49 protein-coding genes and 1 other RNA gene (1 of these 50 cut by a window edge) are annotated in these 57,671 nt (G+C 44.3%); 27 read left to right on the top strand and 23 right to left on the bottom strand.

The features are described 5' to 3' along the window. Positions 1-146 precede the first annotated feature (146 nt). The 4 genes from ffs to dprA form a co-directional block, all read right to left on the bottom strand. An RNA gene (gene ffs, locus K7A41_RS05070) (signal recognition particle sRNA small type) lies at positions 147-244 on the bottom strand. A 255-nt stretch (positions 245-499) separates the two neighbouring features. Further along, positions 500-727, bottom strand: coding sequence for a DUF6814 family protein (locus K7A41_RS05075; protein ID WP_028072530.1), 228 nt, complete (start codon positions 725-727; stop codon positions 500-502). Beyond that, on the bottom strand, positions 720-2,222 hold the full coding sequence (locus K7A41_RS05080; RefSeq protein ID WP_028072531.1) for an MFS transporter: 1,503 nt from the start codon (positions 2,220-2,222) through the stop codon (positions 720-722). Before K7A41_RS05080 ends, K7A41_RS05075 begins: the two co-directional genes overlap by 8 nt. Before the next feature lie 63 nt (positions 2,223-2,285). Beyond that, the gene (dprA, locus tag K7A41_RS05085) at positions 2,286-3,416 is read right to left on the bottom strand and encodes a DNA-processing protein DprA (protein ID WP_265712848.1); all 1,131 of its coding nucleotides are present in this window, start codon (positions 3,414-3,416) and stop codon (positions 2,286-2,288) included. Positions 3,417-3,573: 157 nt separating this feature from the next. Between dprA and K7A41_RS05090 the strand changes: the two genes are divergently transcribed. Together K7A41_RS05090 and K7A41_RS05095 are read left to right on the top strand one after the other, a co-directional pair. Further along, positions 3,574-3,807, top strand: coding sequence for a hypothetical protein (locus K7A41_RS05090; protein WP_265712849.1), 234 nt, complete (start codon positions 3,574-3,576; stop codon positions 3,805-3,807). Positions 3,808-3,879: 72 nt separating this feature from the next. Continuing rightward, positions 3,880-4,461 (top strand): hypothetical protein, encoded by a 582-nt coding sequence (locus K7A41_RS05095; protein WP_037534697.1) that lies wholly within the window; start codon positions 3,880-3,882, stop codon positions 4,459-4,461. On the opposite strand, the gene rsmG is transcribed toward K7A41_RS05095, so the two are convergent. Further along, entirely contained in the window at positions 4,462-5,097 is a 636-nt protein-coding gene (rsmG, locus tag K7A41_RS05100; protein ID WP_028072534.1) for a 16S rRNA (guanine(527)-N(7))-methyltransferase RsmG, read from the bottom strand. Between the two features lie 22 nt (positions 5,098-5,119). Continuing rightward, the gene (locus tag K7A41_RS05105; RefSeq protein WP_232048627.1) at positions 5,120-6,283 is read right to left on the bottom strand and encodes a glycosyltransferase; all 1,164 of its coding nucleotides are present in this window, start codon (positions 6,281-6,283) and stop codon (positions 5,120-5,122) included. Between the two features lie 241 nt (positions 6,284-6,524). On the opposite strand from K7A41_RS05105, the gene tgt reads away from it, so the two are divergent. The 3 genes from tgt (at position 6,525) to K7A41_RS05120 (ending at position 9,795) form a co-directional block, all read left to right on the top strand. Beyond that, positions 6,525-7,655 (top strand): tRNA guanosine(34) transglycosylase Tgt, encoded by a 1,131-nt coding sequence (tgt, locus tag K7A41_RS05110; RefSeq protein ID WP_028072536.1) that lies wholly within the window; start codon positions 6,525-6,527, stop codon positions 7,653-7,655. Positions 7,656-7,700: 45 nt separating this feature from the next. Continuing rightward, on the top strand, positions 7,701-8,780 hold the full coding sequence (locus tag K7A41_RS05115; protein WP_037534699.1) for an LptF/LptG family permease: 1,080 nt from the start codon (positions 7,701-7,703) through the stop codon (positions 8,778-8,780). Between the two features lie 103 nt (positions 8,781-8,883). Further along, a complete protein-coding gene (locus tag K7A41_RS05120) occupies positions 8,884-9,795 on the top strand; it encodes a DMT family transporter (protein ID WP_265712850.1) in 912 nt (303 codons plus the stop codon). 304 nt (positions 9,796-10,099) lie between these two features. Here K7A41_RS05120 and K7A41_RS05125 read toward each other — a convergent pair whose 3' ends face one another. Together K7A41_RS05125 and gltB are read right to left on the bottom strand one after the other, a co-directional pair. After that, positions 10,100-11,560 (bottom strand): glutamate synthase subunit beta, encoded by a 1,461-nt coding sequence (locus tag K7A41_RS05125; protein WP_265712851.1) that lies wholly within the window; start codon positions 11,558-11,560, stop codon positions 10,100-10,102. Positions 11,561-11,577: 17 nt separating this feature from the next. Next, positions 11,578-16,092, bottom strand: coding sequence for a glutamate synthase large subunit (gene gltB / locus K7A41_RS05130; protein WP_265712852.1), 4,515 nt, complete (start codon positions 16,090-16,092; stop codon positions 11,578-11,580). 290 nt (positions 16,093-16,382) lie between these two features. Between gltB and K7A41_RS05135 the strand changes: the two genes are divergently transcribed. The 8 genes from K7A41_RS05135 (at position 16,383) to K7A41_RS05170 (ending at position 26,703) form a co-directional block, all read left to right on the top strand. Then, the gene (locus K7A41_RS05135; RefSeq protein ID WP_037534701.1) at positions 16,383-16,955 is read left to right on the top strand and encodes an RNA polymerase sigma-70 factor; all 573 of its coding nucleotides are present in this window, start codon (positions 16,383-16,385) and stop codon (positions 16,953-16,955) included. A gap of 57 nt (positions 16,956-17,012) precedes the next feature. Beyond that, on the top strand, positions 17,013-17,948 hold the full coding sequence (locus K7A41_RS05140) for a FecR family protein (protein WP_265712853.1): 936 nt from the start codon (positions 17,013-17,015) through the stop codon (positions 17,946-17,948). Between the two features lie 3 nt (positions 17,949-17,951). Beyond that, positions 17,952-21,308, top strand: a complete 3,357-nt coding sequence (locus K7A41_RS05145; RefSeq protein ID WP_028072543.1) for a SusC/RagA family TonB-linked outer membrane protein — start codon at positions 17,952-17,954, stop codon at positions 21,306-21,308. 18 nt (positions 21,309-21,326) lie between these two features. After that, entirely contained in the window at positions 21,327-22,853 is a 1,527-nt protein-coding gene (locus K7A41_RS05150) for a SusD/RagB family nutrient-binding outer membrane lipoprotein (RefSeq protein ID WP_265712854.1), read from the top strand. Positions 22,854-23,011: 158 nt separating this feature from the next. Further along, positions 23,012-24,109 (top strand): mandelate racemase/muconate lactonizing enzyme family protein, encoded by a 1,098-nt coding sequence (locus tag K7A41_RS05155; protein WP_265712855.1) that lies wholly within the window; start codon positions 23,012-23,014, stop codon positions 24,107-24,109. Between the two features lie 254 nt (positions 24,110-24,363). Continuing rightward, the gene (locus tag K7A41_RS05160) at positions 24,364-25,344 is read left to right on the top strand and encodes a deoxyhypusine synthase family protein (protein ID WP_028072546.1); all 981 of its coding nucleotides are present in this window, start codon (positions 24,364-24,366) and stop codon (positions 25,342-25,344) included. Positions 25,345-25,435: 91 nt separating this feature from the next. After that, entirely contained in the window at positions 25,436-26,098 is a 663-nt protein-coding gene (locus tag K7A41_RS05165; protein WP_265712856.1) for a hypothetical protein, read from the top strand. A gap of 29 nt (positions 26,099-26,127) precedes the next feature. Further along, a complete protein-coding gene (locus tag K7A41_RS05170; protein ID WP_028072548.1) occupies positions 26,128-26,703 on the top strand; it encodes a non-canonical purine NTP diphosphatase in 576 nt (191 codons plus the stop codon). Positions 26,704-26,769: 66 nt separating this feature from the next. On the opposite strand, the gene K7A41_RS05175 is transcribed toward K7A41_RS05170, so the two are convergent. After that, a complete protein-coding gene (locus tag K7A41_RS05175) occupies positions 26,770-29,244 on the bottom strand; it encodes an OstA-like protein (RefSeq protein ID WP_265712857.1) in 2,475 nt (824 codons plus the stop codon). 99 nt (positions 29,245-29,343) lie between these two features. Between K7A41_RS05175 and tilS the strand changes: the two genes are divergently transcribed. The 7 genes from tilS to K7A41_RS05210 all read left to right on the top strand — a co-directional run bounded on the left by tilS (position 29,344) and on the right by K7A41_RS05210 (position 34,192). Next, a complete protein-coding gene (gene tilS, locus K7A41_RS05180) occupies positions 29,344-30,684 on the top strand; it encodes a tRNA lysidine(34) synthetase TilS (protein ID WP_028072549.1) in 1,341 nt (446 codons plus the stop codon). Positions 30,685-30,704: 20 nt separating this feature from the next. After that, complete coding sequence (locus tag K7A41_RS05185; protein ID WP_028072550.1) at positions 30,705-31,199, top strand: hypothetical protein; 495 nt, start codon at positions 30,705-30,707, stop codon at positions 31,197-31,199. Between the two features lie 89 nt (positions 31,200-31,288). Beyond that, positions 31,289-31,609: a DUF4834 family protein gene (locus K7A41_RS05190; RefSeq protein ID WP_028072551.1), complete on the top strand. Its 321-nt coding sequence runs from the start codon at positions 31,289-31,291 to the stop codon at positions 31,607-31,609. Between the two features lie 32 nt (positions 31,610-31,641). Next, on the top strand, positions 31,642-32,745 hold the full coding sequence (recF, locus tag K7A41_RS05195; protein ID WP_265712858.1) for a DNA replication/repair protein RecF: 1,104 nt from the start codon (positions 31,642-31,644) through the stop codon (positions 32,743-32,745). Next, positions 32,738-33,061: a DUF721 domain-containing protein gene (locus K7A41_RS05200; RefSeq protein ID WP_265712859.1), complete on the top strand. Its 324-nt coding sequence runs from the start codon at positions 32,738-32,740 to the stop codon at positions 33,059-33,061. The genes recF and K7A41_RS05200 overlap by 8 nt, the downstream gene beginning before the upstream one ends. Before the next feature lie 17 nt (positions 33,062-33,078). Further along, a complete protein-coding gene (locus tag K7A41_RS05205) occupies positions 33,079-33,642 on the top strand; it encodes a Crp/Fnr family transcriptional regulator (protein ID WP_265712860.1) in 564 nt (187 codons plus the stop codon). A gap of 94 nt (positions 33,643-33,736) precedes the next feature. Then, complete coding sequence (locus tag K7A41_RS05210; RefSeq protein WP_265712861.1) at positions 33,737-34,192, top strand: SRPBCC domain-containing protein; 456 nt, start codon at positions 33,737-33,739, stop codon at positions 34,190-34,192. Between the two features lie 269 nt (positions 34,193-34,461). On the opposite strand, the gene K7A41_RS05215 is transcribed toward K7A41_RS05210, so the two are convergent. The 3 genes from K7A41_RS05215 to sucC form a co-directional block, all read right to left on the bottom strand. After that, positions 34,462-35,082 carry an L-threonylcarbamoyladenylate synthase gene (locus K7A41_RS05215; protein ID WP_028072555.1) on the bottom strand — a complete coding sequence of 207 codons (621 nt, stop codon included), beginning with the start codon at positions 35,080-35,082 and terminating at the stop codon, positions 34,462-34,464. 115 nt (positions 35,083-35,197) lie between these two features. Further along, positions 35,198-36,643 (bottom strand): asparagine--tRNA ligase, encoded by a 1,446-nt coding sequence (asnS, locus tag K7A41_RS05220; protein WP_028072556.1) that lies wholly within the window; start codon positions 36,641-36,643, stop codon positions 35,198-35,200. A gap of 201 nt (positions 36,644-36,844) precedes the next feature. Then, positions 36,845-38,038 carry an ADP-forming succinate--CoA ligase subunit beta gene (gene sucC, locus K7A41_RS05225; protein ID WP_028072557.1) on the bottom strand — a complete coding sequence of 398 codons (1,194 nt, stop codon included), beginning with the start codon at positions 38,036-38,038 and terminating at the stop codon, positions 36,845-36,847. Positions 38,039-38,199: 161 nt separating this feature from the next. Between sucC and K7A41_RS05230 the strand changes: the two genes are divergently transcribed. The 4 genes from K7A41_RS05230 (at position 38,200) to K7A41_RS05245 (ending at position 41,105) form a co-directional block, all read left to right on the top strand. Continuing rightward, on the top strand, positions 38,200-38,853 hold the full coding sequence (locus K7A41_RS05230) for an ABC transporter ATP-binding protein (protein WP_028072558.1): 654 nt from the start codon (positions 38,200-38,202) through the stop codon (positions 38,851-38,853). 35 nt (positions 38,854-38,888) lie between these two features. After that, the gene (locus K7A41_RS05235) at positions 38,889-39,371 is read left to right on the top strand and encodes a hypothetical protein (RefSeq protein ID WP_028072559.1); all 483 of its coding nucleotides are present in this window, start codon (positions 38,889-38,891) and stop codon (positions 39,369-39,371) included. A 71-nt stretch (positions 39,372-39,442) separates the two neighbouring features. Beyond that, a complete protein-coding gene (locus K7A41_RS05240; RefSeq protein WP_051607387.1) occupies positions 39,443-39,973 on the top strand; it encodes an HAD hydrolase-like protein in 531 nt (176 codons plus the stop codon). Between the two features lie 127 nt (positions 39,974-40,100). Next, entirely contained in the window at positions 40,101-41,105 is a 1,005-nt protein-coding gene (locus K7A41_RS05245; RefSeq protein ID WP_265712862.1) for a LacI family DNA-binding transcriptional regulator, read from the top strand. Between the two features lie 70 nt (positions 41,106-41,175). Here the strand turns inward: K7A41_RS05245 and lpdA (K7A41_RS05250) are convergent, their stop codons facing one another. Beyond that, positions 41,176-42,564, bottom strand: a complete 1,389-nt coding sequence (gene lpdA, locus K7A41_RS05250; protein WP_322784013.1) for a dihydrolipoyl dehydrogenase — start codon at positions 42,562-42,564, stop codon at positions 41,176-41,178. Between the two features lie 244 nt (positions 42,565-42,808). Here lpdA (K7A41_RS05250) and K7A41_RS05255 point away from each other — a divergent pair, with 244 nt between their 5' ends. Further along, positions 42,809-43,108 carry a DUF3817 domain-containing protein gene (locus K7A41_RS05255; RefSeq protein ID WP_028072562.1) on the top strand — a complete coding sequence of 100 codons (300 nt, stop codon included), beginning with the start codon at positions 42,809-42,811 and terminating at the stop codon, positions 43,106-43,108. 46 nt (positions 43,109-43,154) lie between these two features. On the opposite strand, the gene K7A41_RS05260 is transcribed toward K7A41_RS05255, so the two are convergent. The 7 genes from K7A41_RS05260 to K7A41_RS05290 form a co-directional block, all read right to left on the bottom strand. Next, a complete protein-coding gene (locus K7A41_RS05260) occupies positions 43,155-43,559 on the bottom strand; it encodes an acyl-CoA thioesterase (RefSeq protein ID WP_028072563.1) in 405 nt (134 codons plus the stop codon). 69 nt (positions 43,560-43,628) lie between these two features. Beyond that, the gene (lpdA, locus tag K7A41_RS05265; RefSeq protein ID WP_028072564.1) at positions 43,629-45,035 is read right to left on the bottom strand and encodes a dihydrolipoyl dehydrogenase; all 1,407 of its coding nucleotides are present in this window, start codon (positions 45,033-45,035) and stop codon (positions 43,629-43,631) included. Between the two features lie 140 nt (positions 45,036-45,175). Further along, positions 45,176-45,709 (bottom strand): plastocyanin/azurin family copper-binding protein, encoded by a 534-nt coding sequence (locus K7A41_RS05270; RefSeq protein WP_028072565.1) that lies wholly within the window; start codon positions 45,707-45,709, stop codon positions 45,176-45,178. 142 nt (positions 45,710-45,851) lie between these two features. Further along, complete coding sequence (locus K7A41_RS05275; RefSeq protein ID WP_028072566.1) at positions 45,852-47,453, bottom strand: response regulator; 1,602 nt, start codon at positions 47,451-47,453, stop codon at positions 45,852-45,854. Positions 47,454-47,475: 22 nt separating this feature from the next. Beyond that, entirely contained in the window at positions 47,476-48,036 is a 561-nt protein-coding gene (locus K7A41_RS05280) for a chemotaxis protein CheB (RefSeq protein WP_028072567.1), read from the bottom strand. Between the two features lie 2 nt (positions 48,037-48,038). Further along, positions 48,039-48,848 (bottom strand): CheR family methyltransferase, encoded by an 810-nt coding sequence (locus K7A41_RS05285; RefSeq protein ID WP_028072568.1) that lies wholly within the window; start codon positions 48,846-48,848, stop codon positions 48,039-48,041. Positions 48,849-48,865: 17 nt separating this feature from the next. After that, positions 48,866-52,282, bottom strand: a complete 3,417-nt coding sequence (locus tag K7A41_RS05290) for a hybrid sensor histidine kinase/response regulator (protein ID WP_265712864.1) — start codon at positions 52,280-52,282, stop codon at positions 48,866-48,868. Positions 52,283-52,846: 564 nt separating this feature from the next. Between K7A41_RS05290 and K7A41_RS05295 the strand changes: the two genes are divergently transcribed. Together K7A41_RS05295 and K7A41_RS05300 are read left to right on the top strand one after the other, a co-directional pair. Beyond that, positions 52,847-53,365 (top strand): KdsC family phosphatase, encoded by a 519-nt coding sequence (locus K7A41_RS05295; RefSeq protein WP_037534706.1) that lies wholly within the window; start codon positions 52,847-52,849, stop codon positions 53,363-53,365. A gap of 2 nt (positions 53,366-53,367) precedes the next feature. Continuing rightward, positions 53,368-53,946, top strand: coding sequence for a Maf family protein (locus K7A41_RS05300; protein ID WP_265712865.1), 579 nt, complete (start codon positions 53,368-53,370; stop codon positions 53,944-53,946). A 162-nt stretch (positions 53,947-54,108) separates the two neighbouring features. Here K7A41_RS05300 and K7A41_RS05305 read toward each other — a convergent pair whose 3' ends face one another. The 3 genes from K7A41_RS05305 to K7A41_RS05315 all read right to left on the bottom strand — a co-directional run. Further along, on the bottom strand, positions 54,109-56,685 hold the full coding sequence (locus K7A41_RS05305) for a TonB-dependent receptor domain-containing protein (RefSeq protein WP_028072572.1): 2,577 nt from the start codon (positions 56,683-56,685) through the stop codon (positions 54,109-54,111). A 103-nt stretch (positions 56,686-56,788) separates the two neighbouring features. Continuing rightward, entirely contained in the window at positions 56,789-57,208 is a 420-nt protein-coding gene (locus K7A41_RS05310) for an HYC_CC_PP family protein (RefSeq protein WP_265712866.1), read from the bottom strand. Positions 57,209-57,518: 310 nt separating this feature from the next. Further along, positions 57,519-57,671, bottom strand: partial view of a phosphocholine-specific phospholipase C gene (locus K7A41_RS05315; RefSeq protein WP_265712867.1) — the final stretch only. Its footprint extends 2,316 nt past the window's final position; 153 of the gene's 2,469 nt are visible here — the last part of the coding sequence; the start codon falls outside the window, past its right edge — the gene reads right to left on this strand; the stop codon is at positions 57,519-57,521.

Genomic DNA, 57,671 nt, shown 5'->3' on the forward strand with positions numbered 1-57,671 from the left:
TAAGCAGCAGTTAACCAGCGGTTTCATGAATACGTTTGTATATTGCAGTGGAGGGATAGTACAGATAGAGCTTGGGCTTGTTATTTGTATCGATAAGGCAGAGGAGGAGATCTCAGGTTTGGTGTTTTAAATTTTGGGACACAAAAAAAGGGTAAGCTACTCCTATCGCACCGCTCAACCAAATACCCTTGCTTTGTTCCCAACCTGGGGGAGTCAATGGGAGCTGGTCGTAGAAGACTTACCCGCCACAAAAGTAGAAAAAAAAACAGTTTTTGGAAAGAAAAAATGCGTTTTTATTGTATTTCATTGATTCCCATTGAAATAATTTGTCTGCAGGCGCCTTTACCACAAGCTAACACCGATGATTACGGACATCTCACCCTTTATAGAGAGGAGTCTTCCCATCCTGAATGTATGGGAAGACTTCCGTTGGGGTCACGCTGTGTACAGAACAAAGCCGTGTATCAAGAAGGTGGCCAGCCATTGGACAGCACGATTCTTACATTTTGCTGTCATCGTATTCACCTAAAAGGGAATAATAACCAAATAGGCCTAAACCTAGTGATATAATGGGCGTCAATATGCAGAGGATAATGATTCCGAACACCAGATCTTCCTGATGCCCTGTAGAAATTTTTGGTAAGGCAAGTTCGAAAATGCTAAAATATGCGGTGTATATGGCCAAAATGATCCATACGATTCCGAGTAGTTTTTTAAGGTTATTCATGGTTTGAAGGAGTTGATTTGTTGTTGATATAGAGACTTCCGATGACGAAACAGACGGCTGCAATAATAATTGGATACCATAATCCCGCCAGGTAGAACTGAGATGCATGGGCTGTTTCCGCATTTGTCGTGAGATAGGTGGAGACCGCTGGAAGCAGACCTCCGAATATGCCGTTACCGACATGATATGGCAGGGACATGGATGTGTACCGGATTTTTACCGGGAACAGTTCGACCAGAAAAGCTGCGATGGGGCCATACACCATGGTGATATAAATTATCTGGATGAACAACAGGGCAATTAACCATACGTAATTTTTGCCGCTTAGGTGGACGGTCGTTTTGACGCTCTCCTTTCCTTTAAGATCACCCTCATGATGGTATGTCGTAGCATTGCTCATCTGGGTGCCATCGTCATAGTCAGTTATCGTGACGGAGACCGCTGTGCCCTCTTCGGCCTGTGGTGGCTTGCTTGTCTCGTTTATTTTGGTTTTATGCTGAATGTCGGAGAGATGGTACATCGATTTGTAAATAGGACGGTACGTCAATACGGCGAGCAGCATTCCGGCCAACATAATCCATTTGCGGCCGACTTTATCGCTTAACCAACCAAACACAACAAAAAAGGGTGTCCCAAGCAACAAGGCGATCCCCAGGATGGTGTCAGCCTGATCCGACTGTAGATGCATGACGGTCTTCATGAAACTCATCGAGTAGAATTGGCCGGTATACCAGACAACGCCTTGGCCCATTGCCGCTCCGAAGAGGGCAAGTAGGACAAATTTAAGGTTATAACGATGTCCAAAGCTCTCTTTTAAGGGGTTTGTGCTTGTTTTGCCTTCGGCTTTAGCCTTACTAAATTCGGGCGACTCCTTCATTTTTTTACGGATAAGGTAGGATACGTATACCATCACCAGCGACAGTAGAAAGGGGACCCGCCAGCCCCAGTTGTCAAACTGTGTTTCGCTCAGAAAACTCTTTGTCAGGAGAATAACGACCAAGGAAATAAATAGACCAAAAGTGGCGGTAGTCTGTATCCAGGAGGTCCAGTATCCACGTTGTCCCATGGGTGCATGTTCGGCCACATACGTCGCGGCACCACCATATTCGCCGCCCAAAGCGAGTCCCTGCAGGAGTCTTAAAATCAGAACAATTAGCGGAGCCCAGAAACCTATACTTTCATAGCTGGGAATGCATCCTATCAGAAAGGTGGCACCTCCCATCAACAGAAGAGTCACCATAAACGTGTATTTACGGCCAATGATATCGCCGAGGCGGCCAAAAAAGAGCGCCCCAAAGGGCCTTACCACAAAACCGGCTGCAAAGGTAGCCAATGTTGACAGGAACGCAGCGGTTGGGTTATCAGCCGGGAAAAATTTGGTTGAAATGACGATGGAAAGGCTGCCGAAGATGAAAAAGTCATACCATTCAATGAGTGTTCCCATAGAGGAGGCGCCAATGACTTTCCAGATGCTTTTTGTGTTGTTTTCGTTCATTTAAATTGTGGGTTTAGTTTGGTTTATGCATGTAAATAAAATAGCTTATATCATTCTTGGATCTTATCGTCCCAATGGTCCAGCGGCTTCCGCGGGCCGTCCGGCCGACTTATACATTTTTCCGGGAAGGGCATGAACCAAGGACTGCATTTCCAGTTCCAGCAGGACCAGTGCTAATTTACTCTGAGGCCATTCGAGCTTTTCGATCAGCTGATCGATCCCCAATTGTCCGGCATCATGGATCAGCGCAAGCACTTTTTCCTGATCTTTTTCCGGTTTAAAGCCCAGTTCAAGCTGTTGGCCGGCCTGTTCTTTGCTGATGTCCCAGTTCATTAAATACTCCAGATCTTGCACGTGCCTGATCATATGGGCTCTATTAGTCTTGATCAGGTAGTTGGTACCTTCGCTGCTTTTATCATAAATTGCTCCCGGGAATGCGCAGACATCCCTATGATAACTATTGGCGATCTCTGCGGTAATCAATGCACCGCCTTTGATTGCAGCCTCCACAACAACGGTGACGTCCGCAAGCCCTGCAATAATGCGGTTACGCATGGGAAAATTGGTGCGCTCGGGCAATGTGTTGGACGCAAATTCCGTCAGTAAGCCCCCTTGATTCAACATTCTGGACGCGAGTTCACGATGGGAGGCAGGGTATATCCGGTCCAGACCGTGACCGAGCACTGCTACCGTGGGAATATCATTTTTCAGTGCAAGCCGATGCGCACAGGCGTCTATGCCGTAGGCAAGACCGCTCACGATCAGGATATCCCCGTTCTGATCCAGCTGGCGGATAAAGTCTTCGCATAGCCGTTGCCCATAGGGGGTGGAATGTCTTGTACCCACAATGCTAATTACCTTTTTAGCGTTGAGGTTGCCGTTGCCCTTATAGTAAAGCAGCAGGGGAGCATCGTCACATTGTTTTAACCGTTGCGGATACTGTTCGTCCTCGACCCATAGTGCCTGAATTTGATGTTTATCAATAAATTCAAGTTCACGCTCGCAGTCTTGCAGGTAGGTTCTGCTGCGTATCGCATCGGCAGCAGATTCCCGCATGCCCGGTATTTGCATTAATTCTCTTTTGGAATACGAAAAAAGGTCTTCCAGGTTCTCTGTATGCGTAAGGATACGCCGTGCTGTCCGAGGGCCAATGCCCTTGATTTTGGTCAAAGCTATGGGATAGATCAGTTTCATAATTGGGTACTTTAAAGATAGTGAAAATTATAACTCCTTGTATAACTTTTTAGTATGGTTTGCATGGTTGAGCTTCTTGCAGAAGTGACTCCGGCCATGCACATGCCTTGGGAAGATGCGCGATATTTGCTAGCTTTGTGGATAGAAAAGTAATGTTATGAACACGAAAGAACCCTTCGATATTGAATTAGGTGATGTGATTTATTCTATATTCCCCGAGGAGGAGGATACTTATGTCATTTTCAAAGACGGCACAGAATATGTGAAAATCATTAAGGACACCGATACCAGCTGGCTGAAATTAAACCCAGAGACTGAACTACCCATGTTTGGCATGGATGAGGAGATCAATCTGATCGGCGAAGAGATAAAGAAAGAGCTGGGATTTTAACAGGCGTTAAAGATCGTTAAATCCATACTCACTTGATGGATAGTTGACTATTTTAGGGTAATCAATTATCACATGGTACGTATTAGCTTTCTCGTTTTGCTGCTTGCCGGCCTCTGTTTCACTGTCGATCGATCGGTTGTAGCTCATTCCCGAAACTCTATGCCACAGGATACTACAAAAAAGGGGGATACGCTGCGGCTCGATACCGTCCAGCTAAAAGGCATCAATTCAACTGCAAAAGATAAGTTCGATCAGAAGAAGTCGGAGTATAAGTCCATTTACTTTTGGGGGGACACCAAGGACATGGTAACTTTGCCCCATCAGGGTGGCCTTGCGGTCAATCTCAATAAGCTTTATAACAAATTTAGTCGCAAGGGCCGTCATTCCAGAAGACTACAGCGTCAATTTGAACGCGAATACGAAGCGGATCTAGTACGTGAAGAATGGTTTGCGCTGACCAAGGAGTATACTGTCCTTTCGGGCGATTCGCTGACCAAATTTAGGATGTATTATCAGCCCACCCTAAAATGGTTGCGCGGAAAGGATAATTACGAAAAGATAGCTTACATACAGCATTGTCTGAAATGCTATCTTGATTCTGTTGAGCTGATCCACAGCCGCCTCAGTTTACCGGGAGGCGATGTAAAACCTTAATTACATCGGCACATATACCAGATATTTCGTTTCGAAAAACTCTTCTCTGAAATAGCTCGACAAGGGATGCAGTTCAGCTTTTAATCTGGACTCCTTGATCTCTTCACTAAGGTCACCGCCTTTGAGGTAAAGGATACCGTTGGGAATACCATTTTTATCCTTTTTTTGAAATTTATTGCGTATCCAAGGGGCAAATTCTCCCAGTCGTGTTACGGCCCTTGAAATCACAAAATCGTATTTATCATCCAGCTGTTCGGCACGGATATGATCGGCTTCAACGTTTTGGAGGCCCAGTCCCGCCGCCACTTCGCGGACCACTTTGATTTTTTTTCCGATCGAATCGACCAGATGGAATCTGACCTCAGGAAATAAGATGGCCATGGGGATCCCCGGGAAGCCCCCGCCTGTGCCTACGTCAAGGATGCGTGTTCCTGGTGCCAGCTCCTGAACGAATTTAGCTATTCCCAGCGAATGCAGGACATGGTGAAGGTATAAGCTGTCAATATCTTTGCGTGAGATTACATTGATCTGGCTATTCCAAAAAGTATATAGCTCAGCAAGCTGGGCAAATTGCTCTTTTTGTATATCCGTCATTTTCGGAAAATAAGAGTAGATGATATCGACTGTAGGATTCAAAACGTAAAAATTTAAGAGTAAATTATTTCCAGCTTATTTTTTTCTTTTTTCTGCTGAACAAACCGTTGGTGCAAATATAAAAATAGTAGATGAAGTCTACCAACGGTAGCCACCAAATCAATTCTTTTACTTCCAGTTTTCTATAAATGTTGCTAAATACAGCCCATTGCGCAAACAGGCGAAGTAGGTATGCTGATAAGGGGACATACCAAAATGCAGGGAATACAATGGCGACGGTAATGGCAGCGAGGTAAAACAGCGCCGCCGAAACCAACTGCGTGCCAAGCATGCGCTGATGGCGTTTTTTATAGATCGTGGAGGCTCCCGAATGTCTGGCTTTCTGCTTGTAATAGCTTTTCCATGTGGTCTTCGGCACTGAATATACAAATGATGTCGGATGCAGGGCAATGTTGACATTGGTCCTTGTTGCATTTTGGTTGACAAAGAGGTCGTCGTCACCGGACTTAATGTGCATGTGCGCAGCAAACCCCTTGTTACGGAAAAAGAGTTCCTTTTTGTATGCCATATTGCGTCCCACACCCATGTAAGCATCTCCTTTAAGTGCGTAAGATAAATAGCTCATGGCGGTATGTGTGGTTTCAAACCGGATCAAAAGGTTTAATAAGCCCCTTTTCTTGAAATAAGGGGAGTAACCCAATACAATTTCGGTCCCGGGCGTAAAAGCCCCGGCTATGTCCCGCAGCCATTGATTGGACTGTGGTGCACAGTCTGCATCTGTAAAAACCAGGGTCTGGAATCTGGATGCTTTGATCCCCATGCTTACGGCGAATTTTTTTCCGTGTTTCAGGCGGATATGCTCCTTGATATCCACAATTTTAAGATGGGGATGCTGCTGGCTGAATTCCTGCAGGATCCAGGGGGTATGATCTGTAGAGAAATCGTTGACTACAATAACCTCAAACTCGGGATAATCCTGCGTAAGGATAGCTGGCAAATATTCACGAAGATTATCTTCCTCATTGTGGGCGCAGATAATCAGCGACAATGGCGGAAGGGAATCCGTCTCGTTGTGGTGCTCCACCTGATAACTGCTCAATTTGCTGTAAACAAATAAGATGTAATATAATTGTACCAATAGGAGAAGACCTAATATCCCAAAAGCAATATCGGGAAGATTGGCCAAGATTACATGTAGGTCAAGCATAGCCCACAAAGATACGCGCATTCCTAATCTTTTTATAAAGGAAAATGATAATTTATTCCCGAAACATCCTCTTTGCAAATCTTTTTATAGTATTTTTGCAACATATTTAAGGGAGATAGGTCTAAGCCATTGGGACAAAGCAATCGGACCTGCAGGGGAAGGTATTGCTGTGAGCCTTTGTTGGAAGTTTGGGACAGTTTTGAAAAAGTTGTCCTGGATAACCTTTCCGTTAAAGTCAAATTAGTCTCAGAGGAATATATTCATGAAATTTACGCTACAAGCACAAGATAAATTGTCAAAAGCACGTGCAGGTGTTGTCGAAACTGCACATGGTCCCATCCAAACACCTATTTTTATGCCGGTTGGTACGGCAGGTACCGTAAAGGCCATCCATCAACACGAATTAAAAAATGATATCGAAGCCCAGATTATCCTGGGGAATACCTATCATCTTTACTTGCGTCCGGGGCTGAAGGTATTAAATAAGGCTGGTGGCTTGCACAAATTTAACGGCTGGGACCGTCCGATTTTGACCGACTCAGGTGGCTATCAGGTGTACTCCTTGACCGAAGTCCGTAAAATTAAAGAAGAAGGGGTGACATTTCGTTCCCATATCGATGGATCGAAGCATTTATTTACCCCCGAAAATGTGATGGATACGCAACGGATTATCGGCGCAGATATTATTATGGCATTTGATGAGTGTACACCGTATCCCTGTGACTACAGTTATGCACGCCGTTCGCTGGACATGACACACCGCTGGCTGAAACGTTGCGTGGACCGCTTTGACAGCACCGATCCATTGTATGGATATGAGCAGACCTTGTTTCCTATTGTGCAGGGATCAGTCTATAAGGATCTCAGAATTAAATCTGCTGAAACCATTGCTTCATTCAATCGGGAAGGTAACGCGATTGGAGGTCTTTCTGTTGGCGAGCCTGCAGAGGAGATGTACGCGATGACTGAGGTGGTCTGTGACATCCTGCCAAAAGACAAACCCCGTTACCTGATGGGGGTGGGTACACCTGTCAATATTCTTGAGAATATTGCGCTGGGTGTGGATATGTTTGACTGTGTGATGCCGACACGTAACGCGAGAAATGGAATGCTTTTTACGCAGAACGGTATTATTAATATTAAAAACGAAAAATGGAAAGATGACTTTTCGCCGATTGAAGCGGAAAGTGATCTGCATGCGGATCAGTTCTATACCAAGGCTTATTTACGCCATCTCATAAAATCACAGGAAATTTTGGGAGCGCAGATTGCCTCATTGCATAATTTGCATTTTTATCTTTGGCTCGTCAATCAGGCTAGGGAGAAAATTATAGCAGGTACATTTTATGACTGGAAAAATAAAATGGTGAAAATTCTGGATCAGCGTTTGTAATAGAGTCGGATAAAATAAATGAGATGAATACTCAAATCTAAATATATGCTTTCGTTAATTGACCGGTACATCATAAAAAAATACTTGACGACCTTTGTGTTTACCATGGCCATATTTACCGTGGTAATGGTTGTTTTTGACGTATCCGAACGGTTAGACGATTTTCTGAAATACAAAGCACCGCTGGACAAGATCATTTTTGAGTATTATGCAGGGTTTATTCCCTTTTATCTCAATTTTCTCTGTCCATTGATCAATTTTATTGCGGTTATCTTTTTTACGTCCAAGATGGCTGATCAGACCGAAATTGTTCCAATATTGAGTGCGGGGTATAGTTTTAACCGCTTGCTCCGTCCGTATATGATCGCGGCAACCTTGATCTTTGCGGTCTCGCTGGTGTTCAATATTTTTATTATTCCGCATACGAATAAAATGAAGGTGGACTTTGAGAACATTTATGTTAAACCTTTAAAGGACAATTCAAGGGTCTCGACCCATATGCAGCTTGATAAAAACAGCTACGTGTATATTGATAACTTTGACAATACCACCAAGACCGGATATGGGTTTGTTCTCGAAATCTTTAAGGGGGACACACTCAGAGAGAAAATGATGGCGGACCGGATTACCTGGGATTCGGTGGCGACCAAATGGAAGATTGAAGGATATACCAACAGGGTCATCAATGGTCTGCATGAGCGGATGGACAAAGGTGCGGTCAAGGACACCACATTGGATATGAAGCCCTCGGATTTTGAATTGCGGGACAATATGTTTACGGCGATGGATACCCGCGAGCTGAATACCCGGATCCGTAAAGAGGAGATCAGGGGAACGGGTGTGATGACCGATTTGTTGCTGGAAAAGTACAAACGTTATATTTACCCGTTTTCGGCATTCGTACTGACGCTTATGGGGGTTGCTCTCTCTTCGAAAAAGGTCCGGGGCGGAATCGGCTTAAGTCTGGGAATCGGGATCGGCCTCAGTTTTACGTACATCGTATTCATTCAGTTTGCAAATATGTTTTCATTAAAAGGGGGATTACCACCATTGATTGCCGTGCTAATCCCGAACGTCACTTTTCTGCTGGTGGCCATATATCTAGCGATCAAAGCACCGAAATAACTCTATTGGATGCAGACAGGTCGGAAGGGTAAAACATAAGGGAATACAATAACAGCAAAGATCGCTGATCGCGATATATATACATATTAAGGGTTAAGGGAAAATGGCCAAACTTCATCTAAATCGGAATGTTTTAATTCTGCATTTGACTATACTTATCTGGGGATTCACGGGGATTTTGGGTAGCCTCATTTCTGTTTCTGCCATTCATCTGGTTTGGTACCGTGTGGCCATAGCTTCGGTTTCATTGCTGGTATATTTTTTAGTGACTAAGCAGCAGATTTTAGTTGCCGGAAAGCAGGCGCTTCAATTTTTTATGGTTGGCGCAGTTGTGGGCCTGCATTGGGTGCTTTTCTTTTACTCCATTAAGGTATCGACTGTGTCAGTCACGCTGGTGACCCTGTCGTCAGTGACGTTATTTACCGCTATACTCGAACCTATAGTCAATAAAAAACGTATTGCCTTGCTTGATATTGTCGTTGGACTGGTCATTATTTTGGGCATTTATACTATATTCTCCTTCGAAACACATTATCTGGTGGGTCTGATGGCCGGCCTTGGCTGCGCCTTCTGTGCGAGCATATTTTCCATTGCCAATGCCCGCATGGTTAAAAAGTCAAGCCCCACACTGATCACGTTCTATGAAATGGTGGGAGCATGTTTCTGGATCAGCCTACTGATGCTATATACGGGTGACTTTAATGGGGCGATGCTGTTGGGACAGCAGGACCTGATCTATCTGCTATTATTAGGAGTGGTCTGCACAGCAGTGGCCTATGTGATGGGAGTTGCGGTAATGAAAGAACTTTCGGCTTTTACCGTTGCCTTGACCACTAACCTTGAACCGGTCTACGGCATCCTATTGGCGGTGTTGATTTTTGGACAGAAAGAAACCATGAGTGGTGGATTTTATCTGGGAGCATGTATTGTGCTGGGGGCAGTCTTCACCTATCCGTATATTAAAACAAAACTGGATAAAAGACAAAAGGGGCTCATCATTCGTAAATTGCATTAAAACATTAGACTCTCCGAAAGACGTCGTTGGAGGTGCAGCGAGCATGTGCTAGACTGCTTGTCGTTGTGATAGACGAATGGCAGTATGCTGCAAATTGCATAGAGATTGGCGTAAAAAGCCTGCAGTCCGCTACAAACGATAAGGAGGCTGCGTTGAACGGATAGGAGTTTAGGTTAAAATGGGTGTTGTTTACCCGAGCAGAATAGTGGAGAAGGACCGAATATGATAAAAGCACCCTAAGGTGCTTTTATCGTATGGAAAAGCGTCAGGATAACCTGAGCACTCTTTTGCAACTTATAATCTGTTATGCATGCTGAGCGGTCAGAAAGTCTTTGCTTTCCAGTTCAGAATAGCCCATCAGGTATTCGTCTACTTTCCTTGCGCATTCACGGCCTTCGGAAATTGCCCATACCACCAGAGATTGACCTTTACGGCAATCACCGGCCGTAAAGATGTTGTCAATAGTGGTTCGGTAATCCCGGTCATTGGCGAGAATATTGCCCTTTTCGTCCACTCTTACTCCGAGCTGCTCGAGAAGCGTATGCTCCGTATGTTGATACCCGATAGCCAATAAGACGAGATCTGCTGGGATTTCACGGACTTCGGACTCGCCAAGACGTGTTCTTCTGCCAAAGTCATCCACTTCGTATTGCACTTCCTTGATTTTGATTCCTTTGATATGACCATTTTCATCTTTGACAAACTCTTGTGTTTCTGTTGCCCACAGTCGTTCACAGCCCTCTTCCTGAGAAGAGGAGGTGCCAAAAGTAACTTTATCCAAGGGCCATGGATTATTTTTCAGCCGTTCTTTGGACGGCATGGGTTTACGGGCAATCTGTGTAATGCTTTTCGCACGATGGCGGTTGGATGTCCCGATACAATCCGATCCGGTATCGCCATCGCCGATCACGACGACATGCTTGTCCGTGGCCAGAATGCGTTCGCCGCTGACAGCGATTCCGCTGACTTCTTTGTTCTGCTGGGTGAGGAACTCCATGGCAAAATGTATGCCTTTGGCGTCATGTCCCGGCAGCTGCATGTGCCATGGAACGGTAGACCCGGTGGCCAAGATGACGGCATCATAGGCTTTCAATTCATAAAAACTGATATCCCTGCCTACTTCACTATTCACTCTGAATTCGATACCTGATTCCTTCATCAGATTGACACGGCGGTCAATGACTGATTTTTCGAGCTTGAAGTCAGGGATGCCATAGCGGAGCAAGCCACCGACCTGATCATCGCGTTCGAAGACAACGACATCGTGGCCAGCCTTATTCAGCTGTGCAGCTGCGGCAAGCCCAGCAGGGCCTGAGCCTACGATAGCCACACGTTTGCCCGTCTTTAGATAACTTTTATGAGGTTTGACATAGCCCTTTTTAAATGCAATCTCAATAATATGTTTTTCTATTTCCTCGATGGTTATCGGATTGCTATGGATTCCCAGCACACAGGCTGATTCGCAGGGAGCAGGGCATATCCTTCCTGTAAATTCTGGAAAGTTGTTGGTGGAGGTCAGGATCTGGTATGCTTCTTCCCATTTGCCGTCATAAACAGCATCGTTAAATTCAGGGATTACGTTGCCCAGGGGGCATCCTGAATGACAAAATGGAATACCACAATCCATACACCGTGCAGCCTGTTTGTTCAGCTCGTTTTCGGAATAACCTTTATTGAACTCTTTGAAGTGCTGTACGCGGGCTTCAACAGCTTCTTTGGGTGGAAGCACGCGCTCAAATTCTTTAAAACCTGTAATTTTTCCCATGATCTGTGCTCCCTATTTTATGCTTCAACTAATTTTTGACGAATGACATGTTTGTATTCTCTTGGGAATACTTTAATAAATTTATTTTTCTCGCGGCTCCAATTCTGCAGGATGAAGTCCGCCCGACGGCTGTTGGTGAGCAGCACATGACGCTTCAATAGAGCGATGATTGCCGTTTCGTCCTCGCTTTCCAATGGATCGAGGTCAACCATTTCCTGGTTACAGTTTTCACGGAAGTCGTCATTGATATCGTAAATCCAGGCGATACCGCCGCTCATGCCGGCAGCGAAGTTGCGACCTGTTGCGCCGAGGATCAATGCGCGTCCACCTGTCATGTATTCACAGCCGTGATCACCGACACCCTCAACGACCGCTGTAGCTCCGGAGTTGCGTACCGCAAAACGTTCACCAGCCTGTCCATTGACAAATAGATGGCCAGAGGTGGCTCCGAATAATGCCACGTTGCCTATAATGATGTTGTCTTCAGGTACAAGCGAGCTTTCAGGTGCGGGGTAGATGGCCAACTGGGCGCCGGATAGTCCTTTACCCACATAGTCGTTGGCTTCGCCTTGCAGCTCGAATGAAAGTCCCTTGGTGGCAAATGCACCGAAGCTCTGACCTGCAGAACCTTCAAATTTGAAATTGATCGTGTTGTCAGGCAAGCCTTCTGATCCATACAATTTGGAGATTTCGTTGGACAACATCGTTCCGATGGTACGATCCGTATTTTTTACTTTGAAGGTACCAAAGACAGGGGTTTTGCTTTCTAGAGCCAATTTGGATTGTTTTAACAAGCCCCAGTCCAGAATCATGGCCATTCCATGATCTTGCTCTTCCGTATTATACAGGGACTGGCCCGGCTCGTTACGTTCCACGTGCAGTATGTCCGTAAAGTCAATTTTCTTCGCTTTCCAATGGTCGATGTTTTCCCGTTTCTTCAAGAACTGTGCACGGCCGACCATTTCATTGATCGTGCGGAAGCCCAGATAAGCCATCGTTTCACGTACCTCCTCCGCCAGGAAGGTGAATAAGTTGACAATGTCTTCGGGTTTGCCGGAGAATAATTTCCGCAGTTCTGGGTCCTGTGTTGCAACGCCGACAGGGCAGGTATTCAGGTGGCATTTACGCATCATGATACAGCCGCCGGCCACCAGTGCTGCGGTGGATACTCCCCATTCTTCGGCACCTAACAGCGTGGCAATTACAATATCGCGTCCGGTTTTTACCTGACCATCGGCCTGCAGTACAACGCGGCTGCGCAATTTATTTTTGACGAGCGTCTGGTGTGCTTCGGCAAGTCCGAGCTCCCAAGGAAGCCCGGCATGTTTGATTGAGCTAATTGGTGATGCGCCTGTTCCCCCGTCAAAACCAGCGATCAGAATCACATCTGCATGGGCTTTGGCCACACCGGCAGCGATTGTGCCGACGCCGGCTTTGGAAACCAGCTTTACATTGATCCGCGCCTGCCGGTTGGCATTCTTTAAGTCGAATATCAGCTGGGCCAGATCTTCGATCGAATAGATATCATGATGCGGAGGTGGCGAAATCAGGCCTACGCCAGGTGTGGAGTGCCTGGTTTTAGCAATCCATGCATCCACTTTAGGGCCCGGCAGCTGGCCTCCCTCACCCGGTTTGGCACCCTGGGCCATTTTAATCTGCAGTTCATCGGCCTGTGTCAGGTAGTTGGCAGTAACACCAAAGCGTGCAGAAGCTACCTGCTTGATTGCCGAACGCATCGAGTCGCCATTTGGCAGTGGCTGATAACGTAGTTCATCCTCCCCCCCTTCACCGGTATTGGATTTTGCACCAATACGGTTCATGGCAATGGCCAATGTACTATGCGCCTCGTGAGAGATGGATCCGAAAGACATTGCACCTGTTGCAAAACGTTTGAGGATTTCACTTGCCGGTTCCACCTGCTCCAAAGGAATGGAGTTGCGGTGTTTGGCAAAATCCAGCAATCCACGCAGGGTAAACATATGCTCTTTCTGTTCGTTGATTTTGGCTGCGTACTTTTTATAGGTGGCATAATCGCCGGTACGGCAGGCCTGCTGAAGAAGATGTATGGTGTCGGGGTTCCATAAGTGGCCTTCACCACGGCGCTTCCACTGGTAAATACCACCTTCTGGCAGCAGGTTTTGTGGTGTCCGGCTTTTTTCGAATCCACGCCAGTGTTTGGACAGTGCTTCTTTGGCAAGGTCATCCAATGTCATGCCGCCAATGCGGGACACAGCACCGCAGAAGTATTTATCGACAACGGATTTGTCGATGCCAAGTACTTCAAATATCTGTGCTCCATGATAGGATTGCAGGGTTGATATTCCCATTTTGGAGAAAATCTTCAACAAGCCATTATTTACTGCCTTGACATAGTTTTTAGAAAGTTCTGGCCATGTGAGTTCGGTATCCAGCGTGTTCTGTTCTTTCATGGTCCGGATGCTGGCCAGGGCCATATATGGATTGATGGCCGTAGCGCCAAATGCCAGCAGGCAGGCAAAATGGTGTACTTCCCAGGCGTCGCCGGCTTCGACGACAAGTCCTACGGCACCTCGGTTTCCTGTTTTGATCAGATGGTGATGCACAGCGGATACGGCGAGCAGCGATGGAATCGCGGCGTGTTTAGAATCAATGGCGCGGTCAGAAAGGATCAGAACTTCAAATCCGTCGCGTACGGCATCGTCAGCATATCTGCACAAGCGTTCCAAACCTGCTTCCAGGGAGCCCGGTTTTCCGTCTGACCGGAAGTAGGACTGAATGGTCTTTGCCTGGAATAATCCAGTATCTATCGAACGTAATTTTTCGAGTTCCTTGGACGTTAGAATCGGATGTGGCAAGGTCACACAGTGACAGAATTTTTTATCTTCAATCAAAATATTGCCTGCATTGCCGATAAAGGTAGCCAGACTCATCACCAAGCGCTCGCGTATCGGATCGATCGGCGGGTTGGTCACCTGAGCAAAAAACTGTTTGAAGTAACTGGAGATATGCTGTGGCTGATCTGAAAGAATGGCTAACGGCACGTCTGACCCCATCGAACCGGTAGGTTCATAACCTGTCAAGGCCATAGGCGTTAATATCGTTTCCAGGTCTTCCCTGCTGTAGCCAAATGTCTTTTGGTATTTGAAAACCGATTCTTTGGAAAGATACGTATAGGTGACACGCGGCTCTTCAAGTTCTTCCAGTTTGATTTTATAATTATCCAACCAGTCGCCATAGGGTTGCTGATTGATCAGTTGATCTTTTACCTCTTTGTCTGTCAGGATACGACCCTGTTCCATGTCCACGAGGAAGATCTTGCCGGCTTGCTGCCGGCCTTTTTTAATGATGGTGGACTCGTCAATGGGAAGAGCTCCGGCTTCGGAGGCGACCACCACACGGTCATCCGAGGTTACGGCATACCGTAGCGGCCGTAGCCCGTTACGGTCCAATGTGGCTCCGATGTGCTTACCATCCGTAAAGCAAAGCGCTGCTGGACCATCCCAAGGCTCCATTAGTGTCGCGTGGTATTCGTAGAAGGCACGTTTTAACGGATCCATCTGTGTATTGCCATCCCAAGCTTCAGGTACCAGCATGAGCATGACATGGGTAAGGCTACGTCCGCTATGCAAAAGCAGCTCAGCAACATTGTCCAGACAGGCGGAGTCCGACTGCCCCCGATCTACCACAGGCAGCAAGATTTCCATCTCTTCATCCGTAAAATAGGGTGATGAAAGTGAGCGCATGCCGGCGTAGAACCAGTTGAGGTTTCCGGTTAAGGTATTGATTTCACCGTTGTGGGCCAACATGCGGAATGGCTGTGCCAACGACCATGAAGGGAAGGTATTGGTGGAGAAGCGTGAGTGTACCAGACCAAAGGCGGACACGACACGTGGATCACGCAGGTCAAGATAATAGGTGCCGACCTGGTATGTTGTTAATTGTCCTTTGTAGATAATTGTTTTGCAAGAAAGTGATGCAAAGTAGAGTGGGAGAGGGTATTCTTGTTGTTGTTTAACTTTTTGGATGATCAGGCGACGTAGCACAAAAAGTTTGCGTTCAAATTCTTCAGTGTTAGAAACGCCGTCCGGTCTGCTGACAAAAAATTGGACGATTTCAGGTTCTGCACTGAGCGCTGTCGGTCCAATACCCTCACGATTAACGGGTACTGGACGGTAGCCAAGGAATTTCATGCCCCTTTCCACTGTCGCTTCCTCAATCAGATCACGGCAGATCCTATTCATGGTCTCTTCCTTAGGCAGGAAAACCATTCCGGTTCCATAGTATCCTGGTTCTTCCAGCTGTATGCCTAAGTTGATGCATTCTTCCCATAAAAACTCATGTGGCAACTGAATCATAATACCGGCGCCATCGCCACTCTCCGGATCACAACCACAAGCTCCGCGGTGCTCCATGTTTTCCAGCATGGTCAACGCATCTTTTACTTGTGCATGTGATTTGTTCCCTTTGATATGGGCGACGAAGCCTACCCCACAGGCGTCATGCTCAAAATTAGGGTCGTAAAGGCCCTCCGTTTTCGGTCTCTGTTCGATCATCTTTCCTTTTCAAATAATTATAATTGCTAATATAGGAATAAAAAATGTAAATCCTTATAAAAATTGTAAATATTCTGTTTTTTATTTGATGTATTTTAATTTTAATCTCTTTTTGTTAACGAAGTTGTATTTGTTGATGAAATCGCCGGACTGTTGGGGCATCTCATTTTGCAATAGGATTTTCTACATTTGTATCTTGCTGACTTATAAAAGTATTATCGAATCTGCGTGAGCAGATTACATTTTGATATCGAGGATATCGTAGTGGATATCTTTAAAGATCGATTGAAATGGACTTTACATCTACGACCATACAGTATACCGGCCAACAAAGAAAATTCCGTGAATTTTATCTGACCTATAAGGACAAGGTATATACCTATGCTTTTTCCCATTTAAAGGATAAGGACATGGCCGTCGATGTTGTGCAGGAGGCTTTTACACGTATCTGGAAAAAGGTAACCGCCGGCGAGGAGCCAAACAACCTGCAGTCCTATCTCTATACTGTCTCCAGAAACATTGTATTTGATGAGATCCGCAAAGAAAAGGTGCGCATGAACTTTTTGGAAAAGCAGCGAATGGCGAATGAGGGCGGCGATAATTCCGGAGAGGAGCATATCGAATTTAAGGATTTGGAAAGGCTTTATCGTGAAGCATTGGAATTGCTTCCTGATGCGCGGAAGCGTATCTATTTACTCAGCAAGGAAGAGCATTTGTCCAATCAGGAAATTGCAGATCTACTAGGGATATCTATCAATACGGTCCGTGATCAGATTGTGAAATCAAACAAAATGGTACGCCAATTTATCCTTTCGCGGATGGGAAGCTCCCTTGCGCTGCTGATTTTTTTAAAAATTTTGTAATTCCCCATCGTCTTTCCGGGAGTCCCGGCCGTCTTTCTTATAATACGGAACGAAAAGATGAACAAAGATAATCTTAAAGCGCTTTATTGCCGATACTTAAGAGGAGAGTGCAATCGCAACGAAGAGAAGTTGCTCCAGCTGCTTTTGCCTGATCTGCTGGAACGGGAATTCTTTTCTTTTGAAGAGGTCCTCGATGTAGTTGAGGGTATGGAGCTCGAAGCTGCCGAAACAGAAGCGGTTTTTAGCCGGATACTTTCCGATTCATCGCCTATCATCCCGATGCGTAAAAAACCGTTTACGATGTTGCGCAGAATTGCGGCCGTATTACTGTTTGTCCTATTGTCGATGGGTGCAGTCTTCTATTACACTTTCCAAAAGGATAGAACCTACATGGTATATTCCAATCCCGGTCCGTTTGTTAAAACGATTGTATTGCCCGATAGCACACGTGTAGTCTTGGCCAGTCATGCGACATTGACACAGATTTCCGACTTTAAAACCAGTGACCTAAGGAAGGTCCGCTTATCTGGCGAGGCTTTTTTTGAGGTGAGGAAAGACCCTGCCAAGGCTTTCGTCGTCGAAAGTAAAACCAACTTTGAGGTCCGGGTGCTGGGTACCGCCTTTAACCTGATTGATCTACCGGGCAAAGGGCAGTTAGTCCTCAGCAAAGGGCTGGTCCGGGTCAGGAAAGCGAACAGGGAGGCTGTGGTTGTCCCGGGGCAGAAGGCAGAATATACCGCTGGACGTGGATTCGATATCGAGGCGGTGGATACCTTGGCTTTTTCTTCCTGGAAGAGCGGGTTAAAGTATTTTGACAAACAGGTGCTGAGCGATCTGGTGGCCGATCTGGAACGTCTATATGGGGTAAATCTGCATTTGGATCCCGCCTATTCACACAAAACGTATTCCGGTTATTTGCCGGTTGACAGTCTCGAAAAAACAATTCTTATCCTAAATAAAGCATATAAAACAACAATCATTTATAAAAAATAATATATGAAAAGAACCAATACCTTCTTAAAGCTGGTCGGCTGTACCCTGTTGTTGCAGTCTCTGGCGTTCAGCAGTATCGCCAATCAGGCGCCTAAAGATGATTTTGCCCAGATCATCAGCCGGATGGAGAAAAAGCTGAATATTAAATTTGGCTACGATGCATCGATTGCACATGTACCTATTCATCAGGGCCTGTCGCTCGATAAGGTGAAAAAGGAAACCCTGGCGTCCTTTATCCATACGGTATCCAATGGTGCATTGACCGTGGAACGGATCGACGATACGTTTTATTTGATTACGGCCAAGGAAAAGACAAATGGCCAAAAGGCTGCCCCAGTAAAAAAGTCGGTTGGGAAGTCCATACAGCAACAAGAACTCCGCGGACTTGTCCTTGATCAGGAAAACGGCAGTCCTTTGGCGGGAGTTACCATCCGGGTCAAAGGGGGGACAAACGCGGCGACAACAGGAGAGGATGGTTCTTTTGTGCTGCGTGGTGTGACGGATAAAGAGGTTTTGCAAATTTCCTACGTCGGATATCAGAGCGTCGACCTTCCGGCCTCTTCAGCTAAAGTGATCCGGCTGGTCAAGTCATCTGAGGAGTTGGGTGAAGTGGTTGTCACGGCATTGGGGATCAAAAGAGAACAGAAAGCGCTGGGGTACGCCACACAGAGTGTGAAAGGGGAGGAACTGACACGTGTGAAAGGCGTCGATGTGGGCACCACTTTGACGGGACGTGTGTCGGGCGTGCGGGTATTGAATAGCTCTGAATTTAATTCCACTCCTGAAATCCAGGTTCGGGGGCTGACCCCACTTTTGGTGATTGACGGTGTTTCTTACGAAAACATGACCTTGCGGGATGTTCCCGTTGACAATATCCAGGATATGACGATTCTGAAAGGCGCAACTGCAACGGCGCTTTATGGTAGTAAGGGATCGGGCGGAGCGATCATGATCACAACCAAGAAGGGCCTGGCAGAAAAAGGAACAGAGATTACGGTAAATACAAATAATATGTTCTTCTCAGGCTATCTTGCGCTTCCCGAGGTGCAGCATAGTTACTCGGCCGGAGAGGGCGGTCAATTCAATAATAATGATTATGTATGGGGAGATAAATTGGATATTGGACGCCGGGCAAAGCAATGGAATCCGATTACAAAGCAGATTGAAGAGCAGGAACTGACTTCCAGGGGGAAAAATAATTTCAAGAATTTTCTGGAACCGGGTTTCATCAGTAACAATACGGTAAGTTTCACCACCCAAGGAGAGCATGGGAGTGTCCGTACATCCATCAACCACATTTACAATAAAGGGCAGTATCCGAACCAAAAATTAAATCTGACAAATATTTCGGTGACAGGGACAACCAAACTAAGCGATAAAGTTGATCTGGAAGCTCGCTTAGGATACAATCGAAGCTCGTCTTCGACGAACTTTGGTAGCGGTTACAATGACCAAGGGTATATTTATAATATCCTGGTGTGGACAGGGCCGGAATATGATTTGCGGGATTATAAGGATTACTGGCTGGTGAAGGACCAGCAGCAGAACTGGATGTATAAAGGCTGGTATGATAACCCGTACCTGATTGCTTATGAAAAGACAACACCCGAGCTGATCAACAAAATGAATGCGGCATTAACTCTGAATTATAAGCTCAATGACTGGGCAAAATTCATGGTTCGTTCGGGCTATGACTATCAGGGCAAATCAAGAACGCAAAGAAATCCGATCGGTATTTACGGTACACGTGGTGGTTTCAAAGACTGGGGTGGTTTTGACAGCAAGGGAAAATATATGAAAGGTGACTATGATGCGTTCAGTACCACCAATGATTTTATTTTCACCGCGAAAAAGAATTTTGGAAATTTTGGTATCGATGGTCTGATGGGTGGTTCGATTTTTTATCGACAGGATAATAATTTGATCTCAAAGACGGTCAACGGACTTTCTATTCCCGGATATTACTCGCTTCGTAACTCAATCGGGCCGGTCAATTCGGTAGAGTCCCGGATCAAGGAAATGCGCAACGGCATATATGGCCGGTTGTCTCTTTCTTGGCGCAATGCTGTATTTGTCGAAGCAACCGGAAGGAATGACTGGTCCAGCACATTGCCACAGGCCAACCGTTCTTATTTTTATCCTTCTGTTTCGGGAAGTGTTGTTGTCAGTGACTTTTTGTCCAGCAGGCCGGCCTGGCTGGATCTGTTCAAAGTCCGTGGATCCTGGGCGGTCACCAAATCTGTCCTCGATCCGTATGAAATCAACAGGGCTTTCACGATGACGCCGAATGTCTGGGACGGATTGCCGACAGCGTCTTACCCTAATCTGATCAAGGATTATTCGATTTCACCGACACAGCGCAATTTAACGGAATTCGGTTTTGACTTTGGTCTGCTGCGGAACCGCTTATATGGTAATTATACACGCTATTATCGTCTGCTGAAGAATGAAATTATTAAAACAGAACTTTCCGAAACTACCGGATTTACCGAACGCCTGATCAATACGCGGGAACAGGAGATGACCAAGGGGCATGAGATCACTTTGGGCGGTACGCCGATCAAACGTGAAGATTTCCAATGGGATATGATGCTGAACTTCTCGCAGAACATGCGATATTTCCATCAGATAGATCCCGAATATTCTGTAGATGCGCTGTATGTGCGCAAAGGCCTGCGGGCCGACTACATCGCGTATAGCGACTGGGAATGGTCGCCGGACGGACAGCTGGTCATAGGGGACGACGGTCTGCCGGTAAGTGCGCAGTACAAAGATCAGGTCATTGGATACACGGCCCCTAAATGGTTCTGGGGTTTTAGCAATCAATTCCGCTATAAGGATTTTTCATTCAGCTTAAGCATTGACGGACGAATCAAGGGAATGTCCTATTCGACGACGAACGATTACTTATGGAATACTGGAGCACATGTGGATTCAGATACCCAATACCGCTATGACGAGGTAGTCAACGGTAAACAGACCTTTATCGCTCCCGGAGTCAAAATCACCTCTGGAAGTGTAACCTATGACGATTACGGCCGTATTACCGAGGATACCAGGACATTTGCACCCAATGACCAGACCGTTTCATATGAGACCTATTATAGGAATGCGAGCGGTGGACGCTGGAACTACTGGGATGAAACGTTTATTAAGCTCCGTGAACTTTCGCTGAACTACCGCGTGCCCGAAAAATTTGCTTCGAAACTACGGGCCAAACGTGCCAGTGTGGGTATTACCGGGCAAAACCTTCTTCTTTGGTCCAAAGAATATCGTTTTTCTGATCCAGACCGGGGAAAAGAAGATCTCAATTCACCTTCGATGCGGTATATCGGATTTAATTTAAACCTTACTTTTTAATTCATTAATTATAGAAATATGAAAAGATTATGGACTTCATTTGCGTTGCTGGCCCTGATGGCCACAGCGGGCTGCTCCAAATTTGATGAGATAAATACGAATCCCGAGACGCCTGAGACCGTCAAATCTTCGCAGCTGGCCACACGGATCGTTTTGAATCTGACGAGGCAGTCTCGCACCAAAGGATTTATGCAGCCTTATATGCTCACCAAATCCGTGATATGGTCAGAGGCCAGAGATGCCAATCAATATAACGGATGGTCCAGCTATGATCTTTCCTTGACAGGGATCAATGATGCGCATTTCATGGCGAAGTTTGCGGAAAACGAAGGCTTGGCGAAATCGTACGATGCCTTGATGCATTTTGCCCGCGCCATGAAGTTTTTTGATCAGACCATGCATGTCGGTGAGATACCTTACAAAGAGGCACTAAAAGGGGAGACGGAGAAAATTTATTTTCCGAAATACGATAGTCAGAAGGAGGTGTTTCTGGGCATATTAAATGAACTGGAGCTCGCTGACAAGCTATTTTCCGAAGGAATTAACTTCGCGGGGGATCCCCTGTTTGGCGGGAATACCGGCCGCTGGCGGAAGATCGTCAACAGTTTTGCACTGCATGTCCTGATACAGCTTAGCAATAAGGAAAATGACGTAGATCTTCAGGTAAAAAGCCGTTTCAAAGAGATCCTGACTAAAAAGCCCGTCTTTACCTCAAATGATGATAACTTTCAGGTGACACATTCGGACAAAGCCGGACAGACCTATCCATTTTATAAGATAGATAACAGCTTTATCATCTATCCTGCGGTGTCTACAGAGATCATAGACAGGCTGAAACAATGGAAAGACCGTCGCTTGTTCTATTACGCCAATCCATCCCAGCTGCAGCTAGATAACGGCAAAAAAGCGGGTGATTTTGACGCTTATACAGGTATTGATCCTGCGGTGTTGTTCTCTTCGATCAGTGGCATTATGAAAACAAAGGATTATTCACGGCTGAACGACCGTTATACCGAACTGGTGGAGGGGGAACCTACCCAGCAACTGGGGTATGCTCACCTCTGTTTTGTGATTGCAGAAGCCGCGGCGCGTGGCTGGATTGCGGATGCTGCTGTCGACTGGTATAAAAAAGGAATCGAGGCTTCGATGACCTTTATTGGGAACAATACACCCAATACAGCCCAGTATCACCACGGAATGCCTTTGGATGCGGCTTATATTACCGCGGCTGTCGCAAATTACGCTACAGCATTTCCGTCAGCACGCGAGGGACAGATCGAAGCAATTATTACCCAAAAGTATCTGGCAAGTTTTCTGCAGGGACTGATCATTCCTTATTACGATTACCGCCGTACAGGTTATCCGAAATGGAAGATCAATCCTTCATCCAATATGAATGTCAATGAGCCGTCGAAGATTCCGGTTCGCTGGAAATATCCAAATATTGAATACGAAAAAAATCGGGCCAACGTGAATGAGGCCGTAAAGCGGCAATTTAATGGCGAGGATGAAGTCAATCAGGTCATGTGGCTATTAAAGCCTTAATCTTCGTGTAACCTTACATATCTTAATAGTTAGTCAGCCCCTTAACAGGATTCTCCATCTTGTAGGGGCTTTTAATTTGGCAATGAATCTGAGATACCTACTTGACTGCTGACTATTTTTGACGTAATTTGGCGCTATACCTATATTTATATCGTACAATGAAAATAACAGCAATTGATATCTATAGATTGAGCATCCCGATGGAGCCCTTTGTAATTGCGACGGGGACGATGGATTACGCGCAGAACACGTTCATCCGTATACATACAGACACCGCTATCTATGGGGTCGGGGAATGCTCGGCTTTTCCAATGATTGTGGGCGAGACACAGGATACCTGTCTGGTTCTGGCCCGCGACTTTGCGCAGATCTGGAAAGGAAAGGACCCTTTGGCGATTTCCGAAAGGCTCGCGGAACTGGATCTTTACATTGCCGGCAACCGGACGATCAAATCTGCTTTTGATATGGCTCTACATGATCTGGCCGCAAAGCATGCGGGGCTTCCGTTGTATAAGTATTTAAAAGGTAGCCGCCGGGAGATCACCACGGATATTACCCTAGGAATCGCAGGTCCGGAAGAAATGGCGCTAAAAGCGCGGCGTCTGCAGGATGAAGGTGCCGTGATGTTGAAGGTCAAGCTGGGTAAAGATCCGAGCACAGATGTGGCACGTATTCGTGAGATCCGCAAAGCTGTGGGGTTCGAGATGCCTATCCGAATCGACGCCAATCAGGGCTGGTCATATGAAGATGCGTTGGAAGCCCTGAAAGGCCTGGAACCGTTTAAAATCCAGTTTTGTGAACAACCGATGCGTACATGGAACGACGCACTGCTTCCACAGCTTAGATCAGAAACGATTGTCCCACTTATGGCCGACGAATCGGTGTACTCGCATCATGATGCCGAACGTCTCTGCAAAGCCGATGCCTGTGATTACATCAATATTAAGTTTTCAAAATCTGGCGGGATACAGGAAGCTCTAAAAATTAATCAGGTGGCTGAGGAGTATGGGATCGCCTGCATGATCGGTGGCATGCTGGAGTCCCGCTTGGCTCTGGCCGCCAAAGTACACTTTGCCTATGCAGCTCCGAATGTCAAGTTATTTGACCTGGACACCTGTATGGTAGGACACCTCGAAGATCCTGTTATCGGAGGCATACAATATGAGGGGTATAAAATCCATATTGCTGATGAGCCCGGAATAGGCGCGGATATCAGCAGTTCATTTTTGGATAAATGTGAACGATGGACAGTATAATGAAACGTTACGATGAATAGTATGAGTTGGGGAATCGGTACACAGGAAGTTGTTGTCCTCGTTATTATTATAATTTTTCTGGCCGCTGCCTATTTCTTCTTTTCAAAGTTGCTGAAAAAATGAAATTGGTCAGTCTTTTTACATTTGTTAAAAAATGGGTGGCCTCGACCTGTTTTGATGCCGATAAGGAGTTAAAATAGATATTATTCAGTACCTTTGCGGTACTTATTTTTTTATAAAAGTTAGAACATATCATGAGTACTCAAAAAGGACCTATTTCTCAATTTATTGAGCATAATTACCGTCACTTTAACGCTGCAGCATTGGTAGATGCTGCGAAAGGTTACGAGGAGCATCTTTTGGATGGTGGAAAAATGTTGATCTCCCTGGGTGGAGCGATGTCAACTGCCGAATTGGGTGTTTCCTTGGCAGAAATGATTCGTCAGGATAAAGTACATTTTATTTCATGTACTGGCGCCAATTTGGAAGAAGATGTGATGAACCTTGTTGCGCACTCGCATTACAAAAGAATCCCAAACTATAGAGATCTGACTGCAGAGCAGGAAAGAGAATTGCTGGATAATCATTATAACCGTGTCACAGACACCTGTATACCAGAAGAAGAGGCTTTTCGCCGTTTGCAGAAACATCTTGAGGATGTATGGCATGCCGCTGAAGCAAAAGGAGAACGCTATTTGCCACACGAATTCCTTTATCAGGTTGTTAATTCCGGTGTGTTGGAGCAATACTATGAAATTGATCCGAAAGATTCATGGATTGTTGCAGCTGCCGAGAAAAACTTGCCTATCGTCTGTCCGGGATGGGAAGATTCCACCACCGGTAATATCTTTGCTTCAAATGTCATCAAAGGTAAGTTAAAGGCAAGCACCGTTAAATCCGGTATCGAATACATGGTATATCTGACAGAGTGGTACCGCAATAATTCAGGGGGCAAAGGGGTAGGGTTCTTCCAGATTGCTGGGGGTATCTCCGGAGATTTTCCGATTTGTGTTGTACCAATGATGTATCAGGATCTGGAATGGGAAGAAGTACCTTTCTGGGCTTATTTCTGCCAAATTTCGGATTCCACAACTTCTTATGGTTCGTACTCAGGTGCAGTACCTAATGAAAAAATCACCTGGGGAAAATTGGATGTCGATACACCGAAATTCATCGTCGAGTCTGATGCAACGATCGTCGCGCCGCTGATTTTCTCTTACATCTTAGGACATTAATCAGATGAACATACAGGAAGGAGCGAGGGATCGCTCCTTCTTTCTTTTGGACGATGTTCCTTATCTTTACCCTCGTTAATATTTTTCAGTAATGAGCAATCTAACGACAGACAATCCGGTAGCGCTTCAAGCTTTAATGGGTGAAACGATTTTTACCAGTGGGTTTGATTTTCGGTCAGAATTAAATAAACTACAGGTACAACAAGCAGCTTCCACGTCGGTAGGACAGGAGTCGCTTTTGTCAGATCCGGAAAAGAAGGACGCGACGTATATTGCTATTGGCGTCAATGAAGAATTAGCCGTTTCAGCCGGTGGGACTGCTCCATTGACCGCTTCGGTAAATCAGCTCGAAGTACTGGGCGGTGAGTTTACCTATCAGGGAAGCAAAGAGCAGGGGATACTGTTTATCCTGCGCTACGAGCAGTATCCATACTTCTCTCCGGCAGCGCTTGATGCATTTGAAAAAACAATCGGTGCCATGAAGCTAACAAAAGAAACTGTGGCGGTCGTGAATTTGGCAAATCCTCATAATCCGAATGACTTCAAGCGCATTATGCAGTTTTTTCAGCCTACGAAGATTATTTTGTTAGGGGTAGAGCCAACCTCACTGAAACTGCCCGCCATAGCGCATAATTCCTATATGAAAGGACGGGTCGCCACCGTGTTCAATACTTTCAGTTTTGAGGAAATGTTTGCCGATGTGCAGAAAAAGAAACTATTCTGGAATGAATTCAAAACATTTATTAATTCTTAATTGCTTTTTTAATTTTAGACGATCAGAAGATGCTAGAACTTGTGTTTGCCACCAACAATGCCCATAAACTGGAAGAAGTCCAGGCAATCGTAGGCAATGCTTTTACGATTAAAAGCCTGAATGATATCGACTGCCACGATGATATTCCTGAAACCGGAAAGACTTTTGAAGAAAATGCCCAGCAAAAAACAGATTATTTGGTCAACAAATATGGTCTTTATTGCTTTGGCGATGATTCGGGTCTCGAGATTGATGCCCTAAACGGAGAGCCAGGGGTCTATTCCGCCCGTTATTCGGGTTCGCGCAATATGGAAAAGAATATTGATCTTGTGCTCGAAAAACTCGGCGATAACCCCAATCGCAAAGCACGGTTCAAAACGGTGATTTCGCTGTATCTCAATGAAAAGCAGCATTTTTTTGAGGGGAGTATTGAAGGCAGGATCGTCGACGGCCGACGCGGTTCAGACGGCTTTGGTTATGACCCCATTTTTATTCCGGAAGGTTATGACAGGACATTTGCGGAGATGAGTGCTGTAGAAAAAAATGCCATTAGCCATCGAGCGATAGCCGTCGGTAAGCTAGCCGATTTCCTGAAGACGATATAACACCATGTTGAGCTGAGGGCAACGCATATAAAAAGAGCGGATCATATGCTGAGATCCGCTCTTTTTTTATTTTGTTTCTTTCGGTTTGTCGTCGCCTAGCTTATCAGCTTTGACTGGTACGACCGCGGGGCGGGTAGTTACAGAATCTTTGGCCGTGAGGTTTTTTGAGGGCTTATTCACTGTTTCAGCTGGCTTTGCCGGCGTTTTGTCCGTTGCGTTCGCTGGTTTTGGGGCTTCTGTTGTTGTTTTGCTGGCTTTATTCTCGCTTGCGCTGCCGCCAGCCTTGACTCCGCCCTGCTGCTCAGCTTTACTATTACCACCGTCTTGTCCCTCTTTTTCAGTAGGAACTGTAAAGGACGCTTTTGAGAGATCCCGTTTTCTATTTAAAAGATCTTCTTTTGATTTGGGACGATCTTCCGGCCGCCAGATGAAGTTGGGCAGGAACTCTTTGTCGGCAGTGACTTCGGCGATCGGATAGACCTTTCCGTCCACTTTCCGGATAGAAACATATTCCTTGAGCTTATTGTCCTCCATCAGGATCTTAAACCGGCTGCTTCGATCATGGACCAGCTCAGTCGCAATATTCGTTTTTTCGTCGATATTGTAGAAAATATTTTCGGCATTGCCATCTACAAATAGCCGCTCCATACGGTTGTTGGTAAAGAAACTGGTGATCTTTCTTCCTTTGATCTGATTAAACTTCAGAGAGTCGCTGGTCGCATTGACCATAAACGCATTTCCGACCAGAAGGGAATTGTCCAGTTTCTGATTTTTTATTTGCAGGAATATCGTGTCGGCTGAAATCTGTGAATTTTCAGCCCACATCATCGGTTTACCCATTAGTCTGAACATGGAGTCCTGCATACCATAGTACATGGAATCGGCTACAGCCTGAAGGTCAGATTTAAATAGCCTTGCGTTGTAGTAAGCTTTTATGATCCTTGTCTTGGCGGTATCCTGAGGAACAGAATCGCGTTGTCCCGCTTGCGCATTTTTTAAGGCATCACCCATTAACTTGTCGGACTCGCCTCCTTTGGGGATTACAGCTCTCCGGCGCAGTACGCTGTCGGCTTTCAAATTTTTCTCAATCTCGATCCGGTTTTGGTCGCCTGCCACTACGGGTGTTTTTTTCGGAGCACGAGTTTTGCCTGCCGTGATCGTATCGGGTGTTTTTTTGTCAGTTTTTTCGATAGCAGGCCTTTTCAGCTCCTTTTTAAGTAGGGTATCTGTACTTTTTTGGAGGCTATCGGCGATATTTTTGATGCCGATCGAATCGGTACCGGTCATTGTGGAGTCACTTTCGCCGTAGTCGACCTCATCGTCGTCTTCGATGGCTCCGCCTTCGCGGTCCAGTTTAAAATCGCGGGCAATATAGTTCTTCCGCAAAATCAGCTGGGAGAATAAGGTGTCAGCGGTCATGAAAACCGAATCCATCTGGGAACTTTCAGGTAGATCATTTTCTCGTGGAACAGTGCCTTTCGTTTTGTCAGTAGCCGCCGTCTGGGGTGCTGCGGTTTTGCGATCTGCTTCTTTTTTCTGCTGAGGTTCCTTTTCCGATTTTTTGTTCGCTTTGATTTCTTTTTTTTCCGTGGTGTCCGCTTTTTGCTGTACAGGAGAAAACGGGGATCCAGTGTTATCCTTTTGGGACGAATCTTTTTTAACAACAGAGACCACCAGCGGCTTGTCAGTCATCGTGATGGATTCACTTTTGCTATTATAGAGACCATAGCCTCCATAAGCATAAAACTTGTCCAACGTGTCTACAAAGACCACGTTCTTGACCGCTTTTCCAATGCCGCCCTGGCGGTCATAAAAAAGGCTATCGCCTTTCAGAAATTTAGTTCCTTCAGTATAAAGATTGTTTTTCGAAAAATAAGCTTGGCCAGTAGCCATATGGTAACGACCCTTTTCCGTATATAAGTTTTCGCCTTTATTACCCTTTATGTTGGTCGGGCCATAGAATTCGGTAATGCGGGTGTTGCCGTTATATTTCATCGAGTCAGTGTATACTTTGACATTGGTAGACCGGACGACTACTTTCTGATTGAAATATGACTCACCTGTATTTTCGAAATAAGTAGCACGTTGGCTGGTGATGGTGTCGCTCCCCGACAGGATCCGGCCGCCGCTATAGTAGTTTCCGATTTTGCTTCGCATATTATAAACCAGGTGATCGGTCGTCAATGTGGATCCATTGGCGCTGACCATGCGCACTGTCCCTGTCAAGGTTGCGAGCTGCATGGCGGCCTCGTAATGCAATTTGTTGGAAAATATTTGGGTGCCGTCTGGTTGAGTGATAATCACATTGCCATAGGCTTCGAAAAATTGCCGGCCGATTTTATCGTTGTGCAGGTAACCGCTATCGGAAGATAACGTGGAGCCCAGGTGCTCATAGACAGGGCGGTAAAACATGGCATTGCCTGTTTTGGAATTGAATACGCTATAGGAAGATGATAGCAGACGCAATTCGTCCTGCTTTTGCGCCCGCGCCGCAAAGCCTGTTAAAATAAATACAATAAGGGTAAAAATGTATTGTTTCACAAGGGCAAAAATATGGATTTTAATGGCTACTTTATTGGATTTCACAAATTTTAAGATACGAATTTATCAATCCGGAAAAATATACCGTAACTTTGTTATATGAATGTGCTGGAAAGATTAATGGGCTATATCGAAAAGGAGCATTTAATGATGCCTCATGAGAAAATATTGCTCACCGTAAGTGGCGGTAAGGATTCGATGCTGATGGCACATTTATTTACGAAAGCAGGTTTTCACATTGCCATTGCCCATTGCAATTTTCAATTGCGGGGTGAAGATTCTGATTTGGATGAGGCGTTGGTCCGCGGGTTTGCCAAGGAACATGGTATTCCAATATATGTCAACCATTTTGAGACGAAAGCCTATGCCAAGGAAAGACAGATTTCGATTCAGATGGCGGCACGGGAGCTGCGCTACACTTGGTTCGAACAGCTTCGACGCGAACTTCAGTTTGACCGGATTGCTGTTGCCCAGCATCTCAACGATCACATCGAAACGGTTTTATTGAATCTTTCACGTGGAACTGGCTTACAGGGACTTCAGGGGATCTTGCCCTTACGGGATCGCATAATCCGGCCTTTGTTATTTTTAAAGGCCAGCGAAATCGAGCATTATGTCAATGAGTACGGTATTGCCTATCGCGATGATCAGTCCAACTTTTCCACAAAGTATGCCCGAAATAAAATACGGATTGATATCATTCCACATTTCAAAAAACTACAGCCTGATTTTGAGGCGGTATTTGAACAGAATATCACTCACTTTAAAGAATCTTATCAGCTGCTGCAGCAGTTTGTTGACCCTATTCGGAAAAAGCTTTTTTTGCCTACTGCAGAAGGTTGGCTTGTGCGGAAGGAAGACCTGGAGGAATACCTTCACAACTTACCCCTATTGTATGAGCTTTTCTCGGCTTTTAATTTTTCCAAGACTGTGCTGGCCGACCTGCAGGCTGCCTGGACAAAAGAATCGGGACGGGTGTTTCAGTCTGATTGTTATCACATGCTACTGGACAGAGAAGATCTTTTTATACGGAAGAAGGAGTTTATATCTTCTGACGAAGCATTGATCACTTCGGAGACGGCCACAGTAGAGTGGAAGCAATATTGCTTCCATGCCAGTATATCAAATGATCTTGCAATCATCAGGGCAAAGAATGTGGCAAAGTTTGATTATGATCTGCTGGTATTTCCCCTGACAGTCCGTTCATGGAAGATCGGAGACAGCTTTTACCCACTGGGCATGGAAGGCCGGAAAAAATTGAGCGATTTCTTTATCAACAAAAAAATAAGTCTTTTTGAAAAGGAAAATATTCCAATCCTAGTCAATGGAAATGGGGATATTCTTTGGGTCGCCAATTATCGTATGGACAATCGCTATAAGATTACCGCCAATACAAAAAAAGTCCTTACTTTAGTCTGTGATCTCAATACCCATATCTGATATCTCAATAAATAAAAGAAATGAAAGAAGGTGTACTCTATTCTGAAAACCAATACCTCGGGCGCGACCGTGTTTGGATAAGCGTACGTTTAGTGCTGGTGTTGTTCTGTTTTACAGCATTTTATCTGAATCTGGACCATCTGATCTCCAGCCAGTTATTTTTTATTGTGGGAGTAGGGATCATCCTGACTTCTATCGTCATGATGTACATGGTATTGTTTCGCACCGAAGTATTTCAGGACCATATTTTGATCAGCGGCCTCTGGTCGACCCGTGTTGTGAAAATAGATCTGGCTTCGATAACAAAGATCGAAAAGGCACCGTATAGCTCTTTCTTTTTTAATAATCCCGTTTATAACCTGCATACGAAAGGGAAAATTAAATTCTACGCAGGAGGAAAGAATGCGGTTTTCCTGACAGATAAAGATGGATTGACCTATGTACTGGGTACACAACGGCAGGAAGAGCTCTATCGTACAATACTGGAAGCGAAAGCTCGGCTGGCAAAGTCTTAAAATATGTTAATAATTTCGGATCTGACAATTTAAAGACAACAGTTTACCTCGTTATTGGTTAAATTTGAGAAAATAGCAACGAAATAACTATGGCATTTTTGAAATTTATATTTGTTACAATCGCTGTTTACTTTATAGTAAGGTATTTATTTAGATTATTCTTACCATTCGCCATGCGCAAGGCAGCTGAAAAGCTGATGAAGAAAGCGCAGCAGCAGGGGGGAGCATATAGCAGCCAAGGTCAGGGCAGCACTTTTTATTATGAATTTAGGGGGCAGACTCAGCAGGAAAGTAAACGACCACAATCAGAAGGGAAAATCCAGGTGGATTATATACCACCGAAAGAAACTCCCGAACGTAAAGGAACGGAGACTGCCGGCGAGTTTGTGGATTTTGAGGAAATAAAATAATTTTAGCGTTTTAAATAGCGTATCTTTGTGCCATGTGGCTCAAGCAACTTTCTGTTCTAAACTTTAAAAATTACTCAGAATCGTTTTTGGAATTCCTTCCCGGGGTGAATGCTTTTACCGGCAATAATGGGGTCGGAAAAACCAATCTCCTGGACGCAATCCATTACCTATCTCTTTGTAAAAGTTATTTTAATCCGATCGATTCCCAGCACATCAAAACTGGAAATGACTGGTTTATGGTGCAGGGTGAATTTGATAAAGAATCCAGCTCCGATGTCATATCCTGTAGCCTAAAAAAGAATCAGAAGAAACAGTTCAAAAAGAATAAAAAAGATTATCTACGTTTGGCGGATCATATTGGGTTATTTCCCTTGGTAATGATATCGCCCAACGACAGTATTATCGTGACGGATGGTAGTGAAGAACGACGGAAGTTTGTCGATAACGTCATCTCACAGACGGACAACAGATATCTGGATACACTGATCGCTTATAATAAGTATCTCGTTCAACGCAACAGCCTGCTGAAGCAGGCACGTCAAACCAGCGTATTGGATCTGGGCTTAGTCGAAATCCTCAATTTTCAGCTTGAAGAGGTAGGCAATATTATTTTTCAGAAGAGAAGGTCGTTCATGGAAGAATTTCAGCCCGAATTTGACCGGCATTATCGGTTTCTGACGGAGGCGGCGGAATCTGTGCAACTGGAATATGAGTCACCACTTATGACCGACTCATTTATCAATATTCTTGAAAAAAATCTCGAACGTGACCGTATTCTCGAACGTACCACTCAGGGAATTCATAAAGATGACCTGATATTTACCATCCATGGTGGCATGCCGCTGAAAAAATTTGGTTCTCAAGGCCAGCAAAAATCGTTTTTGATTGCGTTAAAGCTTGCCCAATATTCCTATTTACAACAAAAAAAAGGATTTAAGCCTCTCTTGCTATTGGATGATATCTTTGACAAGCTGGATGACCGCCGCACCCGCAAGCTCATGCAGATGGTCTCCGAGGATGATTTCGGGCAAATTTTTCTGACGGATACCGACTCCAAAAGAATTCAGCGAATCTTTGATGAAATCAATCGTCCTGTTCGTATATTTGACATCGAAGGAGGACAAGTGAATGTATAATAAACCAAAAAATGGGTTAGAATTTATCCGGTCTAGCGATGATATGACCATTAAGCAGGGCGTGGAGCGACTCCTTGAAGCCTATAAGCTGCGTCGAAAATTTGACGAAACCTCCATTGCATCGGTATGGCCTCAACTGATAGGCAAAGCGATCGCCAACCGCACGCAGCAGCTGTATGTGCGCGATAAAAAGCTCTTTGTGCGCGTAGAGTCTGCCGTGATCAAAAATGAACTCGCCTTGATGCGAAGACAGATCCTTGGCCGCGTAAATGAATATGTAGGCCATGTAATCATTGAGGAAGTGGTCATTTTATAGAATTGCGGCGTTACCCGATGTTAAACCAATTACTTCAGCATCTATTTCCTGTACCGGATTCCATAGCTACGAAATTTTTTAAAAACTTCGAACGGATAACGTTGAAACGTGGCGATTTTCTGATTAAAGAGGCTGATTATTCCTCCAGCTTGTTTGTCATAGAATCTGGTTTGGTACGTCAGTATGCATGGAGTGAAAAAGGGGAATTTACACAATGGATTGGCTCACCGGGTCATTTTGTCACGGATCTTGCATCTTTTATCTTTAATGTTCCTTCCAAATGGAATTTCCACTGTATCACTGATTGTACCGTACACCGTTTGTCTAAATCCGAATATCAAAAATTGGAATCCGAGATTCCCGAGTGGAATACATTTGAAAAAGCATTTTTGGCAAAATGCTTCACTGCAATGGAACAACGAATAGCGGACTTTATCTGTCTAACTGCAGAAGAGCGTTACCACCACTATTTTGAACAGCATAAATCCACTTTACAACACGTCCCGCTCCAGTATGTGGCTTCTGTATTGGGCATGAGTCCTGAAACATTAAGCCGTATCCGGGCTAAATCAACTTCTTGATAAAAGTCAAGAGCGCTCACTTCATCATGTCTTAGCTTTGTCCATCGGTCTTTAGTAATAGATCGGCGGAATGGTGTTTATAAAAATTAAGATCATGAAGAGTATAGAGAAAAGCATTCTACTCAAAGGAACTGTAGAACAAGTTTGGCAAGTATTGGTGGATTTTGAGTCCTATCCAACATGGAGTCCAACGGTAAAATACTTTGCGCAAAAACCGGTGGTGGGGCAGCGTTGTAAGGTGATGTTGGAGCAACCCAACGGTTTTAAAATAACGATGAATCCACGTATTCTACGGATGGATACCGGAGTTGAACTGCGTTGGAAAGGCAATCTGCTTGTGCCGGGGATTTTTGATGGGGAACATTATTTTCTATTGGAAAAGGTCGGGACAGATCAAGTTAGGTTAACTCAAGGCGAATTGTTTTCCGGCATATTAATTCCTTTTTGTACAAAGCTATTGCTAGAAACAGCTCATGGATTTGAACTTTTCAATTTGGCTATTAAACGACGTGTTGAAAATGAGAACGGGTTTTCAACAGTGCAGTGTTAATATAGTCGAATTATGCACATTTATTCGGGAGAGTGTACATTGAACGATTTGTGTTATTCACATTTTTGTGTGAATAACTAAAGAGTTTTGCACATTTTTCCTCTACAGCGCCTTCTGATTTTAACGTTATTCACATTTGCGTGTGAATAAATATGAGATGCAGTTACACTTATCCACATTATGGATGTGGATAAGTGCTTGTTGTTGTGAATAAGTCAGCTTGGATAGATAGAAATTTGGCCAATGTTGGAAGAAGGTATTAAGCCCTATTAGAGATACTGTTCTAAGTCACCTTTTCCTTCACGGATAATCTCGAAGTCACCGTCGGTGACATCCACAACGGTAGAGGCTACGTTATCTCCATAACCGCCATCGATGACTGCATCCACGAGATCTTGGTATTTCTCATGGATCAATTCCGGATCTGTTGAATATTCTATGATTTCATCCTCGTCATGGATGGAGGCTGTAACAATCGGGTTGCCCAGCTGTTTCACAATCTCACGGACGATATTATTGTCCGGCACCCGGATACCAACAGTTTTCTTTTTTGAACTTAGCAGTTTCGGAACCTTGGTCGTTGCATTAAAGATAAAGGTAAAAGGTCCTGGAAGTGCTTTTTTCAATACCCGAAATACCGTCGTGTCGAAAGATTTTGTGTACTGCGAAATATCCGTCAGGTCATAGCAGATAAAGGACAGATTGGCTTTCTCCGGTTTTAGGCCTCTAATCTCACAAACGCGTTCGATGGCTTTCTGTTGAGTGATGTCGCAGCCAATTCCGTAGACCGTATCGGTGGGATAAATGATCACGCCACCGCGCCGGAGAATTTCGACCGCCTGTGCAATGGCTTTTGGATTAGGGTTATCGTTATATATTTTGATCAGCATGTTGGATAATTGTATAGCGTTTTAACCATACCTCCTCCAGCCAGAGTGGCGGGGGAGTCTATATCTGATAAAAGAACAACAGCCAAAATATTTTGTTTTGGCTGTTGTTCTTTTGTTAAAATTCTGCGTTTTTCGGTGTGCGCGGAAAAGGTATAACATCGCGGATATTTGTCATTCCTGTTGTAAATAGGACGAGCCGTTCGAAGCCTACACCAAATCCTGAATGCGGCACGGAACCAAACCGGCGGGTATCCAGAAACCATTCCATTTCTTCGGCTGGGATACCTACCTCGGCCATGCGTTCCAACAAACGGTCCAGGTTTTCTTCGCGTTGTGAGCCGCCAACCATTTCGCCGATTCCGGGGAATAGGATGTCCATTGCACGGACGGTTTTACGCCCTTGCGCATCGGGCTCGTTTTGTTTCATATAAAATGACTTGATCTCCCGCGGATAATCCGTAAGGATTACCGGCTTCTTGAAATGCTTTTCAACGAGATAACGTTCGTGTTCCGATTGAAGGTCAGCCCCCCAGTCATCAATTAAATACTTAAACTGCTTCTTCTGGTTCGGTTTGCTACGCTTTAATATATCAATGGCCTCTGTATAGGTTACACGTTCGAAATCGTTTTCCAGCACGAAGTTGAGCTTTTCGACCAAGTTCAATTCCGAACGTTCTGCAGCCGGTTTTGATTTTTCCTCTTCCAATAAGCGATTTTTTAAGAACTCAATTTCCTCCGGACATGTTTCGAGTGCATATTTGATGACGTATTTTAACAATGCTTCGGCAAGGTCCATGTTGTCTTCTAATTCGTAGAAGGCCATTTCAGGTTCGATCATCCAAAATTCCGCCAGGTGTCTGGTGGTGTTCGAGTTTTCCGCGCGGAATGTGGGGCCGAACGTATAAATATTGCCAAAGGCCAGAGCGCCCAGTTCACCTTCCAATTGGCCGGATACCGTTAGATTAGTGGATTTGCCAAAGAAGTCCTCTTTGAAATCGATAGCTCCATCCGCAGTTCGTGGCGGATTATTGAGATCCAAGGTAGTCACCTGAAACATTTCACCGGCGCCTTCTGCATCCGAACCCGTGATAATAGGGGTATGCATATATACAAAATCATTTTCCTGAAAAAATCTGTGTACTGCAAAGGCCAAAGCATTGCGGACCTTGAATACTGCGTTGAATGTCCCTGTACGGAAGCGCAGGTGTGCAATTTCGCGAAGGAATTCCAAGCTATGTTTCTTCGGCTGTAAGGGATATTTTTCAGGGTCTGAATCGCCAATGATACTGACTTCAGAAGCTTTTACTTCTACTTTCTGTCCTTTACCCAGTGATTCTACCAGCTGACCTTTGACACGTACCGCAGCTCCAGTCGTGATACGTTTCAAAACATCCTCAGGTGTATTTTCAAAGTCGACTACTGCTTGAATATTATTGATAGACGAACCGTCATTGATTGCTATAAATTGATTGTTACGGAAAGTTCTTACCCAACCTTTAACAACGACCTCTTTGCCAAATTCTGTGGCATTCAATAATTCTTTTATTCTTGTGTGTTCCATTTTAGTTTTGGAGAATGACTTGTAAAAGATGCTTTTGTAAGCAACAAAAATAAGCTATTTTCTTGGCTTATTGACTATAAATTTGAGATATTCATGTGCAAGGATCCCCGCTCTGAGGCTCTAATGGAAGCAAGCGGAACTGGCCATAAAAAAACGCGGGCCAGTCTGGCCCGCGTTTATGTTTTATAAGGATGGAAAGAATTAACCTTTCAACACTTTAGTCACCAATTCGGCTGCTTCTTTCAATAGGATCGCCGAATAAACCTGAAGGCCAGACTCATCGATTAATTTTTTGGCTTCTTCGGCATTTGTACCTTGAAGACGAACGATGATAGGCACAGGGATATTGCCGATTTCGTTGTAAGCATCGATTACACCTTGCGCAACACGGTCGCAACGAACGATACCACCGAAGATATTGATTAAGATGGCTTTCACGTTAGGGTCTTTTAAAATGATGTTGAAACCAGCTTTTACAGTTTCTGCATTTGCTGTACCACCAACATCAAGGAAGTTGGCAGGCTCGCCACCAGCTAATTTGATGATGTCCATCGTAGCCATGGCTAGACCCGCACCATTCACCATACAACCCACGTTACCATCTAATTTCACGTAGTTCAGGTTTGACTCTCCAGCTTCAACTTCTGTTGGATCTTCTTCAGTGACGTCGCGCATAGCCGCGTAATCAGGATGACGGTACAAAGCGTTCTCGTCAAGATTTACTTTCGCATCAACTGCTAAAATCTTGTCGTCTGAAGTTTTTAATACCGGATTGATCTCAAACATCGAAGAGTCAGTCGCTTCATATGCTTTGTAAAGTGCAGCAACAAATTTTACCATTTCTTTGTGTGCGGCACCAGAAAGTCCAAGATTGAAAGCAATCTTACGTGCTTGGAATCCCTGTAACCCTACTTTAGGATCGATTTCTTCTTTGAAAATCAAGTGCGGTGTTTTCTCTGCAACTTCTTCGATGTCCATACCACCTTCTGTCGAGTACATAACAATGTTACGTCCTTTTGCACGGTCCAATAATACAGACATGTAGAATTCTTTGGTTTCACTTTCACCTGGGTAGTAAACGTCTTGAGCGATCAAAACTTTGTTTACTTTTTTACCCTCAGGTCCAGTTTGAGGCGTTACCAATTGCATTCCAATGATGTCAGTTGCTTTTTGTTTGACTTCATCCAAGTTTTTAGCCAACTTGACACCACCACCTTTACCACGGCCACCAGCGTGAATTTGAGCTTTGACAACAACCCAGTCAGAATTGTAGTCTTCTTTCATTTTTTTAGCCGCTTCCACAGCCTGCTCTGGCGTATCTGCTACGATACCTTCCTGTACGCGCACACCAAAGCTCTTTAGTATTTGTTTTCCTTGATATTCGTGAATGTTCATTTGCAAAATATTTGGCGTAAAAATATAATTTTTTGGGGGATAAGACAAGGAATAAATTGTTCTTTTATCTATTTTTTGACAATTCCGGTATAAAGAAGAAGTGCATCAGGAGTTTTTATTGAAACTCCTGATATCGTAAATTTATTTATCTTTGCCCTATGATGTTACATGCCAAAGGAATTCACAAAGCATACGGTTCATTACCTATTCTCAAAGGTGTTGATATCGCTGTTGAAAGAGGTGAAATCGTCAGTATTGTGGGGGCTTCGGGAGCTGGCAAAAGCACCTTGCTGCATATTATCGGTACGCTGGACAAGCCCGATCAGGGATCTATATCTATTCATGGCGTGGATGTTCAGAAACTGCGGGCAAAGAAATTGAGCGCTTTTCGAAACGAACATATCGGTTTTGTCTTTCAGTTTCATCACCTGCTACCAGAGTTTACTGCGTTGGAAAATGTATGCATTCCAGCATTTATCCATGGACAGGGACGGGCAGAGGCTGAAACGAGAGCTAAAGAGCTGCTGGATCTCCTGGGGGTTTCGCATCGTATTGACCATAAGCCTGCTGCGATGTCGGGAGGTGAGCAGCAACGGGTGTCTGTCGCCCGCGCACTGATGAACAATCCGTCAATTATTTTGGCGGACGAACCTTCAGGTAATCTGGACTCAGAAAACGCGGCCGCACTGCACCAGCTATTTTTTGACCTGCGTAATCAATTCCAGCAGACCTTCATCATTGTAACACATAATGAAGAACTGGCACGTATATCTGACCGCACCATTCATATGCGTGATGGGCTGGTGGTGGAGTAATGTACGAAAAAAAAAAAAAAGAATAGCATCTCTTAATGAAAAAAATATTAATCACCTTTGGCACCAGGCCTTTGGCCATGCGTGTTGCCAAAAGACTAGCTCAAGATTTTGAGATTTTGTATGCGAGTTCTGAGGAGATTCCGGAGTTGCTCCTAAGATCGGGAAAGTATTTCCGTATTCCAAAAGGGTTGCAGCCCACGTTTGCCCATGAGCTTCTTAAGTTGAGTCTGGACAAGCAGGTCGACTATGTGCTGCCATTGGGTGGTTTTGAACTGGAGCCATTGGCTGAAGCGAAAATGCTGTTTGAAGAATACCAGATCTCGCTTCTCGTCCCGGATAAAGATAAACTGGCGGATATCCCGCTGATGGAAAATCCACCGGCTGAACTGCCATACGTGCTGCTCAATAAAGGAGAAGACGTATTTGCAGCCGGGCATTATGAACAGACGCTTGATGGTCTGTTTGTGACCTCAGATTCGGGACAAGATTATGCGCTGGCCTGTGTGTCCAAGTCGTAAATTGTACAGCTGTCGCGCTGCGGCAGACATCTACATTTTGCATATAATTAATAATAGTACGCTATCAATAAATGATATTTCCGAAAGAAAAGAAAGTATATGTCTTTGAATTAGACGATGTTATTTTTCCTAAGAAAGACTATCTGCTGCAGGTTTATTATCTTTTTGCCAATTTTATCGAATTCACAGAGACCTTCCCACCTCAAGGTGAGCTGGTTGAATTTATGAAAAATCATCTGGAGACGCAAGGTGAGCAGCTCCTGTTTGAGCGTACACAAGAGGCATTTGCGTTTGATAAGAAATACAAGGAGAATTTTGAGCGGCTGCATGTGAACGCCGTGCTGCCGTTGCGGCTTCATCTATTCGATCACATCGTCACCTTATTTTCCCAACTGAGAAACGAGGGTAAGCAGATCTGTATTCTCACGAAGGGAAATCCCTTGGAACAATTGAATAAAGTGAAATTTGTGGACTGGGGTGAATTTGCTGATATGATCAAGGTTTATTTTAAGGATGAACTTCTCTTCCGTCAAATAGATCCGCTGGAATATCTGGCAGACGAATTTTCCGTGGAACCAGCTGCAATACAATTTGTGGACTAGCTTTGCAGTGACTATCTTTGTGTCATCTACCAGCTGGATGTTGTTGTTGAACATACACCCGCATATTATTGAAAAAAATTATGATTAGGGATTTAAAAGCCCTATTTTTATAGAAAGCCCTTGGATTATGAATAAAGTGAATAAGCCCGCTACGATTAAGGAAATTGCCAAGAAGCTGAAAATCAGTCCTTCCACGGTATCTAGAGCATTGAATGATCATCCAAGTATTGGATTGGTGACGACAATGCGGGTCAAAAAAATGGCTGAGGAACTGAATTATGAGCCCAATCAGACAGCAATTTTCTTTAAACAGCGCAAGACATTCACCATCGCTGTGATCTTGCCGAGTTTATCGGAACCATTTTTTTCTTTTGCCATCAGTGAAATAGAAAATGTAGCATCGGCACATCAATATACCGTATTGATGGGGCAGTCTCTGGATGATCCAGACCGGGAGGAGCAGATCCTGAAAACATTTAAAAACCATCGTGTTGATGGTATTTTGATGTCTATCGGCAAGAAAACGACGAATCTGGAATTTATCGAGAAGCTGGAATCATCCGGTGTTCCGGTTGTTTTCTTCGATTGCGTCCCCAGTTTACCGCATATCAACAAAGTGCAGAGCGATCTGTCTACAGGCATGAACGAAGCCGTGGACGCATTTGTGGCACGTGGACACAAGGTTATTGCACTGGTGAACGGCCCCAGAACTTTACCGGCGAGTGAGGACCGGAAAATCGCCTATCTGTCGGCAATGAAAAGGAATGGCATGGAAATCCTCGAAAAGAATATTATTGAGACAGATTTGAGTACAGAGGGAAACGAGAAAGCCATGGAGTGTATCTTTGCAATGCCTGAGCGGCCTTCCGCAATTATTTCTTTTAATGATTTCGTCACCTTGGATCTCATGAAGGTAGCACGTCATAGGGGCCTGGTTTTAAATCAGGACATTTTCTTTATCAGCTATGCAAATTATCCGTTGTGGCAATATATGGAAAACCCGCCAATGGGGCGTATTGAGCAATTTCCGGGAATGCAGGCCCGCAAAGCTGCTGAAATTTTGTTTGAACGTATCGAAAGTCCTGACGCTGCCGATCAACAGATCGTCTTTAAATCCCGCTTGGTGATGTAAACGGATATATGTATACAAACAAAAAAAGGCAAATCGTCGATTTGCCTTTTTTTGTTTGTATAGCGTGCTCTTACAAATGAATTACTTCACCATAAGCGTCAGCACATGCCTCCATTATTGCTTCACTCATCGTTGGATGCGGGTGTATTGATTTGATCATTTCGTGGCCGGTGGTTTCCAGTTTGCGTGCTACGACAACCTCTGCAATCATTTCGGTCACATTGGCGCCAATCAGGTGTGCACCCAAAAATTCACCATATTTGGCATCGAAGATAACCTTGACAAATCCGTCTTTTGCTCCGGCTGCTGAAGCTTTTCCAGAGGCGGAGAACGGAAATTTTCCAACTTTGATCTCGTAGCCAGCTTCTTTAGCAGCTTTTTCGGTATATCCTACAGAAGCAATTTCTGGGGAGCAATAAGTACATCCCGGAATGTTGTTGTAATCGATAGGCTCTACATGCAAACCTTTAATTTTTTCAACACAAGTAATACCTTCTGCCGAGGCTACGTGAGCTAATGCCTGTCCTTTGACAATGTCACCGATGGCATATACGCCTTCGATGTTTGTTTTGTAAAAATCATCCACAACAACACGGCCGCGGTCTGTTTTGACACCAACCTCTTCCAGTCCCAGATTTTCAATATTAGGGGTGATACCCACCGCAGACAAGACGACCTCGGCTTCGATCACTTCAGTACCTTTTTCGGTTTTGATGGAAACTTTGCTCAGCTCGCCAGCAGTGTCAACGGATTGCACCTCTGATTTGGTTAGGATGTTGATACCCTGTTTCTTTAAACTTTTTTCTAACTGTTTTGAAATTTCTTCGTCTTCAACAGGAACAATTCTATCCATAAATTCAACGATAGTAACCTGTGTTCCGATGGCATTGTAGAAGTAAGCAAATTCGACACCGATTGCTCCTGAACCAACAACAACCAAAGATTTAGGCTGTTTAGGAAGTGTCATTGCCTGACGGTAGCCGATGATTTTTTTGCCATCTTGTGGTAGGTTCGGTAACTCACGTGAACGGGCTCCCGTCGCTAGAATGGTATGCTTAGCCGCATATTCTTTAGTAGAACCGTCTGCACCTTTGACTTCGATTTTACCGCCTTTTTTAATTTTAGCAGTTCCGGTGATGACATCGATTTTATTCTTTTTCATCAAGAACTGGATTCCTTTACTCATTCCTTCAGCAACGCCGCGGCTTCTTTTGACAATAGCTTCAAAATCAGCTTCACCACCTTGAACATTGATGCCATAATCTGCGGCATGGTTTAAATATTCAAATACTTGAGCACTTTTTAATAATGCTTTTGTAGGGATACAGCCCCAGTTTAGACAGATTCCGCCTAATGATTCGCGTTCGATAATTGCTGTCTTGAACCCTAACTGAGCGGCTCTAATGGCAGCAACATACCCGCCTGGACCACTACCGATTACAATGATGTCGTAATTCATATAAATAAATATTCTGTAGTTGAGTGTTATAGCTTCAAATACCAAGTATGTGAACCTTATATTCATTCAAAAGTACATAATTTTTCTGATGAAAATGAACTATTTATTGTAAAATTGGCGGTTTTTAATAAAACGCTGTCGTTGTAGGGAAGGCAATGTCACGCGTTGGTAAAAGGGGAAAAAATAAATAAGACATCCGTCTGAGAGTCTTATTTTTGACATTCACAATTCACAGTTTATCATTATGTTAAGAATATTTAGACAAATTGCGCTGTGGGAGGCTATTTCCACGATTTGCTTGTTTTTTATAGCCATGCCCTTGAAGTATTTCGCTGGGATTCCCGAAGCGGTTAAGATTGCAGGATCCATTCATGGTTTTTTTGTCGTGATATTCGTCGTGATGCTTATCATGTCCACTATCGAGTACAAATGGCCGGTGCTGAAAGCCGTCAAGTATTTTTTGGCATCGTTGGTTCCTGTCCTCGGCTTTTGGGTTGAATTGGATCTTAAGAAGGAGATTGAGGGAAAGAGACAGAAGTCTTAATGGTTTATAAAGAGATTATGAGTATCTTAAAGACAGGAGAGATGGCTTATTCATCTCTTCCTGTTTTCTCGATGCCCATATAAGCGTAGGTAATACTGTCCTTCCCATGAGGTGTCGGGTTCCCGTCTTCGTCCAGATTGACGAACACCAACTTTTCAATAGAGAGAATTGTTTTTCTGGAGATTTTATTTCTCACCTCACAGCGCATGGTCAATGACGTGGTGCCGAAGTTGGTGGCTTCGATGCCTAATTCCAGAATATCCCCTTGTTTTGCCGAACTCACAAAGTTGATTTCGGAGATAAACTTGGTGACTACTTTTGGATTGCCCAGCTGCACAATCGCATAGATGACTGCCTCTTCGTCTATCCAACGTAATAGTGTTCCTCCGAACAAGGTGCCATTGGGGTTAAGGTCTTCAGGTTTAACCCATTTTCGCGTATAAAAATTCATTTCGGTATATAGGTATTTATAACAAAGGGGAAAAGTTTCCTTTTCCCCTTTTGATGTTTGATTTAACAATTATGCATGTATTGCTCTGTTCGCTGTAGCTGCTAATGCGGCTTCTTTCAGCGCTTCGGTATAGGTTGGGTGTGCGTGACAAATACGTGCGATATCTTCCGCTGAAGCCCGGTATTCCATGGCTACAGTGGCTTCGCCGATCATATCAGCAGCTCGCGGACCGATCATATGTACGCCCAGGACTTCGTCTGTAGCCGCATCGGCCAGTACCTTTACAAAACCATCCGTATCGCCGGAAGCTTTTGCACGGCCGGACGCTTTGAAAGAGAAAGAACCGGCTTTATATTTTACGCCTGCTTCTTTCAGTTGTTCTTCAGTCTTGCCTACAGAAGCAACTTCAGGCCATGTATATACCACACCCGGAATTAAGTTGTAGTCTATATGTGGTTTCTGGCCGGCGATATATTCTGCAACATATACGCCTTCGTCTTCTGCTTTGTGCGCGAGCATTGCACCTGTGATCACATCACCAATTGCAAAGACGCCTTGCACAGGTGTTTCCAAGTGCTCGTTGACCGGAATTTTCTTGCCTCTCTCTTCTAACGTGATACCGATATTTTCCAAGCCCAGGCCTTCCGAGTAAGCTGTACGTCCTACAGCTACGATACAGTAGTCTCCCTCGAGCGTGATTTCTTGTCCTTTTGGATCTTCCGCAGTCACTTTTACAGTTTTACCTTTGGCCGAAGCACCGGTGACCTTATGTCCTAGATAGAATTCCATGCCTAATGACTTTTTGAGGACACGTTGTAATTCTTTGCCTAAGCCTCCATCCATAGTACCAATGATGGATTTTGCAAATTCTACGACAGAAACTTTTGAGCCCAGACGTGCATATACGGAACCTAGTTCCAGTCCGATCACACCGCCACCGATGACGATAAGGTGTTTGGGTACTTCTTTTAAATTAAGTGCTTCTGTGGAGGTAATGATTCTCTTTTTGTCCACAGGCAGAAACGGCAATGACGTTGGTTTCGAGCCGGTTGCGATAATTACATTTTTACCGGTGATCTGCTCGGTTGTACCGTCAGCTTTTGTTATCTTAATGGTGTTTTTGTCTACAAATGAACCTACACCCTGGAAACTGTCAATTTTGTTTTTCTTAAATAAGAAAGTGATACCAGCCGTGTTCTGGGCAATAACATCGTCTTTGCGGGCGATCATTTTTGCCATGTCTACTTTTAGGTCTTTTAAGCTGATGCCGAAGGCATCAAAATTGTGGGCAGCATTGTGGTAATGCTCTGAGGAGTCTAAAAGCGCTTTTGAAGGAATACATCCAACGTTGAGACAAGTACCACCAAATGTGCTATATTTTTCAATAACAGCTGTTTTTAATCCTAATTGGGCACAACGGATAGCTCCTACATATCCGCCTGGACCACTTCCGATTACAATTACGTCGTATTGCATTGATTACGTTTTAATTTTTTGTAGTACAAATTTAATGATTATTAATGGGATAGGAAATCAAAACTTACGATTTGTACCCAGAGGGAAGTGCTGAAGCATAAAAAAAGGATATTCAAACCCTGAATATCCTTTTCTATATTTTATTCTGCGACGATTTTTCCTTGCATCACACCGTAGTGACCAGGGAAACTACAGATAAAAGGATAGACCCCTTTTTCGAGGGTGAATGTGATTTTATCCGTTTCGCCGGGACCTAACAATTTGGTATGGGAAACTATCGAAGATAAAGCTGATTTAGGGATATATTCGTCCGCTGCTGCCGCAGCTGCCTCTGCTCCGAAAGTGGGTAGGTCAACACCGGGCTTCAGAATAACTACATTATGTCCCATGGATTCTTTTGGCATGGTTCCCGCATTTTTGAAGGTTAACTCCACTGGTTCGCCAGCTTTCACACGGAATAGATCCTTATCGAACTTCATTTGGTCATTACCTTCTAAAGACAAGCTGTTCGAAATAGCAACATTTTCAATTCCGGGAACAGTCTCTGCTGCTTGGTTTTCTGTTGAAGTTGTTGTTTCTGTACTTGTTGACTTGTCAGATTTCTCTGCGTTTCCGCCACATGATGCAATCGACAAAGCAACTGCAACCGCTGGTATCACAAAAAATTTTTTCATTAGAATAATTTGTTTTTAATGGCAATGAAGCTGCCGCGAACTCCGTCATTCGAGCTTTTACCCGGACGGAGGTTCATGACGGATTCATCATTGTGTTTTATAATTCTTTAAAAATAGTGATTTCATTGATATTTAGAAATTATCATTTCAATTTTGACAATAAAGTATCAATTGTTTTGTGTAATTTGATGGGATCGAAAGGTTTTCCTACAACTTCGTTAGCACCAGCATCTAAGGCTTCTTGTTGTTCGGCCTGTAATACCGAAGCAGAAATAGAGATAATAGGCATGTTTGCGATCGAAGGACTGCTGTGTTTACGGATTTCTTTGATGGCCTCAAAGCCACTCATCAGAGGCATATGGGCATCCATAAAGACCAGGTCTATGGCACGTTGGTTGATTTCCTCGAGCGCAATCTGCCCATTCGTTGCCAGTACGATTTCGCAGTTCCAGCTCTTCAGGATGTTGGCTAACATAAAACTATTCAATTCGTTGTCTTCCGCGATCAGAATGACAGGTGAATTAAATTTAGGTAATTCCGTATAAAGCACTTGGGTTTCTTTTTCTAGGGGTTTATCTTCTATTTTATCAAAAGTACATTCAAAGGAAAATGTGCTTCCACTGCCGTATGTGCTGGATGCAAATACTTTGCCGTTCAACAGGGCTGCGATGCGCTTGACAATAGCCAGCCCGAGTCCTGTGCCACCAAATTTTTTGGTGATGCTATCTTCACCTTGTTCAAAGGCAATAAATATTTTTTCCAAAGCCTCTTCTGCGATCCCTATACCAGTATCAATGACCTGAAACTGCAGGCTGATCTGCTGTTTGGTTTCATCGAGCAGGCTGATTTTTAGCGCTACGGAACCTGTAGAGGTAAATTTAAAGCTGTTGGATATAAAATTGGATAGAATTTGCTTCAGCCGAAGAGGATCTGTCAAAAAATAGCTGTTTATCCGTTCATCTATGTCAATGGAAAAATGTAAACCTTTAAAAATTGCCTTATCTATAAACAGGTTGTTGAGGTCATCGGTAATATCGTGCACCGATGTAGATTCCATATTGAGCTTCATCATGCCAGAATCGACCTTGGAGAGGTCCAGAATGTCATTGATAATATTCAATAAGTTCTGAGATGCTGAATCAAGCTTATTGATCCAGTTTTCCTGTTCGGCTGTGAGCTGTGAATTTTTCAACATTTGTGTGATCCCCATGATACCGTTGATCGGCGTGCGGATCTCATGGCTCATGTTGGCCAGGAAGGTCTCTTTTGATTTTCTGGCCAGTTCAGCCTCTTCTTTTGCCTTCAGGATAGCTTGTTTGGATTCTTCCAGTTCTATATTTTTCGCTTTAATTTCCTGTTGTATGAGCAGTTGCCGCACAAAAGATTTGACTTTTGCGACGGTCGCTTCGGGATTCAGCGGTTTATAGAGATAGTCTACAGCACCACTGTTGAGCCCCTGGATCAGGTATTTGTCCTCCTTAGAGATGGCGGTGACCATGATAGGGATAATGTGGTTCGTCTTGGGGTTTTTCTTAAGAAAGGACACGAATTCGAAACCATTGATTTCGGGCATCTGTACATCAACCAGTGCCAGATCGATCTGTTCTTTCCAGCATATTTTCAAGGCTTCGTTGGGATCGGTGCTGCTAATTATATTTACATATTCGATATCTTCCAGCAAAGCTGTGAGACTGATGATATTTTCGATTTTATCATCGACGATCAATATCTTAATCTTCTTCATTATATCAAAATCTAAATACAAGTTAGGTGAATTGCTCAATGTAGTTTTTTATGGCTTCTATACTCAGGATTTTATCGTGCGCATGGAGCTGTATAGCTGCCTCGGGCATCATGGGGACTTCTGCTGTATCCGGATCCTGCACATAGGTTGTGCCGCCATATTGTTTGATCACTAATAGCCCTGCCGCGCCGTCCTGATTGGCCCCTGAGAACAAAATTGCGGTGCAGTTCTCTTTATATATTTCGGCAGCGGATTCAAATGTCACATCAATCGATGGTCTGGAATATTGGACCGGTTCGGAGATGTCCAACGAAAAGCTATAATCAGGCTCAATGAGCAGGTGGTATCCAGCAGGTGCAAAATAGATCGTTCCATCTTCAATGCTCTCCTTGTCATCCGCTGTTTTTATGCGTTGTACCAAGGCTTTCGACAACGTCTCCTCAATGCTTGAAGCATATTTAGGATTGCGGTGTACGATGACGACTACAGGGACCTGTATAGGTCGTTCCAAAGCTTTTAGAATATTTAAGATAACGCTAAAACCGCCTGCAGATCCTGCCAATAAGAGAATTTTCCGTTCCATGGCTAACCGATTTTTTGGTAAATGTTGTATTTTTTATTCACAACTTTAAATTTAGCCGCATTTTTGTAGTTGATTAATGACTCTTTCGATCCAAGGCATAGAAAACCGAGATGACAGAGAGAATGGTAAAACAGATCCAGGACTTTTGATTGAAGTTCAGTATCGAAATAAATCAGTACGTTCCGGCAGCTGACGACCTGAAACTCATTGAATACACCGTCTGATACGAGGCTATGCTGTGAAAAAAGTATATTTTTTTTTAGACTGTTATGAATAGTCGCTGCATTGTACATGGCGGTATAATAATCCGAGAGGGAGCTTTTTGGTTCTGTTTTAATAAAATTTTCTGAGTACTCTTTTACTTTTGCCAGGGAGTAGATACCCCTTTTGGCTTTATCCAGCACTTTCGAATTGATATCCGTTCCGTAAATAAATGCGCGTTCGTACAAGCCCGCTTCCTTCAATAGAATGGCCAGGGAATAGACTTCTTCGCCTGTTGAGCATCCGGCACTCCAGAGTTTAATATGCGGGTATGTAGCCAGGTAGGGAAACACCTCTGCTTTTAAGGCTTTATAGAACTCGGGATCCCTGAACATCTCCGTGACATTGACGGTAATTTCCTGTAAGAAGTAGGTGCTATATCCCGGTTTATTGATCAAGTTGGATTTTAATTCCAGCAGATTCAGCTTATTGAGTTCCATTATTCTGGCTACTCGTCTTTTGAGCGAGGACCGTGTATAGCCTGACACATCAAAACCATGAAGGTTTTTGAGCACATCAATTATTTCCTCCAGCTCTTCGAATGTTAACATTATTGCCATTTTACTGCTTAACTCAACCATACACGCATTAAAGAAATCAGTTTATCTACATCGACGGGTTTGCTGATGTAGTCGTTAGCGCCGACAGCTATGGTCTTTTCCCGGTCGCCTTTCATAGCTTTGGCGGTTACCGCTATGATCGGCAGGTTTGCGAAGCGCTTGTTGGCCCGTATGTTTTCAATTGCTTCATAACCGTCCATAACCGGCATCATAATATCCATTAAGACGAGGTCTATGTGTTCGTTTCGCTCCAGGATATCGAGTGCTTCCTGTCCATTATTTGCGATCTCAACATTGATTTCATATCCTTCAAATACGGTGCTCAACGCAAAGATATTACGCATATCGTCATCTGCCAGCAACACTGTCTTGTTCGCCAGATTATTTTCGGCCAGCACCGATGAGCCGGGGGTAGATGGACTGTATGCTTTTTTGTTGCTCCGGATGTTATTTAAAAATAAATTCACTTCGTCTATTAAGCGGTTGTTGGACTTAGCTGATTTTAACACCATAGCCTGGCTATGCTGCACAATTTCTGAAGTCTGTTCGGGACTTAGCTCCATCGCTGTATTAATAATGATCGGCAGCTCCTTGTACTGGCTATTGGACTTGATTTCGTTGAGCAGTTCGATCCCTGGCCTGTCAGGCAAATTAAGATCCATAATGATGCAGTCAAATATCTTTTCCTGAGACAGAAGATCCAGCGCCTGCTGGGCGTCATAAGCCTGAAATATCTGTATATGCTGCTCCTCAAGGGATTGTTTTATAAAATCACTTTGAATTTCCTGGTCTTCCACCAAGAGGATTTTTTTCAGGGGATGACTAGTGGAGGCTTTGATCTTCTGGAAGGTCTCGGCCAGGGACTCTTCCGATACTGGTTTAGACATAAAACTGATGGCACCGGCGGATATAGGTTCATCATGGAGGAAGGTCCCCGCTGACATCATGTGAACGGGAATATCCTTGGTTGCCGTAGTCTTCTTCAGATTGCGCAACACTTCCCAGCCATCCATTTTAGGCAGCATGATATCCAGAATGATTGCTGCAGGCAGAAGGTTCTGGGCTTTGTTGAGCCCATCTTGTCCATCGTAGCTGAGGTAGACATCATAGCCGTTCTGAATGGCATAATCTTTTAAGATGTCCGCAAAGATGAAATCATCTTCAATGATCAGCAATCTGTTGTTTTTGTTTGCAGCATCAGCGTAAGTGGCGTTGTCTTCCCCAATTTTTGGGGATATTACAGGAGTAATGGGCGATTGCTTGTCCACTGTGGTGGATACAGCGTTTTGGGTATCCAAAAGTAATGGAAGGGCAAAGACAAAGGTACTTCCTTCGCCCACTTTGCTGTGGAGTGTAATTTTGCCCTTCAGAAGATTTGCTATTTCGCGGCATATCGACAGGCCGAGCCCTGTGCCACCATATTTGCGGCTTGTAGAGCCATCTTCTTGTTTAAAGGCATCAAAGATCAGTTCCTGTTTGTCCGGAGCTATACCAATTCCGGTGTCGCTAACCGTAAAATAAAGATGTTCTTTGTCAGCTGCTATCTTGAGCGATACGGTACCGTTCTCGCCCGTAAATTTGAACGCATTTGACAGGAGATTCTTGAGCACTTGCTGTATACGTTGTTCGTCACTGACGAATTCTTGCGGTGTACTTTCCTCGAGCTGTAATTCGAACCGGATATGTTTCGATTCGGCAGTGTCGTGAAAAAAGTCCCGGATATAGCTGATCAGATCACCGGTGTTGATGGGTTCGTTCTGTATTTCAACTTTTCCGGATTCTATTTTGGCTAAATCCAGCAGTTCATTAATGAGGTGAAGCAAGTCAGAACCGGCGCTATGGATGACAGATGCGTATTTAATCTGATCCTCATGTAAATTTTGCTTTTTATTGTCCTGCAGCAGTTTGGCCAGAATAAGGATACTATTGAGGGGAGTCCGCAGTTCATGGCTCATATTGGCCATAAATTCCGATTTGTATTTGCTGGATAGTTCTACTTCTTCGATCTTTTGGGCGACAGCCAGCCGTGCCTTTTCCAGATCTTCATTTTGAGAGAATAGCAGTTTGGCCTTCTCATCCAGCTCATTGTTTGTCTGGATAAGCTCTTCCTGTTGTACCCGCAATTCCTCCTCCGAGGCTTCCAGCAGATGGGTTTTATGGATCAGCTCCTCATTGGTTGTCCTTAATTCTTCTTGCTGCGCTTCAAGCTCTTCTGTCTGCTGCTGAAGTTCTTCGTAAAGTTCGGCAAGCTTGCCATGAGTCTGAGCTACTTTTAGAGTGACCGCAACATTGTCTTTCACCTTATCCAGGAATTTGAGCCGAAGCTGTTCCTCTTTTTCGCCAACGATCGGACAGCAGATTTCCATCACTGCGACACAATGACCTTCATAAGTAAAAGGGATGATATAGATTTCGGCCTCGATTCTGCTGGACAAAGAAGTTTCCAGAAGCAGATGGCTATGGTCGATGTCTTTGATTTTTACGACCAGGTTTTTGCAGGCCACATCACCTAAGATGCCATCGTTTTCCTTGAAGGTCTGTTTGAGCTGCGAAGATGAAATACCGACTTTGTGCGATAGCTGGTATTCCTGATAATTGTCATCAAATACATAGACGGTACCACCTAGCGCCTTGGTCGTACGGATAATGGCTTCCAAGCTGATTGTCGCAATTTTTTTGTCTGTATAATCGCCACGTAGCTGCTCGTCGATATCGTTGATGGCATTCAGGATCCAGTTGTCGCTATTGGTCTGATCCTGCAGTGTGCGCAGTTGATCATTGGATTCCTTCTGACTTTTAACGGTCGCCCTTAGTACTTTGGAAATGGAAGAGATCTTGGCCAAAATAAAGAAAAATCCGCTTAATCCGATCGCAATAAACAAGTAAGTAATGTTCTGGGCAAGCTGAAGACTGTTGGCGGATTTCTCCAGTAAATTAGCCCTTTGGGCGAGAAGATCTTTGGAGAGTATATCAATCTGATTAAAAATGGCTGTTTTTTGGACACTAATCCGCTTAGAAAGATCTTCATTGTGCGCGATCTCGTACATATCTTGCTCAAAATCATAGAATGCCCTTATTTCCTTGCGGAGTAAGGCTATCTGCTGCGCCGGGAATGTATAAAACCCATCGTCGGTGTCAAATGCGTTCAACAGCTCATCATTACGCCTAAGGTCTTGCTGATAGGGAGTAAAGAGCGCGGTGTTCTTTTTTATACAATAGTTAAGTTTGGCGTCATTGACATTATCCACGTTTGTTCTGATCCGGTTAATAAGAGCAAACCGCTCTTCGGCAATCCGGACAATCGTACGTTCATTATCCAATATATGATGCAGAGAGATAAAAAAGCACAACGCGGAAATAAAAATTAGTGAAAAAGAAATCACTACTCCGATGGTAATCTGCTTTTTATAGTTTTTTTGATCCATGCAAGAATGCGTTTAATGTTCATTTTTCTGCGGGTAGTTGCCGTTATCACACCGGGAAAAAGATGTATGTAAAATAACGAAAAAACTTACTATTCCTAAAATACAGAAAAATACAAGATAGTCAGGTGCAAACGTGAAATACTTAAAAAACAAAACCCTGATGATGGGCACCAGGGTTTGTTACTAACCAATTATAAACCTAAATTATGAAAAGACTTCCTAAAGAGCTCCTAAAATTAACTTTAGTTGCTGTATTTTTTTGCCTGAAAACCAGAATGATTGTTTTATTAATCTTATATATGCTTTTAAAATAAATGTGCTTAAAAGCGTTCTGTTAGTGTTTTCATAGCGAGATAACCTTTAATTATCTTCTACAAAGATACAGTAAATAGTCCTTTCCTTCCAAATATTTTTAACAATAAGTTGCTAATACAACTATGTTGTGACATATAAATGATATTTGGCGTATTTAAATAAAAATATGACCGTCAACGTTTCGTCTCTGTAAGAGCCGACAGTCGGATTATTGGTCGAAATCCCTTACTTTTACAAAAATATATTTTGATGGTATTGACAGAATTTAAACAGATAAAAGGGTTTGTACTGGATGTGGACGGTGTTTTGACGGATGGAACAGTGCAGGTAAACGAAAGCGGGGAGCAGTTGCGTACCTTTAATATCAAAGATGGTTACGCGATGCAGCTGGCCATTAAGCAAGGTTACCCTATTTTTATTATTACCGGCGGAGCTTCCCGTGGTGTTGAACATCGTTTAAAGGGCCTTGGCGTCCGTGAAGTTCATTTAAAGGTAGCTGACAAGCTGACGAGGTTGAGGGAGCTTGCAGATGTATATCAGTTAGAATTGAGTCAGCTGATGTATATCGGAGATGATATTCCGGACTTCAGTTGCATGCGTTCTGTGGGGCTTGCTGTCTCTCCGGCCGACGCTGTCGAGGACATTAAGAAAATTTCGCATTATGTATCGGCATTGAAAGGCGGGAAAGGCGTTGTGCGCGAGTTGATCGAGAAAGTTTTGAAGCTACAGGGCAACTGGTATGAGGATGAAATGATAAAGAGTATATAGGTATGTTAGCGAATTTAAAAAATGTTCCGGTTATTCTAGGCTCCCAATCGCCAAGGCGAAAACAGTTATTAGCAGGTTTGGGCTTTCCGTTTGAGGTCGAAGTGAGAGAAACAGATGAATATGTGGATCCTGCGCTTACGCCTCAAGAAGCTGTCCGTCAGATTGCCTTGCAAAAATTGAAGGCTTTTGCGGACCGGTCGGACAGCCTGGTGATCTGCGCAGACACGGTTGTTGTTTCGGCTGCGGGGGAGATTCTGGGTAAGCCCAAAAGCAGGGACGAGGCCGAACGGACGCTTTGGAGTCTGTCCGCCGATAAGCATCTGGTCATGACGGCAGTGGCGATCCAATGGAAAGGTAGTGTCCATTCTTTTGTGGAGACGACAACAGTTCACTTCTATCCGCTGGATTCGGAAGAAATAAGCTACTACGTATCAAATTTTTCACCGTTGGACAAAGCGGGATCCTATGGTATCCAGGAATGGATCGGCTTGATCGGAATCGCGAAAATAGAGGGGGAATACAACAATGTGGTGGGCTTGCCAACAGCTAAGCTCTACCAGGAATTAAAAGGTTTAACATAGAAAAAGCGGCTGTATAGCCGCTTTTTTTGAAAACAATTTGTGTTATCGATTCCCTTTTTCATATAGGAATCGATGCACGCTCTATGGTATCTTTAACGGAGAGGACATGTACTAATTTTGCCAGCTGTCGATTATTGGAAGCATGAGGCCTCAATTCACCCGCTATTTGATGAAATAACGGATTCCTGTATAAAACATGCGTCCTGTTAGCGGGCCCCACAGCATCGAGGTGTCAAAATAGTTTCCAAAGGGCTGATCCGCAGCAAGGATTGGGGTTTTCTGAAAATAGTTGGATAGATTTTCACCGCCAATATAGACCGTAAAGTTCTTGTCTTTGCCGAATGTTTTACTGATCTGCGCATTCATTGTCGCATAGGTTCTGGATGTTGCTGGCATCTGGTATTCTACTGGGTTGTCTAGCGTTGAAGGTATACGTTTTGGTCCAACGACATTCAAGGTGTAATCCAGGCTCCAGCCCGAGTGGTGATTGTACGCAAGGTTGACAAAGCCACGATGTTTGGCCAACAGTGGTTTGGTTTTTCTGCCGCTCTCGAAATCGGTCTGTACATCCAGGAGACGATAAGCGAGACGCGTTTCAAAATGTGGGGCGGGCATCAAACGGAACTCTGCTTGTAAGCTGTTGGAAAATGATTTGCCACTTAGATTATAAAAATTGATCTCCCTTGGGTTTTCGTAATCTACAACAACCTGATTGGAGAAGCTGTTGTGAAAAAACTCGACAGAAGCAGAGGCTTCTCTTCCGAAGATTCGCATGCTCTGGTCCAGGGCTAGGCCGGTATTCCATGATACTTCAGGCTGCAGGCCATATGCTTTCTGATGAATATCAGGGGACTGAATGACCAGTTTTCGGCTACTTGCCAGTACAGCGGTGTTTTCTGCAAAGATATTTGCTGTTCGCTGTCCCCTTCCTGAACTAGCGCGTAAGGTTGTTCCGGATATAGGTGCATAGCGCAGGTTCACCCGCGGTGTGGTAAACCAGCCATATAATGAATTATAGTCCTGGCGTAACCCCAGTACGGCATCAAATTTTTCGGAAGGACTAAAGGTATATTCTGCAAATGCTCCCGAGACCACCTCTTTGCGTTTAAAATTCTGGTCCTTGAGATACCATTCGTCATAGTTGTCGTAATTGACGGACACACCGACCCGATATTTGTGGGCGACGGTACCGAGGATGTCCTGAAAGAGGAGGTTAGCATAACCGTTTTGTTGTTCAGAATCGTAGCTGTTCAGACCAAAGTAGCTTTTCTGATTATAGTTGGATCCCGCCAGTTGCAAGCCAACGCTACGATGTTTATTCCCCGGAAATACATAACCAATTTTGGCAAAGCCTTCAACACGCTCGATGTCAAAGCCGAGTCCATAGCGATTGGTCGTGCCTTTATCCTTTTTCTTGTCAAAATCTATTTGTCCGCCGGTACGGTCGTCATTGAGGTATTTAATGCCGAATTGTACCATAAGACCCTTTCCGTTTTCGTATAACCAACGGTTTACCCCGGAAAATAAATTTCCGATGGGCACATCCCGGAAGCCATTGTGGCTAAAGTTCATGGATTTATTATACATAAAGTTGTCATGTAATAAGACCGATGTGGACCAATGGTGCCCAATTTTTTGGGAAAGGTTCAGATTTACGTCAGTGCGCCCCATATTATTGGCATAGGCATTAAAGAACAGCCTTTCTGAGTTTTGTGGTTTTTTTAGTTCGACATTGATCTGACCGGCCATGCTTTCATAGCCATTGGCGACGGAGCCTACCCCCTTGGCGATCTGAATGGATTCTATCCAGGTGCCAGCGATGGAATTTAGGCCCAGTGGTGAGGCTAAGCCGCGGGGGCCTGGCAGGTTTTCGACAGTCAGCTGGGTATAGATTCCACTGAGGCCTAGCATCTGGATCTGTTTACTGCCGGTGACGGCATCAGCACTGATTACGTCCACGGAAGCATTGGTTTCAAAACTTTCGCTCAGATCACAGCAGGCTGCTTTGAATAGTTCTTTGCCGGTGAGTACTTCCAGTCTGGCGGGTGTCATCCTGTCGATATAGTTTGACCGGCGTGTCCCTTTAACTTCGACTTCCATCAGGACATTGCCTCTGGCGGTGATCATGACAATCTCATGGGGGTCTTTAATGGTGATGGTATCGGACCGCATGCCCACATAGCTAACCACCAGTTTGTCAAAACCGTCTTTGTGCTCTAGCTTAAACACACCGTTTTCATTACTTCTGGTATTCCTTGTCGGTAAATTTGCCCAATGCACGTTAGCACCTACAATTGGTTTGAGCTCACCTTTTTCATTCTCTTCCACCACGACACCTGTAATGATATGGGGGTGGTCATGTTCTGATTCGGTTGTAGCAGGTTGTTTTTCAGGTGATTTTCCGTCGATCAGTCGTGGGTACATACAGCATTCATGCAGCTTGGCATAAGCCTCTTCGCTTGCCACTAGGTTGTCGACGTCATGTCCGACTGCAGCGATGTTTTTTTTGATCGTTTCCAGCTGCACTTTCTCTGCATCGTAGGTTAAGAGCAGCTGATTGTTGCTGGCATTCCAGACTGCGCTAGCTACGCCGGGCAGTTTGGCTGCAGTTTCAATTCTTTTTTTGCACATGGCGCAGTTGCCGGCCACAGTTAGTGTTTTTGTACTGTCGCTCTGTGCCCAAAGGGTTGTGATGGTGATAAATAAGATTAGTGCTGTTGTGTATATTTTTTTTAACATTTGATTCATGATTCTTTAATAGTATACGGTCTTAAAAAAAGCTGCATAGCAATGCCTATCGATGAAAAAATCCATCAATACATCAGTATAATGAAGAAATGAATCAGATTCTAAAGTTTTGGTTAAGAATAAAGACAGGCTGGTTATCTTTTTGGATAAAGTTTCCGAAACTAGCTACCTGGAGTAATGAGCTGTCTTCTTCGGCTGCAAACTGAAAATAGTTAATCATCCAATGGCGTATGATAACCGCCGGGGAGAAACTATTGAAGTTAAGAGTCTGAGATAAACGATTGAAGTCATCCACTTTTTGAGCAGCTATGCGTATATCTTTACAGCTGCCTTCCTGATGGCAATGTTGCTGGTTTTTATCCGATTTTGCACATAAGGGGCATGAATGAGCCGTTTGGTCTTCTGACAGTGACAGCGCCTGAGGTTCGCCCTGGCAAAAATGAAGATGCAAAGTCGCACCGCTTGCTGCGAGCAGATAGAAAAATAAGCCGATAAAGAGTGCGATCTTCTTCATTTCCACAAATGTAGATAAAATTTATATGTTTTTTTTGTAATATTTTGAATAAATGTTATAACTTGTACTGCAGAATTTATAACCAAAAACTACCGATGTTATGTGTCTTTTATTCATTAATTCCATTAGTTTATATCTGCTAGCTGTACTTTTGATCGTCAGTGCAGTGCTATTGTATAAAGGATTTTATCATGTCGTCCGCCGTATTCAGGAATAAGCGTTTCTGATGGCTTTCCTTTTGGGGAGCGGGCTAATGGACTTTGATTGTTGATTATGAAAACGGAGCCGCCTTAATAAGCAGCTCCGTTTTTTATGATCGGCTTAGCAATGGGTCGCTTTTTCCGTTTTTTCCGGTCTCGATACGACCGGCGTATTGTTCTGCAAAATCCGAATATTGTTTGCAGGTTACACGGACGTCATACCAGTGATATTGTTTGGATAGGTCGAAGCGAATAGTCGCAGT

The sequence above is a fragment of the Sphingobacterium sp. InxBP1 genome, from assembly GCF_026191775.1.
GTDB lineage: Bacteria > Bacteroidota > Bacteroidia > Sphingobacteriales > Sphingobacteriaceae > Sphingobacterium > Sphingobacterium thalpophilum.

Bases quoted from the DNA above. Each gene is read 5' to 3' on its own strand.
- K7A41_RS05075 (WP_028072530.1), bottom strand. From the start codon at position 727: ATGAATAACCTTAAAAAACTACTCGGAATCGTATGGATCATTTTGGCC.
- K7A41_RS05080 (WP_028072531.1), bottom strand. From the start codon at position 2,222: ATGAACGAAAACAACACAAAAAGCATCTGGAAAGTCATTGGCGCCTCC.
- dprA (WP_265712848.1), bottom strand. From the start codon at position 3,416: ATGAAACTGATCTATCCCATAGCTTTGACCAAAATCAAGGGCATTGGC.
- K7A41_RS05090 (WP_265712849.1), top strand. From the start codon at position 3,574: ATGAACACGAAAGAACCCTTCGATATTGAATTAGGTGATGTGATTTAT.
- K7A41_RS05095 (WP_037534697.1), top strand. From the start codon at position 3,880: ATGGTACGTATTAGCTTTCTCGTTTTGCTGCTTGCCGGCCTCTGTTTC.
- K7A41_RS05105 (WP_232048627.1), bottom strand. From the start codon at position 6,283: ATGCGCGTATCTTTGTGGGCTATGCTTGACCTACATGTAATCTTGGCC.
- tgt (WP_028072536.1), top strand. From the start codon at position 6,525: ATGAAATTTACGCTACAAGCACAAGATAAATTGTCAAAAGCACGTGCA.
- K7A41_RS05115 (WP_037534699.1), top strand. From the start codon at position 7,701: ATGCTTTCGTTAATTGACCGGTACATCATAAAAAAATACTTGACGACC.
- K7A41_RS05120 (WP_265712850.1), top strand. From the start codon at position 8,884: ATGGCCAAACTTCATCTAAATCGGAATGTTTTAATTCTGCATTTGACT.
- K7A41_RS05125 (WP_265712851.1), bottom strand. From the start codon at position 11,560: ATGGGAAAAATTACAGGTTTTAAAGAATTTGAGCGCGTGCTTCCACCC.
- gltB (WP_265712852.1), bottom strand. From the start codon at position 16,092: ATGATCGAACAGAGACCGAAAACGGAGGGCCTTTACGACCCTAATTTT.
- K7A41_RS05135 (WP_037534701.1), top strand. From the start codon at position 16,383: ATGGACTTTACATCTACGACCATACAGTATACCGGCCAACAAAGAAAA.
- K7A41_RS05140 (WP_265712853.1), top strand. From the start codon at position 17,013: ATGAACAAAGATAATCTTAAAGCGCTTTATTGCCGATACTTAAGAGGA.
- K7A41_RS05145 (WP_028072543.1), top strand. From the start codon at position 17,952: ATGAAAAGAACCAATACCTTCTTAAAGCTGGTCGGCTGTACCCTGTTG.
- K7A41_RS05150 (WP_265712854.1), top strand. From the start codon at position 21,327: ATGAAAAGATTATGGACTTCATTTGCGTTGCTGGCCCTGATGGCCACA.
- K7A41_RS05155 (WP_265712855.1), top strand. From the start codon at position 23,012: ATGAAAATAACAGCAATTGATATCTATAGATTGAGCATCCCGATGGAG.
- K7A41_RS05160 (WP_028072546.1), top strand. From the start codon at position 24,364: ATGAGTACTCAAAAAGGACCTATTTCTCAATTTATTGAGCATAATTAC.
- K7A41_RS05165 (WP_265712856.1), top strand. From the start codon at position 25,436: ATGAGCAATCTAACGACAGACAATCCGGTAGCGCTTCAAGCTTTAATG.
- K7A41_RS05170 (WP_028072548.1), top strand. From the start codon at position 26,128: ATGCTAGAACTTGTGTTTGCCACCAACAATGCCCATAAACTGGAAGAA.
- tilS (WP_028072549.1), top strand. From the start codon at position 29,344: ATGAATGTGCTGGAAAGATTAATGGGCTATATCGAAAAGGAGCATTTA.
- K7A41_RS05185 (WP_028072550.1), top strand. From the start codon at position 30,705: ATGAAAGAAGGTGTACTCTATTCTGAAAACCAATACCTCGGGCGCGAC.
- K7A41_RS05190 (WP_028072551.1), top strand. From the start codon at position 31,289: ATGGCATTTTTGAAATTTATATTTGTTACAATCGCTGTTTACTTTATA.
- recF (WP_265712858.1), top strand. From the start codon at position 31,642: ATGTGGCTCAAGCAACTTTCTGTTCTAAACTTTAAAAATTACTCAGAA.
- K7A41_RS05200 (WP_265712859.1), top strand. From the start codon at position 32,738: ATGTATAATAAACCAAAAAATGGGTTAGAATTTATCCGGTCTAGCGAT.
- K7A41_RS05205 (WP_265712860.1), top strand. From the start codon at position 33,079: ATGTTAAACCAATTACTTCAGCATCTATTTCCTGTACCGGATTCCATA.
- K7A41_RS05210 (WP_265712861.1), top strand. From the start codon at position 33,737: ATGAAGAGTATAGAGAAAAGCATTCTACTCAAAGGAACTGTAGAACAA.
- K7A41_RS05215 (WP_028072555.1), bottom strand. From the start codon at position 35,082: ATGCTGATCAAAATATATAACGATAACCCTAATCCAAAAGCCATTGCA.
- asnS (WP_028072556.1), bottom strand. From the start codon at position 36,643: ATGGAACACACAAGAATAAAAGAATTATTGAATGCCACAGAATTTGGC.
- sucC (WP_028072557.1), bottom strand. From the start codon at position 38,038: ATGAACATTCACGAATATCAAGGAAAACAAATACTAAAGAGCTTTGGT.
- K7A41_RS05230 (WP_028072558.1), top strand. From the start codon at position 38,200: ATGTTACATGCCAAAGGAATTCACAAAGCATACGGTTCATTACCTATT.
- K7A41_RS05235 (WP_028072559.1), top strand. From the start codon at position 38,889: ATGAAAAAAATATTAATCACCTTTGGCACCAGGCCTTTGGCCATGCGT.
- K7A41_RS05240 (WP_051607387.1), top strand. From the start codon at position 39,443: ATGATATTTCCGAAAGAAAAGAAAGTATATGTCTTTGAATTAGACGAT.
- K7A41_RS05245 (WP_265712862.1), top strand. From the start codon at position 40,101: ATGAATAAAGTGAATAAGCCCGCTACGATTAAGGAAATTGCCAAGAAG.
- lpdA (WP_322784013.1), bottom strand. From the start codon at position 42,564: ATGAATTACGACATCATTGTAATCGGTAGTGGTCCAGGCGGGTATGTT.
- K7A41_RS05255 (WP_028072562.1), top strand. From the start codon at position 42,809: ATGTTAAGAATATTTAGACAAATTGCGCTGTGGGAGGCTATTTCCACG.
- K7A41_RS05260 (WP_028072563.1), bottom strand. From the start codon at position 43,559: ATGAATTTTTATACGCGAAAATGGGTTAAACCTGAAGACCTTAACCCC.
- lpdA (WP_028072564.1), bottom strand. From the start codon at position 45,035: ATGCAATACGACGTAATTGTAATCGGAAGTGGTCCAGGCGGATATGTA.
- K7A41_RS05270 (WP_028072565.1), bottom strand. From the start codon at position 45,709: ATGAAAAAATTTTTTGTGATACCAGCGGTTGCAGTTGCTTTGTCGATT.
- K7A41_RS05275 (WP_028072566.1), bottom strand. From the start codon at position 47,453: ATGAAGAAGATTAAGATATTGATCGTCGATGATAAAATCGAAAATATC.
- K7A41_RS05280 (WP_028072567.1), bottom strand. From the start codon at position 48,036: ATGGAACGGAAAATTCTCTTATTGGCAGGATCTGCAGGCGGTTTTAGC.
- K7A41_RS05285 (WP_028072568.1), bottom strand. From the start codon at position 48,848: ATGTTAACATTCGAAGAGCTGGAGGAAATAATTGATGTGCTCAAAAAC.
- K7A41_RS05290 (WP_265712864.1), bottom strand. From the start codon at position 52,282: ATGGATCAAAAAAACTATAAAAAGCAGATTACCATCGGAGTAGTGATT.
- K7A41_RS05295 (WP_037534706.1), top strand. From the start codon at position 52,847: ATGGTATTGACAGAATTTAAACAGATAAAAGGGTTTGTACTGGATGTG.
- K7A41_RS05300 (WP_265712865.1), top strand. From the start codon at position 53,368: ATGTTAGCGAATTTAAAAAATGTTCCGGTTATTCTAGGCTCCCAATCG.
- K7A41_RS05305 (WP_028072572.1), bottom strand. From the start codon at position 56,685: ATGTTAAAAAAAATATACACAACAGCACTAATCTTATTTATCACCATC.
- K7A41_RS05310 (WP_265712866.1), bottom strand. From the start codon at position 57,208: ATGAAGAAGATCGCACTCTTTATCGGCTTATTTTTCTATCTGCTCGCA.